The organism is Kitasatospora sp. NPDC001132, assembly GCF_053598415.1.
Map to the genome: position 1 here is coordinate 1 of NZ_JBSFKF010000040.1, position 57314 is coordinate 57314.

At 72.5% G+C, this 57314-nt stretch carries 48 protein-coding genes and 2 pseudogenes; 11 read left to right on the plus strand and 39 right to left on the minus strand.

The features are described from left to right. The 19 genes and pseudogenes from ACWDBE_RS34320 to ACWDBE_RS34410 all read right to left on the minus strand — a co-directional run. Positions 1-1381 (minus strand): 2-oxoacid:acceptor oxidoreductase family protein (locus tag ACWDBE_RS34320; protein WP_449809906.1); only part of this gene is annotated, 1381 nt, incomplete at its 3' end. 246 nt (positions 1382-1627) lie between these two features. After that, positions 1628-2290 (minus strand): LuxR C-terminal-related transcriptional regulator, encoded by a 663-nt coding sequence (locus ACWDBE_RS34325; protein ID WP_402406484.1) that lies wholly within the window; start codon positions 2288-2290, stop codon positions 1628-1630. A 115-nt stretch (positions 2291-2405) separates the two neighbouring features. Next, positions 2406-3416 carry a polyprenyl synthetase family protein gene (locus tag ACWDBE_RS34330; RefSeq protein WP_392882275.1) on the minus strand — a complete coding sequence of 337 codons (1011 nt, stop codon included), beginning with the start codon at positions 3414-3416 and terminating at the stop codon, positions 2406-2408. 311 nt (positions 3417-3727) lie between these two features. Continuing rightward, positions 3728-5365, minus strand: a complete 1638-nt coding sequence (gene nuoN, locus ACWDBE_RS34335; protein WP_449791485.1) for an NADH-quinone oxidoreductase subunit NuoN — start codon at positions 5363-5365, stop codon at positions 3728-3730. Continuing rightward, positions 5362-6981 (minus strand): NADH-quinone oxidoreductase subunit M, encoded by a 1620-nt coding sequence (locus ACWDBE_RS34340; RefSeq protein ID WP_449809907.1) that lies wholly within the window; start codon positions 6979-6981, stop codon positions 5362-5364. Before ACWDBE_RS34340 ends, nuoN begins: the two co-directional genes overlap by 4 nt. A gap of 34 nt (positions 6982-7015) precedes the next feature. Further along, entirely contained in the window at positions 7016-8911 is a 1896-nt protein-coding gene (gene nuoL, locus ACWDBE_RS34345) for an NADH-quinone oxidoreductase subunit L (RefSeq protein WP_449809908.1), read from the minus strand. A gap of 14 nt (positions 8912-8925) precedes the next feature. Then, on the minus strand, positions 8926-9225 hold the full coding sequence (nuoK, locus tag ACWDBE_RS34350) for an NADH-quinone oxidoreductase subunit NuoK (protein ID WP_195911268.1): 300 nt from the start codon (positions 9223-9225) through the stop codon (positions 8926-8928). After that, entirely contained in the window at positions 9222-10199 is a 978-nt protein-coding gene (locus tag ACWDBE_RS34355) for an NADH-quinone oxidoreductase subunit J (protein ID WP_449791488.1), read from the minus strand. The genes nuoK and ACWDBE_RS34355 overlap by 4 nt, the downstream gene beginning before the upstream one ends. Next, complete coding sequence (gene nuoI, locus ACWDBE_RS34360) at positions 10199-10807, minus strand: NADH-quinone oxidoreductase subunit NuoI (RefSeq protein WP_392882284.1); 609 nt, start codon at positions 10805-10807, stop codon at positions 10199-10201. The genes ACWDBE_RS34355 and nuoI overlap by 1 nt, the downstream gene beginning before the upstream one ends. Before the next feature lie 6 nt (positions 10808-10813). Then, positions 10814-12142 (minus strand): NADH-quinone oxidoreductase subunit NuoH, encoded by a 1329-nt coding sequence (nuoH, locus tag ACWDBE_RS34365; RefSeq protein WP_449791482.1) that lies wholly within the window; start codon positions 12140-12142, stop codon positions 10814-10816. Between the two features lie 131 nt (positions 12143-12273). After that, a pseudogene (locus ACWDBE_RS34370) lies at positions 12274-14751 on the minus strand (NADH-quinone oxidoreductase subunit G); the annotation flags it as partial. Next, positions 14748-16109 carry an NADH-quinone oxidoreductase subunit NuoF gene (gene nuoF / locus ACWDBE_RS34375; protein WP_449791481.1) on the minus strand — a complete coding sequence of 454 codons (1362 nt, stop codon included), beginning with the start codon at positions 16107-16109 and terminating at the stop codon, positions 14748-14750. The gene nuoF and the pseudogene ACWDBE_RS34370, both read right to left, overlap by 4 nt. Then, positions 16109-16948, minus strand: a complete 840-nt coding sequence (gene nuoE / locus ACWDBE_RS34380; protein ID WP_449791487.1) for an NADH-quinone oxidoreductase subunit NuoE — start codon at positions 16946-16948, stop codon at positions 16109-16111. The genes nuoF and nuoE overlap by 1 nt, the downstream gene beginning before the upstream one ends. Positions 16949-16965: 17 nt before the next feature. Beyond that, the gene (locus ACWDBE_RS34385; protein ID WP_392882290.1) at positions 16966-18306 is read right to left on the minus strand and encodes an NADH-quinone oxidoreductase subunit D; all 1341 of its coding nucleotides are present in this window, start codon (positions 18304-18306) and stop codon (positions 16966-16968) included. Continuing rightward, positions 18306-19082, minus strand: a pseudogene (locus ACWDBE_RS34390) (NADH-quinone oxidoreductase subunit C); the annotation flags it as partial. The pseudogene ACWDBE_RS34390 and the gene ACWDBE_RS34385, both read right to left, overlap by 1 nt. Then, a complete protein-coding gene (locus ACWDBE_RS34395) occupies positions 19016-19570 on the minus strand; it encodes a NuoB/complex I 20 kDa subunit family protein (protein ID WP_355265622.1) in 555 nt (184 codons plus the stop codon). The gene ACWDBE_RS34395 and the pseudogene ACWDBE_RS34390, both read right to left, overlap by 67 nt. Positions 19571-19698: 128 nt before the next feature. Next, complete coding sequence (locus ACWDBE_RS34400; RefSeq protein ID WP_030060100.1) at positions 19699-20058, minus strand: NADH-quinone oxidoreductase subunit A; 360 nt, start codon at positions 20056-20058, stop codon at positions 19699-19701. Between the two features lie 595 nt (positions 20059-20653). Then, entirely contained in the window at positions 20654-21352 is a 699-nt protein-coding gene (locus tag ACWDBE_RS34405; protein ID WP_449791480.1) for a response regulator, read from the minus strand. A 47-nt stretch (positions 21353-21399) separates the two neighbouring features. Further along, on the minus strand, positions 21400-22479 hold the full coding sequence (locus tag ACWDBE_RS34410) for a sensor histidine kinase (RefSeq protein ID WP_449791479.1): 1080 nt from the start codon (positions 22477-22479) through the stop codon (positions 21400-21402). A 202-nt stretch (positions 22480-22681) separates the two neighbouring features. Here ACWDBE_RS34410 and ACWDBE_RS34415 point away from each other — a divergent pair, with 202 nt between their 5' ends. Continuing rightward, positions 22682-23257: a hypothetical protein gene (locus tag ACWDBE_RS34415; protein ID WP_449809909.1), complete on the plus strand. Its 576-nt coding sequence runs from the start codon at positions 22682-22684 to the stop codon at positions 23255-23257. 13 nt (positions 23258-23270) lie between these two features. Here ACWDBE_RS34415 and ACWDBE_RS34420 read toward each other — a convergent pair whose 3' ends face one another. Both ACWDBE_RS34420 and ACWDBE_RS34425 read right to left on the minus strand, forming a co-directional pair. Continuing rightward, complete coding sequence (locus ACWDBE_RS34420; protein WP_449809910.1) at positions 23271-24269, minus strand: EamA family transporter; 999 nt, start codon at positions 24267-24269, stop codon at positions 23271-23273. Positions 24270-24445: 176 nt separating this feature from the next. Further along, the gene (locus ACWDBE_RS34425; protein WP_449809911.1) at positions 24446-25111 is read right to left on the minus strand and encodes a CatB-related O-acetyltransferase; all 666 of its coding nucleotides are present in this window, start codon (positions 25109-25111) and stop codon (positions 24446-24448) included. 94 nt (positions 25112-25205) lie between these two features. On the opposite strand from ACWDBE_RS34425, the gene ACWDBE_RS34430 reads away from it, so the two are divergent. From ACWDBE_RS34430 to ACWDBE_RS34440, 3 genes are all read left to right on the plus strand, one after another. Further along, positions 25206-25856 carry a TetR/AcrR family transcriptional regulator gene (locus ACWDBE_RS34430; protein ID WP_449791475.1) on the plus strand — a complete coding sequence of 217 codons (651 nt, stop codon included), beginning with the start codon at positions 25206-25208 and terminating at the stop codon, positions 25854-25856. 84 nt (positions 25857-25940) lie between these two features. Continuing rightward, on the plus strand, positions 25941-26645 hold the full coding sequence (locus ACWDBE_RS34435; RefSeq protein WP_449791474.1) for a peptidylprolyl isomerase: 705 nt from the start codon (positions 25941-25943) through the stop codon (positions 26643-26645). A gap of 116 nt (positions 26646-26761) precedes the next feature. Next, a complete protein-coding gene (locus ACWDBE_RS34440; protein ID WP_449791473.1) occupies positions 26762-27130 on the plus strand; it encodes a MazG-like family protein in 369 nt (122 codons plus the stop codon). Positions 27131-27324: 194 nt separating this feature from the next. On the opposite strand, the gene ACWDBE_RS34445 is transcribed toward ACWDBE_RS34440, so the two are convergent. The 6 genes from ACWDBE_RS34445 to ACWDBE_RS34470 form a co-directional block, all read right to left on the minus strand. Continuing rightward, the gene (locus ACWDBE_RS34445) at positions 27325-28635 is read right to left on the minus strand and encodes a geranylgeranyl reductase family protein (protein ID WP_449791472.1); all 1311 of its coding nucleotides are present in this window, start codon (positions 28633-28635) and stop codon (positions 27325-27327) included. 207 nt (positions 28636-28842) lie between these two features. Continuing rightward, positions 28843-29538 carry a demethylmenaquinone methyltransferase gene (locus tag ACWDBE_RS34450; protein ID WP_449791471.1) on the minus strand — a complete coding sequence of 232 codons (696 nt, stop codon included), beginning with the start codon at positions 29536-29538 and terminating at the stop codon, positions 28843-28845. 180 nt (positions 29539-29718) lie between these two features. Next, positions 29719-30306: a hypothetical protein gene (locus tag ACWDBE_RS34455; protein WP_449791470.1), complete on the minus strand. Its 588-nt coding sequence runs from the start codon at positions 30304-30306 to the stop codon at positions 29719-29721. Between the two features lie 250 nt (positions 30307-30556). Beyond that, on the minus strand, positions 30557-31249 hold the full coding sequence (locus ACWDBE_RS34460; protein ID WP_449809912.1) for an amidohydrolase family protein: 693 nt from the start codon (positions 31247-31249) through the stop codon (positions 30557-30559). A gap of 44 nt (positions 31250-31293) precedes the next feature. Next, positions 31294-32514 carry a cyclic dehypoxanthinyl futalosine synthase gene (mqnC, locus tag ACWDBE_RS34465; protein ID WP_049651178.1) on the minus strand — a complete coding sequence of 407 codons (1221 nt, stop codon included), beginning with the start codon at positions 32512-32514 and terminating at the stop codon, positions 31294-31296. Positions 32515-32720: 206 nt separating this feature from the next. Further along, positions 32721-33647, minus strand: a complete 927-nt coding sequence (locus tag ACWDBE_RS34470) for a menaquinone biosynthetic enzyme MqnA/MqnD family protein (protein ID WP_449791468.1) — start codon at positions 33645-33647, stop codon at positions 32721-32723. Between the two features lie 372 nt (positions 33648-34019). Between ACWDBE_RS34470 and ACWDBE_RS34475 the strand changes: the two genes are divergently transcribed. Then, positions 34020-34223 carry a cold-shock protein gene (locus tag ACWDBE_RS34475; protein ID WP_316526772.1) on the plus strand — a complete coding sequence of 68 codons (204 nt, stop codon included), beginning with the start codon at positions 34020-34022 and terminating at the stop codon, positions 34221-34223. Positions 34224-34518: 295 nt separating this feature from the next. On the opposite strand, the gene ACWDBE_RS34480 is transcribed toward ACWDBE_RS34475, so the two are convergent. Next, positions 34519-35865: a dicarboxylate/amino acid:cation symporter gene (locus tag ACWDBE_RS34480; protein WP_449809913.1), complete on the minus strand. Its 1347-nt coding sequence runs from the start codon at positions 35863-35865 to the stop codon at positions 34519-34521. A 469-nt stretch (positions 35866-36334) separates the two neighbouring features. Here ACWDBE_RS34480 and ACWDBE_RS34485 point away from each other — a divergent pair, with 469 nt between their 5' ends. After that, positions 36335-37543, plus strand: a complete 1209-nt coding sequence (locus tag ACWDBE_RS34485) for an MFS transporter (RefSeq protein ID WP_449809914.1) — start codon at positions 36335-36337, stop codon at positions 37541-37543. A gap of 78 nt (positions 37544-37621) precedes the next feature. Here the strand turns inward: ACWDBE_RS34485 and ACWDBE_RS34490 are convergent, their stop codons facing one another. The 5 genes from ACWDBE_RS34490 to ACWDBE_RS34510 all read right to left on the minus strand — a co-directional run bounded on the left by ACWDBE_RS34490 (position 37622) and on the right by ACWDBE_RS34510 (position 44897). After that, the gene (locus tag ACWDBE_RS34490) at positions 37622-41026 is read right to left on the minus strand and encodes an SdrD B-like domain-containing protein (RefSeq protein ID WP_449809915.1); all 3405 of its coding nucleotides are present in this window, start codon (positions 41024-41026) and stop codon (positions 37622-37624) included. A 191-nt stretch (positions 41027-41217) separates the two neighbouring features. Next, positions 41218-42357, minus strand: coding sequence for a LacI family DNA-binding transcriptional regulator (locus ACWDBE_RS34495; RefSeq protein WP_449809916.1), 1140 nt, complete (start codon positions 42355-42357; stop codon positions 41218-41220). 35 nt (positions 42358-42392) lie between these two features. Beyond that, a complete protein-coding gene (locus tag ACWDBE_RS34500) occupies positions 42393-42737 on the minus strand; it encodes a DUF4229 domain-containing protein (protein ID WP_449791463.1) in 345 nt (114 codons plus the stop codon). A 121-nt stretch (positions 42738-42858) separates the two neighbouring features. Further along, positions 42859-43386, minus strand: coding sequence for an N-acetyltransferase family protein (locus ACWDBE_RS34505; RefSeq protein WP_449809917.1), 528 nt, complete (start codon positions 43384-43386; stop codon positions 42859-42861). A gap of 188 nt (positions 43387-43574) precedes the next feature. Then, the gene (locus ACWDBE_RS34510; RefSeq protein WP_449809918.1) at positions 43575-44897 is read right to left on the minus strand and encodes an MFS transporter; all 1323 of its coding nucleotides are present in this window, start codon (positions 44895-44897) and stop codon (positions 43575-43577) included. Between the two features lie 120 nt (positions 44898-45017). Between ACWDBE_RS34510 and ACWDBE_RS34515 the strand changes: the two genes are divergently transcribed. Further along, positions 45018-46028 (plus strand): GlxA family transcriptional regulator, encoded by a 1011-nt coding sequence (locus ACWDBE_RS34515; RefSeq protein WP_449791460.1) that lies wholly within the window; start codon positions 45018-45020, stop codon positions 46026-46028. A 404-nt stretch (positions 46029-46432) separates the two neighbouring features. Here ACWDBE_RS34515 and ACWDBE_RS34520 read toward each other — a convergent pair whose 3' ends face one another. Then, a complete protein-coding gene (locus tag ACWDBE_RS34520) occupies positions 46433-46906 on the minus strand; it encodes an ATP-binding protein (RefSeq protein ID WP_449791459.1) in 474 nt (157 codons plus the stop codon). A gap of 636 nt (positions 46907-47542) precedes the next feature. Between ACWDBE_RS34520 and ACWDBE_RS34525 the strand changes: the two genes are divergently transcribed. Both ACWDBE_RS34525 and ACWDBE_RS34530 read left to right on the plus strand, forming a co-directional pair. Then, positions 47543-48109, plus strand: a complete 567-nt coding sequence (locus ACWDBE_RS34525) for a sigma-70 family RNA polymerase sigma factor (RefSeq protein WP_449791458.1) — start codon at positions 47543-47545, stop codon at positions 48107-48109. Next, positions 48106-49299 (plus strand): zf-HC2 domain-containing protein, encoded by a 1194-nt coding sequence (locus tag ACWDBE_RS34530; RefSeq protein ID WP_449791457.1) that lies wholly within the window; start codon positions 48106-48108, stop codon positions 49297-49299. The genes ACWDBE_RS34525 and ACWDBE_RS34530 overlap by 4 nt, the downstream gene beginning before the upstream one ends. A 10-nt stretch (positions 49300-49309) precedes the next feature. On the opposite strand, the gene purU is transcribed toward ACWDBE_RS34530, so the two are convergent. Both purU and ACWDBE_RS34540 read right to left on the minus strand, forming a co-directional pair. Beyond that, a complete protein-coding gene (gene purU, locus ACWDBE_RS34535; protein WP_449791456.1) occupies positions 49310-50176 on the minus strand; it encodes a formyltetrahydrofolate deformylase in 867 nt (288 codons plus the stop codon). 109 nt (positions 50177-50285) lie between these two features. Beyond that, entirely contained in the window at positions 50286-50720 is a 435-nt protein-coding gene (locus tag ACWDBE_RS34540) for an SCO4402 family protein (RefSeq protein ID WP_449791455.1), read from the minus strand. A 254-nt stretch (positions 50721-50974) separates the two neighbouring features. Between ACWDBE_RS34540 and ACWDBE_RS34545 the strand changes: the two genes are divergently transcribed. Next, on the plus strand, positions 50975-52276 hold the full coding sequence (locus ACWDBE_RS34545) for an ABC transporter substrate-binding protein (RefSeq protein WP_449791454.1): 1302 nt from the start codon (positions 50975-50977) through the stop codon (positions 52274-52276). 93 nt (positions 52277-52369) lie between these two features. Here the strand turns inward: ACWDBE_RS34545 and ACWDBE_RS34550 are convergent, their stop codons facing one another. Both ACWDBE_RS34550 and ACWDBE_RS34555 read right to left on the minus strand, forming a co-directional pair. Further along, positions 52370-53530, minus strand: coding sequence for a hypothetical protein (locus ACWDBE_RS34550; protein WP_449809919.1), 1161 nt, complete (start codon positions 53528-53530; stop codon positions 52370-52372). Positions 53531-53759: 229 nt separating this feature from the next. After that, positions 53760-55136: a transcriptional regulator gene (locus ACWDBE_RS34555; protein WP_449791452.1), complete on the minus strand. Its 1377-nt coding sequence runs from the start codon at positions 55134-55136 to the stop codon at positions 53760-53762. Positions 55137-55442: 306 nt separating this feature from the next. Between ACWDBE_RS34555 and ACWDBE_RS34560 the strand changes: the two genes are divergently transcribed. Then, the gene (locus ACWDBE_RS34560; protein WP_449791451.1) at positions 55443-56159 is read left to right on the plus strand and encodes a bifunctional DNA primase/polymerase; all 717 of its coding nucleotides are present in this window, start codon (positions 55443-55445) and stop codon (positions 56157-56159) included. A 402-nt stretch (positions 56160-56561) separates the two neighbouring features. On the opposite strand, the gene ACWDBE_RS34565 is transcribed toward ACWDBE_RS34560, so the two are convergent. Continuing rightward, positions 56562-57254 (minus strand): metal-dependent transcriptional regulator, encoded by a 693-nt coding sequence (locus ACWDBE_RS34565; RefSeq protein ID WP_049649967.1) that lies wholly within the window; start codon positions 57252-57254, stop codon positions 56562-56564. Positions 57255-57314 lie beyond the last annotated feature (60 nt).

Below are 57314 nucleotides of genomic sequence, written 5' to 3' on the forward strand. Positions count from 1 at the left end.
GGATGCGCCAGGGCTCGGAGCCGTTGGCGAGGTAGCCGTCCGAGAGGAGGAATACGGGGGTGCGGTAGGTGACCGCGATCCGGGCCGCCTCCAGCACGGCGTCGAAGCATTCCGCGGGTGTGGCCGGGGCGACGATCGGCACCGGTGCCTCACCGTTGCGTCCGAACATCGCCTGCAGCAGGTCCGCCTGCTCCGTCTTCGTCGGCAACCCGGTGGACGGGCCGCCGCGCTGGATGTCCACCACCAGCAGCGGCAGTTCCAGCGACACCGCCAGGCCGATCGTCTCCGACTTCAGCGCCACACCCGGCCCCGACGTCGTCGTCACGCCGAGTGCGCCGCCGAACGCGGCCCCGAGCGCGGCGCCGATGCCGGCGATCTCGTCCTCCGCCTGGAACGTGCGCACCCCGAAGTTCTTGTGCCGGCTCAGCTCGTGCAGGATGTCCGACGCCGGAGTGATCGGGTACGAGCCCAGGTACAGCGGCAGTCCCGAGCGCCGCGCGGCGGCGACCAGCCCGTAGGACAGGGCGAGGTTGCCGGAGATGTTGCGGTAGCGTCCGGCCGGCAGCCTCGCCGGCGGCACCTCGTAGGACACCGCGAACGACTCGGTCGTCTCGCCGAAGTTCCAGCCCGCCCGGAAAGCGCTGATGTTCGCCTCGGCGATCTGCGGCTTCTTCGCGAACTTCGCCCGCAGGAACGACTCCGTCCCGTGGGTGGGCCGGTGGTACATCCAGGACAGCAGGCCCAGGGCGAACATGTTCTTCGCCCGCTCCGCGTCCTTGCGCGCCAGACCGCTGTCCTTCAGCGCCTCCAGCGTCAGCGTCGTCAATGGCACCTTGTGCAGGTGGAAACCCTCCAGCGAACCGTCGCCCAACGGATCCGCCGCGTAACCGACCTTCGCCAACGCTCGCTTGGTGAACTCGTCGGTGTTGACGATGATCTCCGCGCCGCGCGGCAGGTCCGGCAGGTTCGCCTTCAACGCCGCCGGGTTCATCGCGACCAGCACGTTCGGCGCGTCACCCGGCGTCAGGATGTCATGGTCCGCGAAGTGCAACTGGAACGACGACACACCCGGAAGAGTCCCGGCAGGCGCCCGGATCTCCGCCGGGAAGTTCGGCAACGTCGACAGATCGTTACCGAACGACGCCGTCTCCGACGTGAAACGGTCACCGGTCAGCTGCATACCGTCACCGGAATCACCGGCGAAACGAATGATCACCCGATCGAGTCTGCGGATCGGCTTGCCCGGCTTCACCGGAGGGCCGCCCGTGGCCGGGGGTCCCGCGGGAGCAGCCGAACCCGAGCGGACACCGCCGCTCCCGGCGCGGGCCTCGTCGCCGTCCGGGCCGTCCACTGCCTCTGACTGATCGACCTGACTGGTCACTGCCGCGGACCTCCTCGTGGGCGCACCACCGCGGGCGCGGCCCCGTGCCCCGTCCGCCTGGTGCACCTCTCGCATCCTATGCGGGTCGACTCGACGGCGGCCGGAGCCACGGCAGTTAATTCACCGGCCCGCGGCAACACAGCACACAAACGTCAACACCCGCCTGCCGGAGATCATTCCGGCTCGGGCGGGCGGGCGCGAGACACCTGGCGAACCTTGGCCGAGATGCGCTCAACGAGGCGGCTGTCAGGAGTTGAGGTAGGTGAGCACGGCCAGCACCCGGCGGTGGTCCTCGGAGCTCTGAGCCAGACCCAGCTTGAGGAAGATGTTGCTGACGTGCTTCTCCACCGCGCCGTCCGAGACCACCAGTTGCCTGGCCACCGCGGCGTTGGTGCGGCCCTCCGCCATCAGCCCGAGCACCTCGCGCTCGCGCGGCGTGAGATTGGCCAGAACGTCGCCCTTGCGGCTGCGGCTGAGGAGCTGCTGCACCACCTCGGGGTCCAGCGCGGTGCCGCCCTCGGCGACCCGGACCACCGCGTCGGCGAACTCGCGCACCTCGGCGACCCGGTCCTTGAGCAGGTAGCCGACGCCCCGGGTGGAGCCGGCCAGCAACTCGGAGGCGTAGCGCTCCTCCACGAACTGCGACAGCACCAGCACGCCCAGCTGCGGGTAGCGGCCGCGCAGCTCCACGCAGGCGCGCAGGCCCTCGTCGGTGTGGCTCGGGGGCATCCGCACGTCGGAGACCACCACGTCCGGCAGGGCGTCGGCCGCGGCCAGGTCGTGGATGGTCTTCACCAGGGCGTCGCCGTCCCCGACCCCGGCCACGACCTCCAGGCCGCGATCGGTGAGCAGCCGGGTCAGTCCCTCCCGTAGCAGAACGGAGTCCTCGGCGATGACGACACGGCGCATAACGACCTTCCGGGCAGGCGTGGGCTGACGGGAGTCAGTCTCCCCCATGCCCTGACGCGCCGAGGGGGCGGGCCCGGCCACATCGCGGCCGGGCCCTCACGGCCCCGGTCGGGGCTCACATGGTGCGGATCGCCACCGCGTCGCAGAGGCCCTCCAGGGCGGCCTTCGCCGCGCAGTCCGGCAGCGGGGCCAGCAGCGCCCGGGCCTCCTCGGCCCGGCGCAGGGTCTCGGCGCGGGCACGCTGCAGCGCGGGGTGGGCGCGCAGCAGCCGCAGCGCCTCGGCGTGCAGCTCGTCGTCGGAGAGGTCCTGGTCGAGCAGTTCGCGCAGCCGGGCGTCGTCCGGGTCGGCCGGGTCGGCGGGCATCTGCTGCAGCAGCAGGGTCGGCAGGGTCGGCACGCCCTCGCGCAGGTCGGTGCCGGGGGTCTTGCCGGACTCGTGGCCGTCGCTGGCGATGTCGAGCACGTCGTCGGCCAGCTGGAAGGCGATGCCGATCCGCTCGCCGAACTCGCCGAGGGTGTCCACCAGCTCGCGCTCGGCACCGGCCATCAGCGCTCCTATCCGGCAGGAGACGGCGATCAGCGAGCCGGTCTTGCCCTCCAGGACGTCCAGGTAGTGCAGCAGCGGGTCCATGTCCTGGCCGGGGCCGCGGGTCTCCAGGATCTGGCCGGTGACCAGCCGCTCGAAGGCCTCGGCCTGCATCCGCACGGCCTCCGGGCCGAGGTCGGAGAGCACCTGGGAGGCGCGGGAGAACAGGAAGTCGCCGGTGAGGATCGCGACCGAGTTGTCCCAGCGGGAGTTGGCGCTCGGGGCGCCCCGGCGCACCGGCGCCTCGTCCATGACGTCGTCGTGGTAGAGCGTGGCCAGGTGGGTCAGTTCGACCACCACGGCGGCGGGCACCACGCCGGGCGCCCCCGGGTCGCCGAACTGGGCCGCCAGCAGCAGGAGCAGCGGACGGAAGCGCTTGCCGCCGGCCTCGAGGAGGTGACTGGCGGTGACGGTGATGAAGGGGACGTCGCTCTTGACGGCCTCACCGAGCGCCGCCTCCACCGCGTCCAGTCCGGCCTGGACGTCCCGGGTCAGGTCGCGGTCCTGCACGCTGAGCCCGAAGGGTTCCACGACGGTCACGAAGACCACTCCTCTGTCCCTGGTCGATCTAGCGGCCTGGTCCCTGAGTGCCGCCGCTGGCCATACAGGCAGGGTATCCGGTCGTCAGTGGATCACTGCACGGGCGTGCGGATCCTGTCATGATCGGGCCTGATGCCCTGGTCAGCGCGGCTGTGCGGGCCGGACGGCGGTGGGGGCGAATTCGGCTGGAAATAAAGGCGGGAGAGCTCTCGGAACTCCCCCGGCCCCTGCACCCGACAAAGACCCGTCCGGGCCGCGCGAACTGGGCGCGGCCCGGACGGGGCCCTGGTCGAGAGCGGGGGACGTAAAGGTCAGCGCACGAACAGCGAGGCCTTGGACGCGAGGTCGAGGAAGTACTGGGGCAGCAGTCCGAGACCCAGCGTGACCAGCACCCCCACCCCGATCGCGGTCGCCGTGAAGGCGCTGGGGATCGCCACCGTGGGGCCGCCGGGCTGCGGGTCCGAGAAGAACATCAGCACGATGACCCGGATGTAGAAGAACGCGGCCACCGCCGAGCTCAGCACACCGACGACCACCAGGGGCGTCGCCCCCCCGCTGGCCGCGGCCTGGAAGACCGCGAACTTCCCGGTGAACCCGGAGGTCAGCGGAATTCCGGCGAAGGCCAGCAGGAACAGCGCGAACACCCCCGCCACCAGCGGCGAACGCCGCCCCAGCCCGGCCCAGCTGGACAGGTGGGTCGCCTCGCCCTTGGAATCGCGCACCAGGGTGACCACCGCGAACGCCCCGAGCGTCACGAAGGCGTACGCCAGCAGGTAGAACAGCACCGAGGAGATGCCCTGCTTGTTGACGGCGATCACGCCGGTCAGGATGAACCCGGCGTGCGCGATCGAGGAGTACGCCAGCAGGCGCTTGACGTCCTGCTGGGTGACCGCGAGCACCGCGCCCACCACCATGGTGAGGATCGCCACGCCCCACATGACCGGCCGCCAGTCCAGCCGCAGGCCCGGGAAGGCCACGTAGAACAGCCGCAGGAAGGCCCCGAAGGCCGCGACCTTGGTGGCCGCCGCCATGAAGCCGGTCACCGGGGTCGGCGCGCCCTGGTAGACGTCCGGGGTCCAGGAGTGGAAGGGCACCGCGGCGACCTTGAACAGCAGGCCGACCGCCAGCATCGCCAGTCCGGTCAGCACCAGCGCGTCGCTCTGGGTGGTGCTCAGCTGCGCGGGGGTGGTCATCGCCTTGCCGGAGATGACGTCCCCGATGTCGCCGAGCTTCACGCTGCCCGCGTAGCCGTACAGCAGCGCCGTGCCGAACAGGAAGAAGGCCGAGGCGAAGGCACCGAGCAGGAAGTACTTGACCGCCGCCTCCTGGGAGAGCAGCCGGCGGCGCCGGGCCAGCGCGCACAGCAGGTACAGCGGCAGCGAGAACACCTCCAGCGCCACGAACATGGTCAGCAGGTCGTTGGCGGCGGGGAACAGCAGCATGCCGCCGACCGCGAACATGGTGAGCGGGAAGACCTCGCTGGTGGCGAAGCCGGCCCGGACCGCGGCCCGCTCCTGCTCGCCCCCGGGGGTGGCGGCGGCCTGGGCGGCGAAGGCGTCGGCGGGCAGGCCGCCGGCCTTGGGCTCCAGCCTCCGTTCGGCGTAGGTGAGCACCGCGACCACCGAGGCCAGCAGGATCACGCCCTGGAGGAACAGCGCCGGGCCGTCCATCGCGACCGTCTCCATGGCCAGCAGGTCGATCCGGGTGAAGCCGTGGCTCTGCACGGCCAGCACCACCACGGCGACGAAGGCGCCGCCCAGTCCGGCCAGGGCGAGCGTCACCTGGGTCCAGTGCCGGTACCGGCGGGGTACGAAGGCCTCCACCAGGACGCCGGTCACGGCTGCGGCGAACACCACGAGCATCGGGGACAGCTGCCCGTACTCGATGTGCGGCGCCGGGATGCTGGCGGTGTTGCCGCCGGCGGCGGCGAGCACTGCGGTGGCGCTCACTTCTGCTCACCTCCTGAGGTGGCGGCGACCGGATGGGCCGGCGTCGGGTCGGTCCGGTGGATCTGCGAGAGCGTCGCGTTCACCGAGGGGTTGACCAGGTCGGTGAGCGGCTTGGGGTAGACGCCCAGCAGGATGGTCAGCGCCACCAACGGGCCTACCACGGCGAGTTCGCGGAGCTTGAGGTCGGGCATGGTGCGCACGCCCTCCTTCACCGGGCCGGTCATGGTGCGCTGGTACAGCAGCAGGGCGTACAGCGCGGCCAGCACGATGCCGAAGGTGGCCACGACGCCGATCGCCGGGTAGCGGGTGAAGGTGCCCACCAGCACCAGGAACTCGCTGACGAACGGGGCGAGCCCGGGCAGCGACAGCGTCGCCAGGCTGCCGATCAGGAACGTCCCGGCGAGCACCGGGGCGACCTTCTGCACGCCGCCGTAGTCGGCGATCAGCCGCGAGCCGCGACGGGAGATCAGGAACCCGGCCACCAGCATCCACGCCGCCGTGGAGAGGCCGTGGTTGACCATGTACAGGGTGGCGCCGCTCTGGCCCTGGCTGGTCAGGGCGAAGACACCCATGATGATGAAGCCGAAGTGCGAGATCGAGGCGTACGCCACCAGGCGCTTGATGTCCTTCTGGCCGACCGCCAGCAGCGCGCCGTAGACGATCCCGACCAGCGCGAGGACCAGGATCGCCGGGCCGAAGGTCTTCGAGGCGTCCGGGAACAGCCCGAGGCAGAAGCGCAGCATCGCGAAGGTGCCGACCTTGTCCACCACGGCGGTGATCAGCACCGCGGTGCCGGCGGTGGACTCGCCCATCGCGTTCGGCAGCCAGGTGTGCAGCGGCCACAGCGGGGCCTTCACCGCGAAGGCGAAGAAGAAGCCCAGGAACAGCGCCTTCTCGGCGGTGCCGGTCAGCTGGAGCCGGCCGTCGGCGATCGCCGAGGTCAGCGTCGGCAGGTCGAAGGTGCCGAAGCCCTGGTCCTGCGCGATCACGTACAGGCCGATCACCGCGGCCAGCATCACCAGGCCGCCGAGCAGGTTGTAGAGCAGGAACTTCACGGCCGCGTAGGAGCGCTGGCGCGCCGACTCGGGACCGCCCGCGCGGTCCCCGAAGCCGCCGATCAGGAAGTACATCGGGATCAGCATGGCTTCGAAGAACACGTAGAACACGAAGACGTCGGTGGCGTAGAAGGAGACGACCACCATCGCCTCCACCGCGAGGATCAGGGCGAAGAAGCCCTGGGTGCGGCGCCTGTTCTCGAAGCTGCCGTCGGGCCCGGCCGGCCCCGGGTCGGCGTCGTGCCAGGAGGCGAGGATCACCAGCGGCACGAGCACGGCGGTGAGCAGGGCGAGCACGGCTCCGATGCCGTCCACGCCGAGCGAGAAGTTGATGCCGAAGGAGCGGATCCAGCTGTACGACTCGTTCAGCTGGAAGCGGGTGCCGTGCGGGTCGAACCGGGTCGCCACCACGGCGGCCAGCGCCAGGGTGACGACCGAGACGCCCAGCGCGACGGCCTTGGTGGTCCTGCGCCGGCTCTCGGAGGACCCGGCGGGCAGCGCGGCCGTCAGCACCGCGCCGGCCGCCGGGACGGCGCAGGTGGCGGTCAGAAGGACGCTCATGCCCGCTCCCCCCAACGGATATCAGGACGAGTCATCACGTGGACCTCATCAGGAGAGTCGTGGCGACCAGCACCAGCGTGCCGCCGAACATGGAGAGCGCGTACGAGCGGACGAAACCGTTCTGGATCCGCCGCAGTCGGCCGGAGAGCCCGCCGATCGCGGCGGCCAGGCCGTTGACCACGCCGTCCAGGCCGCGGCTGTCGAAGAACACCAGCGCCGCGGCGAGCGCCGAGCCCGGCCGCACCAGCACCGCGTGGTTGAAGTCGTCCTGCAGCAGGTCGCGGCGGGCGGCCCGGGTGAGCGGGGAGCCGACCGGCGGCACCACCGGGACCGGCGAGCGCCCGTACATCAGGTACGCGAGGCCGACGCCGGCCAGCATGCAGGCCGTGGTCAGCAGGGTGACGGTCAGCGGGGCGAGCGGGGAGTTGCCCTCCTCGTGCCCGGTGACCGGCTCCAGCCACCTCAGGAAGGAGTCGTGGAAGGCGAACAGCCCGCCCGCGAAGACCGAGCCGAAGGCCAGCAGGACCATCGGGACGGTCATCGTCCGGGGCGACTCGTGCGGGTGCGGGGCGTTGCCCTCGGCGTCGGGCTGCCAGCGCTTCTCCCCGAAGAAGGTCAGCACCATCACCCTGGTCATGTAGAACGCGGTGACGGCCGCGCCGACCAGCGCGCACAGCCCGAGGACCCAGCCCTCGGTGCCGCCCTTGGCGAAGGCCGCCTCGATGATCTTGTCCTTGGAGAAGAAGCCGGACAGGCCCGGGAAGCCGATGATCGCCAGGTAGCCGAGGCCGAAGGTGACGAAGGTGACCGGCATGTACTTGCGCAGGCCGCCGTAGTGGCGCATGTTCACCTCGTCGTTCATGCCGTGCATGACCGACCCGGCACCGAGGAACAGCCCGGCCTTGAAGAAGCCGTGGGTCACCAGGTGCATGATCGCGAAGGCGTAGCCGATCGGGCCGAGCCCGGCCGCCAGCACCATGTAGCCGATCTGCGACATGGTCGAGCCGGCCAGCGCCTTCTTGATGTCGTCCTTGGCGCAACCGACGATCGCACCGAACAGCAGCGTCACCGCGCCGACCACCACCACGGCGGTCTGCGCATCCGGCGCAAGGTCGAAGATCGCCGAGGAGCGGGTGATCAGGTAGACGCCGGCGGTCACCATGGTGGCCGCGTGGATCAGCGCCGACACCGGGGTCGGGCCCTCCATCGCGTCCCCCAGCCAGGACTGCAGCGGCACCTGCGCCGACTTGCCGCAGGCCGCCAGCAGCAGCATCAGGCCGATCGCCGTCAGCTTGCCCTCGCTCGCCTCGTGCGCACCGCCGAAGACCGGACCGAAGGCGAAGGAGCCGAACTCGGCGAACATCAGCATGATCGCGACGGACAGGCCGACGTCACCGACCCGGTTGACGATGAAGGCCTTCTTCGCCGCCGTCGCCGCACTCGGCTTGTGCTGCCAGAAGCCGATCAGGAGGTACGAGGCCAGGCCCACACCCTCCCAACCGAAGTACAGCAGCAGGTAGTTGTCCGCCACCACCAGCAGCAGCATGGCGGCCAGGAACAGGTTCAGGTAGGCGAAGAAGCGGCGCCGGCGCTCGTCGTGCGCCATGTAGCCGACCGAGTAGAGGTGGATGAGCGTGCCGACGCCGGTGATCAGCAGGACGAAGGTCATCGACAGCTGGTCGAGCAGGAAGGAGGCGTCGGCCTGGAAGCCGTTCACCGGGATCCAGCTGAACAGGTGCACGCCGACCGCCCGGTGCTCGGCGTCACGGCCGAGCATGTCCGAGAACAGGGCCAGGCCGAAACCGAACGAGAGCGCCGCGAGCGCGGTGGCCAGCCAGTGGCCGTACCGGTCCAGTGCCCGGCCGCCGAGCAGCAGCAGGGCGGCGCCGGCCAGTGGAGCCGCCACCAGCAGCGGAATGAGAGAGTTCACCGAAGGCCCTCCGCCTACAGCTTCATCAGGTTGCTGTCGTCGACCGAAGCGGAGTGCCTGGTCCGGAAGATGGAGACGATGATGGCGAGGCCCACCACGACCTCGGCCGCCGCGACCACCATCGTGAAGAACGCGATGATCTGACCGTCCAAGGTCCCGTGCAGCCGGGAGAACGTCACCAGGGCGAGGTTCGAGGCGTTCAGCATCAGCTCCACGCACATGAACAGCACGATCGCGTTGCGCCGGATCAGCACCCCGGCCGCGCCGATGGTGAACAACAGGGCTGACAGGTAGAGGTAGTTGACCGGGTTCACTCCGTGCCCTCCTCGCCGGCCGGGTGCTTCACGTTGTTCGCCGCCACAGGCTCGCCGTTCGCCGGACCACCGTTCGCCGGACCACCGTTCGCGGGACCACCGTTCGCGGGACCACCGTTCGCGGGCACCGGCCCCAGCGACTTGCGCGGGGACGCCACCGCCGGCCGCTCCGAGGACGGACGGCCCAGCCAGTCCGCCGTGCTGTTCTCCAGCTCCGCCATCCGCTGCAGCATCGCCTGGCTGACGTCCCGGACCTGGCCGCGCTCGCGCAGCGTCGCCATCACCGAGTCCTCGGCGACCGTGCCGTCCGGCAGCAGCGCCGGGACGTCCACCGCGTTGTGCCGCGCGTACACGCCCGGCGCCGGCAGCGGCGGCACCTGGATGTTGTCCCTGATCCGCTGCGCCGCCAGCTCGCGCTGCGTCTTCGGCGCCTTCACGTGCTCCCGGTGGGTCAGCACCATCGCGCCGATCGCCGCGGTGATCAGCAGCGCACCGGTGACCTCGAAGGCCCACACGTACCGGGTGAAGATCAGCCGGGCCAGGCCCGGCACGTTGCCCTCGGCGTTCGCCTCGGACAGCCCGGTGAAGTGGTTCAGCTTCGCGTTGGCGATCCCGGCGATCAGCAGCACGCCGAAGCCCAGGCCGCACAGGGCCGCGGCGAACCGCTGGCCCTTCAGCTGCTCCTTCAGGGAGTCCTCGCTGGTGACGCCGACCAGCATCACCACGAACAGGAACAGCATCATGATCGCGCCGGTGTAGACCACGATCTGCACCACGCCCAGGAACACCGCACCCTGGGCCATGTAACAGACCGCCAGCGCCAGCATGGTGGCCGCCAGGCAGAGCGCGCTGTGCACGGCCTTGCGCATCAGCACCATGCCGAGCGCACCGCCGACCGCGATCACCGCGAGCACCCAGAACTGGAAGGCCTCACCCGTCGAGGTCGCCCCGGTCGCCTCCGCCAGCCGCGCGATCACTGCCGCACCTCCTTCTCCCGGTCGGTGCGCTCCTGCTGGACCGTCCCCGGCGCCGCCGCGGTGACCTCTCCCCGGTAGTACGCGCCCTCGTCGGTGCCCGGGAAGATCGCGTGCGGGGTGTCGACCATGCCCTCGGACAGGCCCACCAGCAGCTGCTCCTTGGTGAAGATGAGGTCCCGCCGGGAGGAGTCGGCCAGCTCGTACTCGTTGGTCATGGTCAGCGCCCTGGTCGGGCAGGCCTCGATGCACAGCCCGCACAGGATGCAGCGGGCGTAGTTGATCTGGTACACCGCGCCGTAGCGCTCGCCCGGGGAGTAGCGCTCCTCGTCCCGGTTGTCCGCGCCCTCCACGTAGATCGCGTCGGCCGGGCAGGCCCACGCGCACAGCTCGCAGCCGACGCACTTCTCCAGGCCGTCCGGGTGCCGGTTCAGCTGGTGGCGGCCGTGGAAGCGCGGAGCGGTGGGCTTCTTCTGCTCCGGGTACTGCTCGGTGAGCCGCTTCTTGAACATGGCCTTGAAGGTCACGCCGAAGCCGGCGGCCGGGCCGAGGATCGACGGACGGTCGGCCCGCTCGGGGCGGCCCGCACGATCGGACTGGTCGGACATCTCGGTTCAGCTCCCTTCGGAATGGTCGGCCCCGTTGAGGGCGTCCTGGAGTTGCTTCGGGGCACGACTGGGCCGGCGCGGCACCGGCGGGAGCACCTGACCGGGCATCGGCGGGACCGGGTAGCCGCCCGCCATCGGATCGAACTCGCCCTCGGGAGGCGCCTCCTCGACCTCCGGCTGCTTCCTCACGAAGTCCCGCAGCAGCGCCAGCAGCAGCACCACCCCGACCGGGGCGCCCACGTACAGCACCACCTGGCCGAAGCCGTAACCCTCGTTGCGCAGCGCCCGCACGCTCGCGATCAGCACCAGCCACACCAGCGAGACCGGGATCAGCACCTTCCAGCCCAGCTTCATGAACTGGTCGTAGCGGAACCGGGGCAGCGTGCCGCGCAGCCAGATGAAGAAGAACAGCAGCAGCTGGATCTTCAGCGTGATCCACAGCATCGGCCACCAGCCGTGGTTGGCGCCCTCCCAGAAGGTCGACACCGGCCACGGGGCCCGCCAGCCGCCCAGGAAGAGGGTCGAGGCCACCGCCGAGACCGTCACCATGTTCACGTACTCGGCCAGCATGAACATCGCGAACTTCAGCGAGGAGTACTCGGTGTTGAAGCCGCCGACCAGCTCGCCCTCGGCCTCCGGAAGGTCGAACGGCGCCCGGTTGGTCTCGCCGACCATCGCGATGACGTAGACGATGAACGAGACCGGCAGCAGCACCGCGAACCAGGTCGGTTGCTGGTGCGCCACGATCTCCGAGGTCGACATCGAGCCGGAGTAGATGAAGACCGCCGCGAAGGACAGGCCCATCGCGATCTCGTAGCTGATCATCTGCGCGGACGAGCGCAGCCCGCCCAGCAGCGGGTACGTCGAACCCGAGGACCAGCCGGCCAGCACGATGCCGTAGATGCCCACCGAGGCAGTCGCCAGGATGTACAGCAGCGCCACCGGGAAGTCCGTCAGCTGGAGCGGCGTGCGGGTGCCGAAGATCGACACCTCGTTGCCGGCCGGGCCGAACGGGATCACCGCGAAGGCCATGAACGCGGGGATGGCGCAGACGATCGGGGCCAGGATGTAGACCACCTTGTCCGAGCCCTTGACCACCAGGTCTTCCTTCAGGGCCAGCTTCACGCCGTCCGCCAGCGACTGCAGCAGGCCCCACGGGCCGTGCCGGTTGGGCCCGATGCGCAGCTGCATCCAGGCCACCACCTTGCGCTCCCAGACGATCGCGATCAGCACCGTCAGGACCAGGAAGGCGAAGCAGAACACGGCCTTCAGCAGCACCAGCCACCACGGGTCCTGCCCGAAGAAGTGGAGCGTCTCGTACGGCTGCGAAGTCATCGGTCCTCCCCTTCGCCGGCGGTGTGGTCCGCGGTCTCCTGGGCCTTCGCCGCCCTGGCCTGTGCCGTCGGCCGGGGTTCGGGTCCGGCCGCGGGTACGGCCGCGGGTTCGGTCTCGGCCGCGGGTTCGGCGGGTTCGGTCTCCGGTTCGGGTTCGGAGTCGAGTTCGGCCGCGGTGATCGTGACCAGGTGGCCGACGGTGGTGCCGAGCGCGCGGTGGGCGCCGCCCGGGGTGGAGTCGAGCGGGATCCAGACCGTGCGGTCCGGGATCGAGTCGGTGACCTCCAGCGGCAGGGTCAGCGATCCGGCCGGACCGGTCAGCCGCAGCGCGGCGGCCGCCTCGGCGCCGACCTCCTTGGCCGTCTCCGCCGAGATCCGGACCACCGCCCGGTGCCGGGTGCCCGCCAGGTGCGGGTCCCCCTGCTGCAGCACGCCGTTGTCCAGCAGCAGGCGCCAACCCGCCAGCACCGCCTGGCCTGCGGCCGGCCGGGGCAGCACGCCCGGGTGCGCCGCCGGGCCGGCCGCGCGGCTGCCCTCCCAGGGGGTGAAACGGTCCAGCTCCAGCCGGGCCGCCCGGACGTCCGGCAGGCCCAGCCGGTGGCCCAGGGCGTCGGCCAGCATGTTCAGCACCCGCAGATCCGACTGGAGGTGCCGGCCCATCTGCTGGTCCGGCTTGAGTGCGGACTCGAACATCCGCACCCGGCCCTCCCAGTCCAGGAAGGTGCCGGCCTTCTCCGCCACTGCCGCCACCGGCAGCACCACGTCGGCGCGCGCCGTCACCGCCGAGGGCCGCAGCTCCAGCGACACCAGGAACGGCACCGCCGCCAACGCCTCGTCGGCCAGCGCCGTATCCGGCAGGTCGTCCGGGTCCACCCCGCCGACCACCAGCGCCTCCAACTCGCCGGCCACGGCCGCCGCCAGGATCCCGTTGGTGTCCCGGCCCGGCCGGGACGGCGGCTCGGCCCCGCCCCACACCGCGGCCGCCTCCGCCCGGGCCGCCGCGTCCGCCACCGGACGGCCGCCGGGCAGCAGGCCCGGCAGCACACCCGCCTCGACGGCCCCGCGCTCACCGGCCCGGCGCGGCACCCAGGCGAGCTTCGCGCCGGTCGCGTGCGCCAGCCTCAGCACCGCGGTCAGTGCGCCCGGGACGGCGGCCAGCCGCTCGCCCGCCAGGATCACCGCACCCGGGGTGCGCAGCAGTTCGGCCGCCCGGCCCGCCTCGTCGTTCAGCGGCTCGTCCGCCGCCAGCGCCGCGAACCACTCCGGCTCGGTGCCGGGAGCCGCCGGCAGCAGCGCGCCGCGCAGCTTGGCCAGACCCCGGGAGCCGAACGCGGCCACCGAGAACACCTTCAGGCCCGTCGCCCGGGTCGCCTTGCGCAGCCGCAGGAAGACGATCGGCGACTCCTCCTCCGGTTCGAAGCCCGCCAGCAGCACCGCCGGCGCCCGGTCGAGGTCCTCGTAGGCCGGCCCGGTGCCGTCCAGGTCGACGCCCCGCCCGGCCACCGCGGCGGCCAGGAACTCCGCCTCCTCACCGCTGTGCGGGCGGGCCCGGAAGTCCACGTCGTTGGTGCCCAGGGCCACCCGCGCGAACTTCCCGTACGCGTAGGCGTCCTCGACCGTCACCCGGCCGCCGGCCAGCACCCCGGCCCGGACCCCGCGCAGCCCCTCGGCCGCCCGGGCCAGCGCCTCCGGCCAGGAGGCCGGCACCAGTTCGCCGTCCACCCGCACCAGCGGGGTGGTCAGCCGGTCGCGCTGCTGGGCGTAGCGGAAGGCGAAGCGGCCCTTGTCGCAGTTCCACTCCTCGTTCACCGCCGGGTCCTCGCCCGCCAGCCGGCGCAGCACCTTGCCGCGCCGGTGGTCGGTGCGCTGCGCGCAGCCCGAGGCGCAGTGCTCGCACACGCTCGGCGAGGAGACCAGGTCGAAGGGGCGCGAGCGGAACCGGTACGCCGCCGAGGTCAGCGCGCCCACCGGGCAGATCTGGATGGTGTTCCCGGAGAAGTACGACTCGAAGTCGTCGCCCTCGCCGGTGCCGACCTGCTGCAGCGCCCCGCGCTCCACCAGGTCGATGAACGGGTCCCCGGCGATCTGCTGCGAGAAGCGGGTGCAGCGCGCGCACAGCACGCAGCGCTCGCGGTCCAGCAGCACCTGGCTGCTGATCGGCACCGGCTTCTCGTAGGTGCGCTTCATCCCCTCGAAGCGGGAGTCGGCGGCGCCGCTGGTCATCGCCTGGTTCTGCAGCGGGCACTCGCCGCCCTTGTCGCAGACCGGGCAGTCCAGGGGGTGGTTGATCAGCAGCAGCTCCATCACGCCGCGCTGGGCCTTCTCGGCCACCGGCGAGCTGAGCTGGGTGCGCACCACCATGCCCTCGGCCACCGGGACGGTGCAGGAGGCGACCGGCTTGCGCTGGCCCTCGATCTCGACGATGCACTGGCGGCAGGCACCGGCCGGGTCGAGCAGCGGGTGGTCGCAGAAGCGCGGGATCTGGGTGCCGATGGTCTCGGCGGCCCGGATCACCAACGTTCCCTTGGGGACCCGCACTTCGACGCCGTCGATGGTGAGCGTGACCAGTTCGACCGCGCTCTCGGAGGCGGTTGGCTCTGTGATCGTCACGCGTGCACCTCCCTTTCGGTGGCGGACTGGTGGCCGGGGCGGGGGCCGTCGGCCCAGACGGTGGAGGCGGCCGGGTCGAACGGGCAGCGGCGCTCGGCCAGGTGCTGCTCGTACTCGGCCCGGAAGTGCTGGAGCGAGGAGACGATCGGGCTGGCCGCGCCGTCGCCCAGTGCGCAGAAGGACTTGCCGTTGATGTTGTCGGCGATGTCGAGGAGCTTCTCCAGGTCCCCGTCGACGCCCTCGCCCGCCTCGATCCGCTTGAGCAGCTGGACCAGCCAGTAGGTGCCCTCGCGGCAGGGGGTGCACTTGCCGCAGGACTCGTGGGCGTAGAACTCCGTCCAGCGGGTGACCGCCCGCACCACGCAGGTGGTCTCGTCGAAGACCTGGAGCGCCTTGGTGCCGAGCATCGAGCCGGCCGCCCCGACGCCCTCGTAGTCCAGCGGGACGTCGAGGTGCTCGTCGGTGAACATCGGGGTGGAGGAGCCGCCCGGGGTCCAGAACTTCAGCCGGTGCCCGGGGCGGATGCCGCCGCTGAGGTCGAGCAGCTGGCGCAGCGTGATGCCGAGCGGGGCCTCGTACTGGCCGGGGTTGGTGACGTGGCCGGAGAGCGAGTAGAGCGTGAAGCCGGGGGACTTCTCGGTGCCCAGCGCCTTGAACCACTCCTTGCCGCGGGACAGGATCGGCGGCACCGAGGCGATCGACTCGACGTTGTTGACCACCGTCGGGCAGGCGTACAGGCCGGCGATCGCCGGGAACGGGGGCCGCAGCCTGGGCTGGCCGCGGCGGCCCTCCAGGGAGTCCAGCAGCGCCGTCTCCTCGCCGCAGATGTAGGCGCCGGCGCCGGCGTGCACGGTGATGTCGAGGTCGGTGCCGGAGCCGAGGATGTTCCGGCCCAGCAGCCCCGCCCCGTACGCCTCGGCGACGGCCGCGTGCAGCCGGCGCAGCACCGGGACGACCTCGCCGCGCAGGTAGATGAAGGCGTGGTCGCAGCGGATCGCGTAGGAGGCGATGATCATGCCCTCGATCAGCGCGTGCGGGTTGGCGAACAGCAGCGGGATGTCCTTGCAGGTGCCCGGCTCGGACTCGTCGGCGTTGACCACCAGGTAGTGCGGCTTGCCGTCGTTCTGCGGGATGAACTGCCACTTCATGCCGGTGGGGAAGCCGGCGCCGCCGCGGCCGCGCAGGCCGGCGTCCTTGACCAGGGCGATCACGTCGTCCGGCGGCATGGCGAGGGCCGCCTTGAGGCCCTCGTAGCCGTGGTGGCGGCGGTAGGTGTCGAGCGTCCAGGGGCGGCTGTCGTCCCAGGAGTCGGACAGGACCGGGGTGAGCAGCTTCTCGGCCGGCTCGGCGGCGGTCATCACGCCTCGCTCCCTTCCTGGCCGTTGGTCGGCTGGCCGTTGCCCGGTTGGCCGTTGACGGGCTGGCTGTCGGCGGGCTGGCCGTTGCCCGGTTGACCATTGGCGGGCTGACCGTTGGCTGCCCGGCGGGGGGACTCGGGGCGGGGGGAGACCACCTTGGTGCCGGGGGTGCCGGGCAGGGCCTCGCCGCGGGCCAGCCGCAGGCCGGCCAGGGAGGGCGCGCCGCCGGCGCCGGACTCGTCGTTGGCGCCCGGGCGCTCGTCGGGGAAGCCGGCCAGGATCCGGGCGGTCTCCTTGAAGCCGCACAGCCGGGCGCCGCGGGTGGGCCTGACCTCGCGGCCGGCGCGCAGGTCGTCGACCAGCTGCCGGGCGCTCTCCGGCGTCTGGTTGTCGAAGAACTCCCAGTTGACCATCACCACGGGCGCGTAGTCGCAGGCCGCGTTGCACTCGATGTGCTCGATCGAGAGCTCGCCGTCCTCGGTGGTCTCGTTGTTGCGGATGCCCAGGTGCTCCTGGAGCTCGGCGAAGATCTGGTCGCCGCCGAGCACCGCGCACAGGGTGTTGGTGCAGACCCCCACGTGGTACTTCCCGGCCGGGCGGCGCCGGTACATGGTGTAGAAGGTCGCGACCGCGGTGACCTCGGCGGTGGTGAGGTCCAGCTGCTCGGCGCAGAAGCGGATCCCGGTCGGGCTGACGAAGCCCTCCTCGGCCTGCACCAGGTGAAGCAGCGGCAGCAGCGCCGAACGGGGCTGCGGGTAGCGGGCGATCAGCTCGGCGGCGTCGGCGGCCAGCCGGGCGTGCACCTCCTCGGGGTACGGTGCGGCCGGCAGCGCCGGCAGTCCCAGTTCGACGTTGGTCACCGGTCCACGCCTCCCATCACCGGGTCGATCCCGGCCACCGCGACGATGACGTCGGCCACCTGGCCGCCCTCGCACATCGCCGCCATCGTCTGCAGATTGGTGAACGACGGATCCCGGAAGTGGACCCGGTACGGGCGCGTCCCGCCGTCGCTGACCACGTGCACGCCCAGCTCGCCCTTGGGCGACTCGACCGCCGCGTACGCCTGGCCGACCGGGACCCGGAAGCCCTCGGTGACCAGCTTGAAGTGGTGGATCAGGGCCTCCATCGAGGTGCCCATGATCTTGCGGATGTGGTCGAGGGAGTTGCCCATCCCGTCCGGACCGACGGCCAGTTGGGCCGGCCAGGCGATCTTCTTGTCGGCCACCATCACCGGGCCCGGCCGCAGCCGGTCCAGGCACTGCTCGACGATCCGCAGCGACTGCTTCATCTCCTCCAGGCGGATCAGGAAGCGACCGTAGGAGTCGGCGCTGTCCGCGATCGCGACCTCGAAGTCGTAGTCCTCGTAACCGCAGTACGGGTCGGTCTTGCGCAGGTCGTGCGGCAGGCCGGTGGCGCGCAGGATCGGGCCGGTGGCGCCGAGGGCCAGGCAGCCCGGCAGGTCCAGGAAGCCGACGTCGACCAGGCGGGCCTTGAACACCGGGTTGCCGGTGGCGAGCTTGTCGTACTCGTGCATCCGGGAGCGGAAGACCTTGACCGCCTCGCGGATCTGGTCGACGGCGCCGGGCGGCAGGTCCTGGGCGAGGCCGCCGGGGCGCACGTACGCGTGGTTCATGCGCAGGCCGGTGACCAGCTCGAAGACGTCCAGGATCAGCTCGCGGTCCCGGAAGCCGTAGATCATCAGCGTGGTGGAGCCGATCTCCATGCCGCCGGTGGCCAGGCAGACCAGGTGCGAGGCGATCCGGTTGAGCTCCATCATCATCACCCGGATGACGCTGGCGCGGTCCGGGACGTCGCCGGTGATGCCGAGCAGCTTCTCGACCGCCAGGCAGTAGGCGGTCTCGTTGAACAGCGGGGTCAGATAGTCCATGCGGGTCACGAAGGTGGTGCCCTGGACCCAGCTGCGGAACTCCATGTTCTTCTCGATGCCGGTGTGGAGGTAGCCGATGCCGCAGCGGGCCTCCTTCACCGTCTCGCCGTCGATCTCCAGGATCAGCCGCAGCACGCCGTGGGTGGACGGGTGCTGGGGACCCATGTTGACGATGATGCGCTCGTCGTCGGCCCGGCCGACCGCCTCGACCACCTCGCCCCAGTCGCCGCCGGTGACGGTGAAGACCCGACCCTCGGTGGTCTCGCGGGCGTCCGCTTCCTCGGTCTCTCCAAAGTGCTGGGTGTTCATCAGCTGTACGACCTCCGCTGGTCGGGAGCCGGGATCTGGGCACCCTTGTACTCGACGGGGATGCCGCCGAGCGGGTAGTCCTTGCGCTGCGGGTGACCCAGCCAGTCGTCCGGCATCATGATCCGGGTGAGCGCCGGGTGGCCCTCGAAGACCAGGCCGAAGAAGTCGTAGGCCTCGCGCTCGTGCCAGTCGTTGGTCGGGTAGACGCTCACCACGGAGGGGATGCGCGGGTCGGCGTCCGGCGCGGTGACCTCCAGCCGGATCAGCCGGCCGTGGGTGATCGAGCGCAGGTGGTAGACCGCGTGCAGCTCGCGCCCCTTGTCGCCGGGGTAGTGAACGCCGCTCACTCCCAGGCACAGTTCGAAGCGCAGCGCCGGGTCGTCGCGCAGGATCCGGACCGTCCTCAACAGGTGGCCGCGGTCGACGTGGAAGGTGATCTCGCCGCGGTCGACCACGGTCTTCCCGATCACCTCGACCGGGTCCAGGCCCTGCTCCTCCAGGGCGCCCTCCAGCTCGTCGGCCACCTCGTCGAACCAGCCTCCGTACGGTCGTTCGCTCGGACCGGGCAGCACGATCGGGGCGGCCAGGCCGCCGAAGCCGGAGGTGTCGCCGCTGTCCTTGGCGCCGAACATGCCCTGGCGGCGGCCGACCACCTCGACCGGGATCTCGCGGACCGGCTGCTCGCGGCGGGTCTCGGGTACCTGGTCGTTCATCGCAGCTGCCCCCGCATCTCGCTGATCGGGGTGGCCTTCAGGGCGAGCGCCTCGCCGAGCTCCTCGGCCCGGCGCTTGTTCACGCCCAGCGGCTCGTGCTGGATCTTGTCGTGCAGCTTCAGGATCGCGTCCATCAGCATCTCCGGACGGGGCGGACAGCCGGGCAGGTAGATGTCCACCGGGACGATGTGGTCGACGCCCTGGACGATCGCGTAGTTGTTGAACATCCCACCGGACGAGGCGCAGACGCCCATCGAGATGACCCACTTGGGATTGGGCATCTGGTCGTACACCTGGCGCAGCACCGGGGCCATCTTCTGGCTCACCCGGCCCGCCACGATCATCAGGTCGGCCTGCCGGGGGGAGCCCCGGAAGACCTCCATGCCGAACCGGGCCAGGTCGTAGCGGCCCGCCCCGGTGGTCATCATCTCGATCGCGCAGCAGGCCAGACCGAAGGTGGCCGGGAAGAGTGACGCCTTGCGCACCCAGCCGGCGGCCGTCTCCACGGTCGTGAGCAGAAAGCCGCTCGGCAGCTTCTCCTCGATTCCCATCAGATCCCTCTCAATGCCCTCAAGTCCTCTGATACGTGGGCCGGTTCTGGCTTGTCCGCTCGTTCACAAGCGGCCGCGCAGCCGGCGGACGGGTGGAGTTGCCACCCCGCGCTCGGACCGCCCCGCGCTCAGTCCCACTCCAGGCCGCCGCGCCGCCACACGTAGGCGTACGCGACGAAGACGGTGGCGATGAACAGGAGCATCTCGACCAGCCCGAAGATCCCCAGGGCGTCGAAGGTCACCGCCCAGGGGTAGAGGAAGACGATCTCGATGTCGAAGACGATGAAGAGCATCGCCGTCAGGTAGTACTTGATCGGGAACCGACCGCCGCCCACGGGCTGCGGGGTCGGCTCGATGCCGCACTCGTACGCCTCCAACTTGGCCCGGTTGTAGCGCTTGGGGCCGGTGAGTGAGGCCATCACGACGGAGCCGACCGCGAACGCCGCCGCGATGGCACCGAGTACGAGGATCGGCGCGTAGGCATTCATAGCCCCCGCTCCCTCCGTCCAGTCGTCCTTGACTGCAGATCGGAACCGGCGGGTCACACTGAGGTGAACCCGCGTTCCAGTTCCCGAGATCCACCTCATGTGAGGCAGTTCACAAAGCCTGGAACGAGCGCATCCTATGCCCGTCGGCTTGTGATCTGCGACACGCAGTTCACCGTCTTCTTTGTGATCTACGACACCATGTGAATGGGGTCGAATGCGAACATGCCCAAATTTGTCGACGCAAAGCAGTCGAATGATCACAAGCCGTCGCATTTGCTCGTGAAGCGGCTGGTCAGGGGCGCGTTCCTATATCAACTATGCGCCGCTTGGAGCAAATTTCCGGGCGTCATGTTGACGTGTTATAGCGGCTCACTCGGAGGGGTGGCGGGGGGCCGAACGCTCGCTTGACCCTTCGTTCACAAGCGCTCCAGGCGGCCTTCGGCGCTGCACCGGTACTGGTCGCAGCGGACCAGGCTCCGGGTGCCCGTGCCCGTGCCCGCGCCCGCGCTCCGGGCCGGGGGCCGGGGGCCCGGGATCGCGCTCCGGGCCGGGGGCCGGGGGCCCGGGATCGCGCTCCGGGCCGGGGGCCGGTCGGTTACTGGTGGCCGGCCGCCTGCTCCCAGATCCAGGCAGCGATGCCCACCCGGTTACGGGCTCCGATCTTGCGCTGGACGTTGGCGAGGTGGTTCTTCACCGTTCCCGGTGAGATGAACAGCCCGGCACCGATCTCGGCGTTGGTCGCGCCGTCTGCCACCAGCTCGGCGATCTCCCTTTCTCTCGCGGTCAGTTCCTCCGTCGGCCCGGCTGTCGGTTGCGTCGCAGCGGCAGCCGACCTGACGCCCGGCCCGGGCTTCGGCTCCATGCCGGGGATGGCCATGTGGCGCAGGAGCCGTACGGTGATCTGCGGGCTGATCAACGCGTCCCCGGCCATCGCCGCCCGGACCGCCTCGATCAGCAGCACCGGCCCCGAGCGCTTCAGCAGGAACCCCGCCGCTCCGTGCCGCAGTGCCGTGTGCACGTACTCGTCCAGGTCGAAGGTGGTCACCACGATCACCTTGCACTGGTCGGCCAACTGGCGCGTGACCTCCAGCCCGTCGAGCTTCGGCATCCGGATGTCCGCGAGCACCACATCCGGCCGCAGCCGCCTTGCCTCCTGCACGGCTGCGGCACCGTCCGCCGCCTCCGCCACCACCACCATGTCCGGCTGGACGTCCAGGATCATCCGGAACGCACTGCGAACGTCCGCCTGGTCGTCCGCGATCAGGACCCGAACCGGCCCTTTGCCGCCACCCATCCCCGTACCTCCCCGTCACCGATCCGCCGGCGATCCGCCGACGGCCGCTACGATTCCGCCGGCCCCGCGCCGGCCTCCTCCAGCGGCAGCACCGCCCTCACCCGCCAGGCCTCCCGCTCGTGCGGGCCGGCCTCCAGCGAACCACCGAGGGCCTCCACCCGGGCCGCCAGCCCCGGCAGTCCGCTGCCGCCGCCCCGGCGAGACCGCCCCGGCGGGCCCGGTGCCCGACCGTCGTTGGTCACCGTCAGCTCCAGCCGGCCGCCGCAGCGACGGACCCTGATCTCGACCACGCGCGCGGCCGGAGCGTGCCGCCGGACATTCGTCAGGGACTCGACCACGATCCGGTGGACGGTGCCCTCCACCTCGCGTGGAACCGACTCCTCCGGCAGCTCCAACCGGACTTCGGCGCCGCCGGTCGCGCTGAACCGCTCGGCCACCCCGAGGAGTTCGGCGAGCCCGGGCTGCGGGCCGCGGCCGGCGCCCTCCTCGCTGCGCAGCAGTTGCACGGTCCGGTCCAGCGAGGCCAGCGCCCGCTGCCCGGCCTGCTCTATTCGCTGGAACATCTCGGCCGCCCGGGCCGGATCGATCCCCACCAGATAGGCCCCCGCCTGGGCCTGGGCGACCATGCCGCTGACGTCGTGCGCCACGAAGTCGTGCAGGTCATGGGCCAGTTCGAGTCGCTGTGCCCGCCGGGCCTCGGCCACCGCCTTCCTGCGCCCCTCGTCCAGGCCCCGGAGGTAGAGCCCGACCAGCACGGCCGGCAGGGAGAGCATCGACCCGAACCCGAAGAGCGTGAGCGTGTCCGCGGGCCCCTCGACGAACGCGAACCGGGACGGCCAGAGGGCGACCGCTCCGCAGGCCGTCCAGGCCGCCGCCGCACACCGCGGACCGTCCTCGGCGCGCAGGCTGACGACCACGGCCAGCAGCAGGACGGCCAGCTCGGCCAGGCCCGCCAGCCCGGCCCAGCGCTGCCCCTCCGCCCAGCGGCCGAGGAGCCAGACGGCGACCGTGACCACGACCGACACCGCCCCGAGCGCCAGCGTCACGGCCACCGGCCCGTACCGCCGCCGCGCCGACCAGGCCGGCGGCACCAGGACCAGGACGACCCCGGACAGGATCTGAGTCATCGTCACCACCTCTCCTCGACTCTTCGACTGCCGTCACACTACGACGCCCCCAGGCGGTGCGCCTGTGCCGATCGGCACATTTCAGAGGCCGGTTGAGCAGGAGGGACAGCCCGATCGGCATCTGCCGCGAACCCCCGCCGGGCCTCCAGTCTTGAGTCATCGCACCGGCCACGGAGGCCGGAGCCGAGAGGAGGCCACCACCGTGTCGAAGCTCGTGATCAATGCCCGCGCCACCACCCACCGGGCCGGCGCCACCGCCCCGGACGTCCCGCCCGCGCCGCGCTGGGCCCGGCTCGCCGCCAAGGCCGCCGTCCTCACCACCGTCCCCTCGGGGCTGTGGCGGATCGCCTTCGGGTTCGGCGCCCCGCTCGGCTTCACCGGCGCGACGGCCGCGGCCTACGCCGAACACCAACCGGGCTGGGGCACGGTCTACTGCGTGGCCCTGAGCGCCCTGGCCGAGTCGCTGGCCTTCCTGACGCTGGGCCTGGTCCGGCCCTGGGGGCTGGTGGCGCCCCGGTGGATCCCGCTGATAGGCGGCCGCCGGGTCCGGCCGCTCGCCGCGATCGTCCCGGCGCTGCTGGGCTCGGTGGTGCTCACGTTCCTCGGCATGGAGGGGCTGTTCGGCGGCTGGGCCCACAACCTGGCCGACCCCGACTCGCCGCAGGGCTTCGCCGCCGTCGTGATGACGCTCGCCTACCTGCCCCTGGTCGCCTGGGGCCCGCTGCTCGGCGCGGTCGCGCTCGACTACGCCCGCCGGACGCTGCGGCGGCGCCGGTGACGAGGGCGGCCGGTCACACCGGAGTCGGCTCTGGGCTCGGCCCCGTCGCATCGGTCTCGTTCGGGCCCCCGTCCCCGGCCGGGCCGGGCACGGGTTCGGGCGTGGGCACCGGTGCGGTGCGTCGGCCCCACTCGGTCGCGACCAGCACCAGGGCCCCGCCGAGCAGGGCGAGCGGGCCCATCCGGTTCCCGGCCACGGTGATGCCGAAGACGGCGGCCCACAGCGGCTCGGTGCCGAGCAGCAGGCTGACGCGGGAGGGCGAGGTGGCCCGCACGGCCCACATCTGGACGAAGAAGGCGAACAGGGTGCAGAACAAGGACAGATGCAGCAGCCAGGCCCACTGGCCGGCCCCGTACGAGCGCGCGACCGTCCAGGGCGCGGGCCCCGCCAGGAGCGCGACGACGGCGAACACCCCGGTGGACACGGCGAGTTGGACCAAGGTGACGGCGAGCATGTCGGTGTCGCGGACGGCCCGGGTGCGGGCCATGGCGAGGACGTATGCGGTCCGGACGAGGGCGGCGCCCAGCACCAGCAGGTCACCGAGCGCGGGAGGGCGCAGCCCGCCGTCGCCGGTGAGCAGGGCGACGCCGAGGACGGCCAGTCCGGCGGCCGTGAGGAAGGCCTTCGGTGGCGCGGTCCGGCCGAGGGCGCTCTCGCCGAGCGGGGTCAGCACCATCGCGAGGCTGATGATCAGCCCGGCGTTGGTCGCGGAGGTGTGCACGGCTCCGTAGGTCTCCAGCAGGAAGATCCCGCTGAGCACCAGCCCCAGCGCGGCGCCGCCGAGCCACTCGGCGCGGCTCAGCCTCCGCAGGGCGCGCCAGGCGACGGCCCCGAGCAGCGGCAGCACCAGCCCGAACCGCAGCACGAGCATCGCCACGACCGTCCGCGGCTCGGCCACCCGCTGGACGGCGAGGAAGCTCGACCCCCACACCACGGCCACGAGCAGGACCGGAAGATCACGAAGGACCGACGAGGGCGACCTCTTGGACAGGTCGGGCAAGGAGGCTGACATGCGAAAGACCCCTCCGAACGGACGGAACCGGCAGGCGCGAGTACCGTACGGCGTCGGACGGACCCAGGAGCCGGGAGAAAGGCCCGGCGGTGGACGGGGTGGAGCACAGAGCAAGGGTGCGCCATCTTCGCGCACCGGGCCGCCGGTGATCAATGCCCTGCGGGGGCGCGAGTGGATCAGACGGCGAGCAGACCGTTCGCCGCGGCGATCGCCTCGATGTCGGCCGGGGTGCCGGACATGATCGCGCGGACGTGTTCGGTGACCAGCTCGGTCGGCCAGTCCCACCAGGCCGCACGGAGAAGGCGCGCGGTGTCGGCCTCGTCGAAGCGGCAGCGGATCGGGCGGGCCGGATTGCCGCCGACGACGGTGTACGGCTCGACGTCGGAGGTGACCATCGCTCCGGCCGCGATGATCGCGCCGTCGCCGATCCGGACGCCGGGCAGGACGGTGGCCCCGTGGCCGAACCAGACGTCGTTGCCGATCACGGTGTCGCCCCGGCTGGGCAGGCCCGCGACGATGTCGAGGGTCTGCTCCGTCCAGCTGCCGCCGAACATGGTGAACGGGAAGGTGGAGACTCCGATGGTCGGGTGAGCGGCGCCGGCCATCAGGAACCGGGTGCCGGTGGCGATCGCGCAGTACTTGCCGATCAGCAGCCGCTCGGGGCCGTACGCGTAGAGGACGTTGCGCTCCTCGAAGCGGGTGGCTCCATCGGGGTCGTCGAAGTAGGTGTACTCGCCGACCTCGATCCGCGGGTCGGTGACGAGCGGGCGCAGCAGGACGACCCGGTCGTGACCGGCGAGCGGGTGGAGGGCGGCGGGGTCGGGAATGGCGGTGGCGGACACGCAGGCTCCTCTCGTAATGCGACTTGAGTCGCATTACGATGAGCATCGCACGACCGCCACCCCACAGCAAGCGTTAACGCGACTGGAGTCGACTTTGACTGAATCAGCCTGCCCTGAGCCGGAGCCCCGCACCCCCACACCGCGCCCCGGCGGCCGCAGCGCCCGGGTCCGGGCGGAAGTGGTCGCCGCCACGCTCGCCGAGGTGACGACCAAGGGGTACGACGGCCTCACCGTCGAGGCGGTCGCCACCCGCTCCGGCGTCCACAAGGCGACCCTCTACCGGCGCTGGGGCGGGGTCGACGGCCTGGTTGCCGACGCCCTGACCGCCTCCGCCGATCAGCCCTGGCCCCTGCCCGACACCGGAGACCTCCAGGAGGACCTCCGGCGGATCACCCAGGAGGTGTTCAGCGTCTTCACCGACCCGGAACTCGGCCTCACGCCCACCGCGCTGATCTCCGCGGCCCAGCGCTCGGACGTCGGCGCGGCCGCCCTGCGCGCCTTCTTCGCGGCCCGCCACCGCCAGGCCGCCGAGGTGGCCGAACGGGCCGTCGCCCGGGGCGAACTGCCCGCCGGCACGGACGGCGCCGAGGTGGTCCGGGCCGCCACCGCACCGCTCTACTACCGGCTGTTCGTCTCCGGCGAGCCGCTCGAAGCCCGCACCGCCGAGCGGGCCGCCGACGCCGCGGCCCTGGCCGCCCGCGCCGGACTCTTCGCACCCACCCCGACTGCCCTGGAGTCCAACTGACGAACCCTCACGCTCCTGCTGCCCGGGGAACCACAGCCGCCCCACCCCCTACCGCATCCCCGCCCGGCCGTGGATGATGCACCCATGACAACCCCGCCGCCCACCACCCCCCGGAAGGCCCGTCACGTGAACCGCAAGCGCTGGGCGCTGGTCGCCGCCACCGTCCTCCCGCTCGTGGCGAGCACCGGCACCGCCATCGCGGACGCCCCCGTGGCCGCCACCCCCGCCTCGGGCTGCACCTACACACCGGCCGTCCCGGCGGACAACTTCAAGGGCATCCCGGTGTTCGACGCCAAGAAGGCGGCGAAGCCCTACCGCGCGACACTGCGGACCACCCAGGGCCAGATCACCTTCGAGGCCCTGACTGACAAGGCGCCCTGCACCACCTTCTCGTTCCGGTTCCTCGCCGAGCACGACTACTTCGACCGCAGCCACTGCCACCGCCTCACCACCCAGCGGATCTACGTCCTCCAGTGCGGCGACCCGACCGGCACCGGCAGCGGCGGTCCTGGCTACTCGTTCCCGGACGAGAACCTGACCGGCGCCACCTACCCGGCCGGCACCGTGGCCATGGCCAACGCCGGCCCGAACACCAACGGCAGCCAGTTCTTCTTCGTCTGGAAGGACACCAAGCTCTCCCCCGCCTACACCCCGTTCGGCCGGATCACCGCCGGCCTGGACGTCCTCCAGAAGATTGCCGCCGGAGGCGAGGACGACCAGAACAACCCGGGCGACGGCTTCCCCAACCTCCCCGTGAACATCCGCAACGTGAAGATCAGCACCCACTGATCAGCGCCCGCCACCCGTCCCCCGCCCGCCCCTGTCCGCCCGCCCCTGTCCGCGCGCCCCCGCTCCCGTACGGTGGCAGCACCAACGACACCGCATGGGAGCAGGAGCAGCGCCGCATGGACAGCCGGATCTGGGAGAGCGTCGACCACCTGGTCGCATGGCTGGACGAGCAGGGCACGCAGTCGCCCAAGGAGGAACGGCTGCTGCGGATCCTCAAGCTCTCCGAGGAGGTCGGCGAGGTCGGCGCGGCAGTGATCGGCGCCACCGGTCAGAACCCGCGCAAGGGCGTCACTCACACCTGGGAGGACGTCCAGCACGAACTCTGCGACGTCGTCTTCTCAGCCCTCGTCGCCCTCAGGACCCTCACCCCCGACGCGTCCCGGGTCTTCGCCGAACGCCTCGCCTACGTCGAACAGCGCTCCGCCGCCTCCCGCCGAACGCCGGACGCCGCCCCAGCCCCGACAGAAACGCCCGAAGAGGCGTAGCCGACCGCTCCGTCCGGGGCTGGGCACCTCCGCGGCAGGAGTCAGCCATCCGCTCGGAGCGCGGTGAGGAGGCTGCCGCGGTGGGCTACGGCGCCGCGGTCCACGGGATGCCGGTCCCGAGCCGAACGCCCGGGGCGAACGCCCGGGGCGAACGTCCGAGCCGAACGCCCGGGGCGAACGCCCCGGGCCCCGGGTCAGGCGTTCGGCGCGACCCTGGCGAGGCCGTTGATCACGCGGTCCATCGCGTCGCCGCCCTGCGGGTCGGTGAGGTTGGCGAGCAGCTTGAGGGTGAAGCGCATCAGCATCGGGTGGGTGAGGCCGCGCTGGGTGGCGATCTGCATCACCTTGGGGTTGCCAATGAGCTTCACGAAGGCCCGGCCCAGCGTGTAGTAGCCGCCGTACACGTCCTTGAGGATGCGCGGGTAGGCCTGGAGGGCGCGCTCGCGGCCGCCGTCGGTGACCCGGGCGAGGGCCTGCACGATGACCCCGGCGGCGATCTGGCCGGATTCCATCGCGTAGGCGATGCCCTCGCCGTTGAACGGGTTGACCATGCCGCCCGCGTCGCCGACGAGCAGCAGGCCGCGGGTGTAGTGCGGCTGCCGGTTGAAAGCCATCGGCAGCGCGGCGCCGCGGATCGGCTCGGTCATGTTCTCGGGGGTGTAGCCCCACTCCTCCGGCATGCCGGCGCACCAGGCCTTGAGCACCTCGCGCCAGTCCAGCTCGCCGAACGCCGGCGATGAGTTGAGGATGCCGAGGCCGACGTTGGAGGTGCCGTCGCCCATGCCGAAGACCCAGCCGTACCCGGGCAGCAGCTTGCGGTCACCGTCGCGGGTGTCCCACAGCTCCAGCCAGGACTCCAGGTAGTCGTCGTCGTGGCGCGGCGAGGTGAAGTAGGTGCGGTAGGCGACGCCCATCGGGCGGTCCTCGCGCCGGTGCAGGCCCATGGCGAGCGAGAGCCGGGTGGAGTTGCCGTCGGCGGCGACCACCAGCGGGGCCCGGAAGGTGACCGGCCGCTTCTCGTCGCCGAGCTTGGCGGTGACGCCGACGATCCGGCCGGTGCGCTCGTCCAGGACCGGGCCGCTGACGTTGCAGCGCTCGTAGAGCCGCGCACCGGCCTTCTCGGCCTGACGGGCCAGCAACTCGTCGAAGTCGGCGCGCTTGCGGACCAGGCCGTAGTCGGGGAAGGAGGACAGCTCGGGCCAGTCCAGCTCCAACCGGACGCCGCCGCCGATGATGCGCAGGCCCTTGTTGTGCAGCCAGCCGTTCTCGGTGGAGACGTCGATGCCCATGTCCACCAGCTGCTTGGTGGCACGCGGGGTCAGGCCGTCGCCGCACACCTTCTCGCGCGGGAAGGCGGTCTTCTCCAGCAGCAGCACGTCCAGCCCGGCCTGGGCCAGGTAGTAGGCGGTGGTGGAGCCGGCCGGGCCCGCGCCGACCACGATGACGTCGGCCGTGCTCTCCACGGGGCTGTCCGGCTTCGTCAGATCGGCTGCGGTCTCGGACACGTGGACACACTCCTGGAACTGCGGCTGGGGGACGGCGGCTTTGTCTCCGGCAGTCTAGTTCCGCTCACACCACCGGCTGCGCCCCCGCCCCGACCACCGGCCGCGAACCGCCCCCGGCCACCGGCCGCGAACCGGCCCCGCCCCTCCGAGCAAGGCGGCCGCCGCGTCCATCACGTCCATCACGTCCGCCGCGAATCCACCGCCCGGCTACGCGATCTTGTACGCCCGGTGCAGCGCGACGATCCCGCCGGTCAGGTTCCGCCAGGCGACCTTCGACCAGCCGTTGTCCTGGAGCCTGGCGGCCAGGCCCGGCTGGTCCGGCCAGGCCCGGATGGACTCGGCGAGGTAGACGTACGCGTCCGGGTTGCTGCTGACGGCGGTGGCCACCGGCGGCAGCGCGCGCATCAGGTACTCGGTGTAGACCGTCCGGAACGGCGTCCAGGTCGGGGTGGAGAACTCGCAGATCACCAGCTTGCCGCCGGGCTTGGTGACCCGCAGCATCTCGCGCAGCCCCGCGTCGGTGTCCTGGACGTTGCGCAGCGCGAAGGAGATCGTCACCGAGTCGAAGGTGTCGTCCGCGAACGGCAGCCGGGTGGCGTCGCCGGCGGTGAGCGCCAGCTCGGGGTGGCGGCGCTTGCCTTCGGCGAGCATGCCGACCGAGAAGTCGCACGGGACGACCTTCGCACCGGCCTCGACGAAGGGCAGCGAGGAGGTGCCGGTGCCGGCCCCGAGGTCGAGCACGATGTCGCCCGGTCCGGCGTCCACCGCCTCGGCCACCGCCCGGCGCCAGGCGCGGGCCTGGCCCAGGGAGAGCACGTCGTTGGTGCGGTCGTACTTGGCCGCGACGTCGTCGAACATGGCGGCGACTTCGTGCGGCTGCTTGTCCAGAGAGGCTCGGGTCACGCCCCCCATTGTTCACCCTCGCACGGACACCCCGACCAAGGGGGCACGCCGACCCTCGGGGCGCACCTGGAGCCCCACCCGCCGGGCCACACCCACGGGCCCGTCAGTGCCGAGCCCGCCGCCCGCCAGCGCCGAGCCCACGCCCACGCCCGCGCCCGTCAGCACCGAGCCCGCCGCCCGTCAGTGCTGAGCGCGCCGCCCGCCCGCGCGGCGCCGCCGGCGGGACCGCTTGCCGTGCGTTATCGCGGGCATCCCGTCCGCCAGCGCCCCGGTCGCCAGGGCGAGGTTGGCGGCCAGCTTCCCCTTCCCGCTGCGGACCGCGAGGGCCTTGTGGTGCCGCCGGATGCGCAGCACGCAGATCAGGAAGAGCACGACGCCCACCGGCACGCTGAACCGGGCCAGGCCCACGCCCACCGGCTGCGGGTAGGTGTCGCCGCAGATCCGGACCGCGCCCGGGTCGTCGGCGGCGTGTTCCAGGCAGACCTTGTCGCCGAGCCTGGCGCCGTCCGAGAGCGGAAGCGCGGCCGCGGTGTGCGGTTCGCCGCCGGCCCGGTAGCTGACGGCGCTGTAGGTGCCGCCGCCGGTCGGGAGCTGGGTGACGACCCCCTCGACTCTCACCGGGTGCGCCTCGATCCGGTCGGCCTGGTCGGCCTGACGCCAACCCAGCAGGCACATGCCGACGGCCAGCACGGCGCTGAGCACGGCGGCGAGGTACCAACCACGGCCCAACCGCGGGATGCGCGGCGGGGGAACGGTCGCGGTTCGCATGGTTCCTGTCCTGGCTTGCCTTCGGGGCCGGGGACACGGCCCCGCCGCCCGCGGGCGCGGGCGGTGGTGTGGTGAGGGTACGGAGTGAGCTGTCCGGGATCGTATCCGCTGGCGGCCCCTCAGGTCACGATGAAAGGGCAATCACTCTCCGGAACCGGCACCGGAGTTCGAGTGCACACGAAGGAAGTCCCGTACGCCACGAGGGATTCCGGCTACTGGCGGGTACGTCGCGCCCGCCGTGACGGTCGTCTCACCGTCGGCGGTACACCAACCGCCCGCCCAGAACCGTGGCCAGGCACCCGCCCGCCGCCGGTTCGACGTCCGCGGCACCCGCGACGCCGACGGCACCACCGGCACCCCCGGCACTCCCGGCACCCGCGACCGCGAACACCGCGAAGTCCGCCCGCCCCCCGGCCGCCACCCGCCCGTACACGGCCTGCGCCAACGGCAGCACCGCCAGCGGATCCAGCGGCCCCACGCCCCCACCCGAGGAACCGGAAGAGCCGGAGCCAGGCAGCCCCACCACCCCCGACCGCGCCACCGCCGTCCGCACCGAGGCCCGCTCGAAGGGCCCGGCCACCGCCGTCACCCCGTACCCGAGCATCCGCTGCAGCCCCCGCCGCGCGCTGGCCCCGCAGCGCGTCTCGTCCGCGGACCCGGCCAGCCCGTCCGCGACGGGTTCGAGGCCGATCTCCTCCCGTGGATCCGGGTGGTACGCCCGTTCCAGCAGCCAGTGTCCGTACGGATTGCGCAGCCCGGGGGCGAGCACGGCCGCTCCCCAGTCCCGCACCCGCGCGCCCGGGTGCGCGGCCGCCAGTTCCTCGTACGGCCCGACCGCCTCCACCAGCTCGCCACGCACCACCACCGCCCCGTCGGCGATGGACGGGGCGGTGGGATCGGCCGGGTCGGGCAGCAGGAACGCCGCCCGGTGCAGGGTCAGCATGACGGGGTCAGCATGACGGGGTCAGGGCACCGTGGGGAGAGGGGTCAGTTGTCCAGGATCTTCAGCTCGGGGTGCGCGGTGCCGCCCTCGATCGCCGTGGAGGCGATGTGCGAGGCGACCCGCGGGTCGACCGGGTCGTTGGCCGGGTCGTCCAGCACGCGCAGGTGCTCGTAGGTGGTCGAGCGCTGCGCCGGGACGCGGTCGGCGGCCCGGATGAGGTGGATCAGCTCGGTGAGGTTGGAGCGGTGCTTGGCACCCGCCGCCGAGACGACGTTCTCCTCCAGCATCACGGACCCGAGGTCGTCCGCACCGTAGTGCAGCGACAGCTGGCCGGCCTCCTTGCCGGTGGTGAGCCAGGAGCCCTGGATGTGGGCGACGTTGTCGAGGAACAGGCGGGCGATCGCGATCATCCGCAGGTACTCGAAGACGGTGGCCTGGGTCGAGCCCTTCAGGTGGTTGTTCTGCGGCTGGTAGGTGTACGGGATGAACGCCCGGAAGCCGCCGGTGCGGTCCTGCACGTCGCGGATCATCCGCAGGTGCTCGATCCGCTCGGCGTTGGTCTCGCCGGTGCCCATCAGCATGGTGGAGGTGGACTCCACGCCGAGGCCGTGGGCGATCTCCATGATCTCCAGCCAGCGCTCGCCGGACTCCTTCAGCGGGGCGATCGCCTTGCGCGGCCGCTCCGGAAGCAGTTCGGCGCCGGCGCCGGCGAAGGAGTCCAGGCCCGCCTTGTGGATCCGGGTGATGGCCTCCTCGACGGAGACGCCCGAGATCCGCGCCATGTGCTCGACCTCGGAGGCACCCAGCGAGTGGATCACCAGCTGCGGGAAGTCGGCCTTGATCGCCGAGAACGCGCGCTCGTAGTACTCCACGCCGTAGTCCGGGTGGTGGCCGCCCTGGAACATGATCTGGGTGCCGCCCAGCTCGACCGTCTCGGCGCAGCGGCGCAGGATCTCGTCGAGCTCGCGGGACCAGCCCTTGTCGCTCTTCGGCGGCACGTAGAAGGCGCAGAACTTGCACGCCGTCACGCAGACGTTGGTGTAGTTGATGTTGCGCTCGATGATGTACGTCGCGATGTGCTCGGTACCCGCGTAGCGTCGGCGGCGCACCGCGTCGGCGGCGGAGCCGAGCGCGTGCAGCGGCGCCGAGCGGTAGAGCTCCAGCGCCTCCTCCGGGGTGATCCGGCCGCCGGCGGCGGCCCGGTCGAGCACGGCCTTCAGGTCGGTGCTGGACGCATCGAGGGTGGTCGCTGCGAGCTCGGTCACCTGGCGGCCTTCTCTCTCTCAAGTGCTACTGGGGTACGGCCGAACCAGCCTACGCCAGCACATTCGGCCGCCCACCTCCGCTGTCACCCCCGGCGACGACGCCCGTCCCCCAGCGACGACGCCGGTCACCCGGCGGCAGGGCCCGTCGCCCCGCGGCAGGGCCCGTCGCCCCGCGGCAGGGCCCGTCACCCAACCGGCGGGACCGGTCACCCCACCGGCAGGGCCGCCGGCTCCAGCAGCCGTACCGCGACGTCCGGGGCGAACCCGCTGTCGTGCGCGACCCGCCGGGCGAACTCGGAGACGCCGGCCAGCTGCCGCTCGCCGAGCGAGAAGTCGAGCGCCTCGCTGAAGTACCGTTCCAGCACGTCCGCCCCGAAGGACTCCCAGCGGGCGGCCTGCTCCGCCACCTTGGCGGCCTCGACCAGCGACAGGTCGCGGGACTCCAGGAAGGCCCGGTGCACCGCGGCGGTCAGTTCCGGGGCGCGCTCGGCGAACTCGCGCCGCACCGCCCAGACCGCGAAGACGAACGGCAGGCCGGTCCACTCCTTCCACATCTCGCCGAGGTCGTGGACGGTGAGCCCGAGGTCGGCGGCCTGTCCGAGGTAGGCGCGCAGGGCCGGGTCGCCGATCAGGACGGCGGCGTCGGCCTCGGCGAGCATCGCGCTGAGGTCCGGCGGGCAGCTGAAGTAGTCCGGGCGCACGCCCTCGCGCTCCTCCAGGAGCAGCCGGGCGAGCCGCACGGAGGTGCGGCTCGTGGAGCCGAGGGCGACCCTGCGGCCGTCGAGGTCGGCGAGCGGCACCTTGCTCACGATCAGGCAGGACATCACCGGGCCGTCGCTGCCGACCGCGATGTCCGGCAGGACCAGCAGGTCGTCCGCGTTGCGCAGGTACTCCACGCAGGTGATGGGGCCGATGTCGAGGGCGCCGCCGACGAGCTGGTCGCTCAGCTTCTCGGGGGTGTCCTTGGTGAGGTCCAGGTCGAGCAGGTTGCCGGTCCTGGCGAGCCCCCAGTAGAGGGGTACGCAGTTCAGGAACTGGATGTGGCCGACCCTGGGCCTGACCGGGGTGTCCGGGGTGTTCTGCCGGGGCTCCCGCGTCCGCGCGTCCGGGGTTCGTGCTTCCGGTGCTGCCACTGCGCCGCTCCCTTGCTGTTCGTGCCTCCCCGCAGCGTATGCCTGCTGTTCACGGCGGCCCGCACCGGCCACCCGACACGCCCTCACGCGGCTCCGGCACGCCTTTCCGCGACCGCTCCCGCCCTTACGACACGCGCCTTCCACGCCGCAAGTGACCTCTGGTCGTCACAGCGGCCGCATGCTAGCGTTGCCCTCAGTTGCAGTTTGATTCCCCTTGCAGTACTTGAAGCCTGCGGAGCATGTAACCGCAGGCTTTTTGTAGTTTTTCAGCAATATCGAAAAATTTCGGACACGTCCGGAGGCAGGGCGATCAGCGCAGCGGACCGGGTGTCACACGGTGTGGCCCCCGACACGCATCGCAAGGAGAACGGCATGGCTCAGGGAACCGTCAAGTGGTTCAACGCTGAGAAGGGCTTCGGCTTCATCGCCCAGGAGGGCGGCGGCCCCGACGTCTTCGTTCACTACTCCGCCATCAACGCGAACGGCTTCCGCTCGCTGGAGGAGAACCAGCAGGTCACCTTCGACGTCACCCAGGGCCCGAAGGGCCCGCAGGCGGAGAACGTCAGCGCTGTCTGACCATCCTCTGATGATCTGATCGCTCGGGACCCGTACGGGTCCGCCGGCGGCGCCCGACAGCCGCCACCATGAGCACAAGAGCAGTACCCAAGGGGGCCCGCCCATCCGGCGGGCCCCCTGCCTTTTCGAAAGCCGCGAACCGGACGGAAGTTCGGGTGCGGAACGAAGGGATGCGGAAAGCCCTCTCCCGTCACCGGGAGAGGGCCCTTTCCGTCGCGGATCGAACGCCCCCTCTGACGTCCGATCGGACATCCGACCTCCGGCCGAGCGGCCGGGCCGGAAGGCCGGACGAGCCTCAGGCCGCGGCCGCGGCCGGCTCGCCCTGACCGGCGGCGACGGCCGGCTTCGCGTCCTCCTCGTACAGGTCCCCGGAGGGGTTGTTGTACGCGGCGACGTCCAGGATCCGCTCCCGGGCGGCGACCACGATCGGCACGACGACCTGGCCGGCGACGTTGGTCGCGGTGCGCATCATGTCCAGGATCGGGTCGATGGCGAGCAGCAGGCCGACGCCCTCCAGCGGCAGGCCCAGGGTGGACAGGGTCAGCGTCAGCATGATGATCGCGCCGGTGAGGCCCGCGGTGGCGGCCGAGCCGACCACCGAGACGAAGGCGATCAGGATGTAGTCCTTGATGCCCAGCTCGACGTTGAAGACCTGGGCGACGAAGATCGCGGCGACGGCCGGGTAGATCGAGGCGCAGCCGTCCATCTTGGTGGTGGCGCCGAACGGCACCGAGAAGGACGCGTACTCGCTCGGGACGCCGAGGCGCTCGGTGACGCGGCGGGTGACCGGCAGGGTGCCGACCGAGGAGCGGGAGACGAAGGCCAGCTGGATCGCGGGCCAGGCGCCCTTGAAGAAGTGCACCGGGTTGAGCCCGGCGGCGAAGCGCAGCACCAGCGAGTAGACGACGAACAGCACCAGGGCGCAGCCGAGGTAGATGTCCAGGGTCAGCGTGGCGAAGGGCTTCAGCAGGTCCCAGCCGTACTTCGCGACGGACTTGCCGATCAGGCCGAGGGTGCCGAGCGGGGAGAGCCGGATGACCCACCACAGCGCGGTCTGGGTCAGCTCCAGCACGGACTCGCTGAGCTTGAGGACCGGCTCGGCCTTGGCGCCGAGCTTGATGATCGCCGCGCCGACCACGACCGCCAGGAAGACGATCTGGAGGACGTTCACCTTGGCGAAGGAGTCGACGATGTTGGTCGGGAAGATCCCGGTCAGGAAGTCGACCCAGGTGCCCTTGGAGTCGAGCGCCTTGAGGCCCTCGGTCTTCAGGTTGGTGCCCTCGCCCGGGTTGGTCAGCAGGCCCAGGCCGATGCCGATGCCGACCGCGATCAGCGAGGTGATCATGAACCAGAGCAGCGTGCGGGTGGCCAGGCGGGCCGCGTTGGTCACGTTGCGCAGGTTGGCGACGCTCACCACGATCGCGGTGAACACCAGCGGCGGGACGGCCAGCTTGAGCAGCTGGACGAAGGTCTTGCCGATGGTCTCCAGAGTGGTGGCCAGCCAGGAGATGTCGGCGGCGCGGGCCAGGTAGCCGAGGCCGACGCCGAGCACGAGGCCGGCGACGATCTGCACCCAGAAGGGCGTCTTGCGGATGCGGGCGAGCACGGACGGCGACGTGGTCGCCTCGGGCGCTGTGGACATGGGGGAGCGTCTCCGGGGAGGGCGTTGCTGACGGTGAGGTGGGGGCGGAGCAGGCGGCACGGCGCGGGGCCGGACGGAAGAGGTCGGGCCCCCGGTCAGGGGCGTGCCGCCGCGGTACAGCACAGGGCAGTACAGCGCGGGGCGCGACAACGGCGCGGGCTGTCCACAGCACCGGCCAGAGCACACGGGCGGGCGGCGCCGGGCAGCTGGCCCGGGCCGTGCATCCGCAGTGCGTCTGAGGCTGTCATGGCCGATACGTTAGCAGCAAAGGTTTGAGATGTTCAAAGTACTTGTTTGAGGTCACGCAGAGTTCCTGCCCCCTCCGGGCCCACCGCGAACTCGAACTCCGGACACGAACGAAGCTGACGCCCCATCAGACCAGCTTGACAGTCCGATTGACCGCCGAGCGGTTATACGTATAACTTTGTCGGCGTCCCCGCCCCTGCCTGCCCACCCGGAGAGGACGCCGATGGGCTACCTCGCCCTGCTCCGTGCCCCGCACGTCACCCGCCTGCTGCTCGGCACCCTGCTCGGCCGTCTGCCCGCCGGCATGACCGCCCTCGTCATCGCCCTCGCCCTGCGCGACGCCGGGGTGCCGTACGGCCGGGTCGGACTGGCCACCTCCGCCTACGCGTTCGCCGTCGCCATCGGCGGGCCGGTGCTCGGCCGGATCGTGGACCGCACCGGGCAGCCGAGGGTCCTGCTCGCCTCCGCCGTGGTGGCCGGCGGCGGGTACGCGCTGCTCGCCCTCGCCCCCGGCTCCGCGATCGGCGCACCGGTCGGGGCCGCGATCGCCGGCCTCGCCATGCCCCCACTGGAGCCCTGCCTGCGCTCGCTCTGGCCGGACGTGGTCGAGGAGGAGCAGCTCGACACCGCGTACGCCTTCGACTCCGCCTCCCAGCAGACGCTCTACGTGGCCGGGCCGCTGGCCGTCGCCGCCGTCTCCGGACTGTTCAGCCCGGTCGCCGCGCTCTGGGTGGCCGCCGGGCTCGGGCTGGTCGGCGCGCTGATCGTGGCCACCACCGGGCCCGCCCGCGCCTGGCGCGCCCCGGCCCGGGAGCAGTCCGCCGGACTGCTCGGACCGCTGCGCTCCCCCGGCCTGGTGCTGCTGCTGATCGGCCTGGCCGGGGCCGGCTGGGCGGTCGGCGGCCAGAACGTGCTGTTCATCGCCTACGCCGAGCGGCACGCCGGCGAACTGCCGGGCGGCGGGAGCACCCTGCTGGCGCTGGCCGCGCTCGCCGGCCTGCTCGGCGCGCTCGCCTACGGCGCGGTCGACTGGCGGCAGAGCACGGCCAGCCGCACCTGGGCGATGGCCCTCGCGATGGCCGCCTGCTACCTGCCGCTGGTCACCCTGCCCGGGCCGTACCCGATGGCCGCGCTGGCCTTCCTCTCCGGGATCATGCTGGCCCCCCTGCTCGCGGCGGCGTTCGTGCTGGTCGCCGAACTGGCGCCGACCGGCACCGTGACCGAGGCCTTCGCCTGGCTGATCACGCTGTTCGCCACCGGCAACTCGCTCGGCTACGCCGTCTCCGGCAAGCTCGCCGAGGACTCGCTGCGCCCGGTGGCGCTGTGCGCGGTGGGCGGGATCGCGCTCGGCGGACTGCTGCTGTTCGGCGCCCGGCGCTGGTTCCACCCGGCGCCGGTGGCCACCGCCGCGCAGCCCGTCCCGGTGGGCTGACCCACCCCCACAGACGACTGTGCCCGCCGGCGGTCTGGCCGGCGGGCACAGTCTTGTCCTTCGGTCGGTTACGGATGATCAGCTGTGACGGCCCCGACGGCGCCGGGCGATCACCGTGAACAGCACGCCGGAGCCCAGGGCGACGGCGCCCAGCACGGCCGGCAGCAGGCCGGGCCCACCGGTGTGGGGCAGCTCGCCGCTCCCCTGCCCCGGGGACGGCCGCTGCGGATCCTGCGACGGGGCACCGGGCTCACCCGTGCTCGGGGCCTCGGTCGACGACGGGCCGTTCGACGGGCCGTTCGACGGGCCGTCGGTCGGGGTGCCCGACGGGGTGCCGGTCGGGCTGCCCGTCGGCGAGGGCGAACCCGTCGGCGAGTTCGTCGGCGTCGGCGAACCCGTCGGGGACGGCGAGTTCGTCGGGGACGGCGAGTTCGTCGGGGAGGGCGAGTTCGTCGGGGTGGGTGTCGGCGACGAGGTCGGAGACGGGGACGAGGTCGGCGTCGGCGAACCCGTCGGAGTCGGCGTGGGAGTAGGCGTCGGCGTGGGAGTCGGCGCATCCGCCAGTACCAGCCCCAGGTCCAGGCTCAGGTCCCGCATCCCGCCCGACAGCCGCACCGTCTGGGTGGTCCCGGTGGTCGGGTCGGCGTCCGAGTCCCGCGCCGGGTCCTTCCCCGCGTGCCGCACGGTGACCTTGGCGTCCGCCGGGACGGTCGTCAGGTCGAAGCGCACCGCGTACTCCCCGTCCGGCAGCTGGTCGAACAGGTAGTTCCCGTCCGCGTCCGTCACCGTGGTGACCGGCTTGCCCAGCTTGTCGCGGACCGGCTGTCCGGCGCCGTCCAGCAGCTCCACCCGGACGCCCGGGACGCCGCTCTCGCCGGCGTCCTGGACGCCGTTGCCGTCGCGGTCGGCCCAGACGTGGTCGCCGAGCGCGTTGTTCGGCGGTGCGGGGGCCTGGACGCCGACGCCGACCTTGGCGGGTTCGGCCGGCAGCAGCGGGCTGCCGGTGGAGTCGGTGGCGGTGTAGGCGAAGCTGTTCCACGCGAAGTCGGCGTTGCCGGCGTCCACCGAGGCGACCATCGGCCAGGTCAGGGTGAACAGTCCGCCCGACGGCAGGGTGCCCGGTCGGCTGACCCTGAACCAGGTGGCGTTGCCGGGACCGGGGAAGTCGGTGCTCCACCGGGCGCCGGCGTCGCACGGCCCGGGCACGGTGATCGCGCCGGTCGGGCAGGGCTTCGGCGAGGTGGCGTACTCGATCACCACGGTCGGATCGCTGGAGGTCAGCGGCCGGGTGAGCGAGGGCGTCCAGGCGGAGCCGCGCGGGACGTCCGGGCGCAGCAGGTAGGAGTCGCCCGGGGTGGGCAGCTTGTCGTACGCGACGAAGTCGGTGACCGGGTCGGGCGAGTCGTTGCGGACGGTCAGCCGGTAGGAGAGGCCGCCGCCGGGCGTGGTGGTGCCGGTGGTGGCGTAGTCCTGGTCGAGGTCGCCCCTGACCTCCTTGAAGGAGCGCAGCACGGCCGGGACCTGCACCTCGACCTTGGAGGAGGCGTGGCACATGGTCTCGGTGGTGTTGCCGTCGCCGTTGAGGTCGAGGGTGTCCGGGGTGCCGCTGTCGGTGCCGAAGTAGGAGCAGGCGACCGGTTCCCTGGCGCCCTCGGTGGTGACGTACACGTCGTTGGTGAGGGTGCCGGGCCTGGCGCTGCCGGCCACCTGGACGTCGATCAGGGTGCGGTGGGCCCGGTGGTCGTCGAGGTAGGTCATGTCGGGCGCGCCGGCCGGCCAGGTCAGCTTGAGCAGCTGGCGGCCGTCCGGTCCCGGCAGCACCTGGACGGACTGCGGGGCGAGGGACTCCGGGTAGCCGGGGTCGCGGCGGGCGCTGCCGTCCTGGTAGACGAGGCCGGCCGGCAGCAGGTCGTACATCACCAGCGGGGTGCCCAGGGTGCGGCCGGTGCGGTTGTACGGGGTGACCTGGAAGGTCGCGATGCCGCCGGGGGCGAGCACCTCCCCGGAGGTGGTGGTCTTGGCCGCGCCCAGGTTGGTGGCGGCGGAGACGTCAGTGTCGGCGCAGGCGCTCGCCGAGGAGGTCGCGCCGGCGGCGTCGGTGCCGGTCACGTCCACGCAGTTGTGCAGCGGGCCGGGCGCGGTGCGGCCGTCGTGGCCGGGGGTGACCACCTGGGCGAGCACCTGGACGGCGTTGCCGGGGCTCCAGCCGGTGGGGATGGGGCCGTTCCACTCGAAGCGCAGCCCGTCCAGTCGGCGCCCGCCGGGGATGCCGAGCTCGTCGTTCGCGGGGTCGCCGGCGCCTGCGGCGAAGGTGATCCGGCGGCTGCCCGAACCGTCGAAGGGCTTGCCGGGGGTGAAGGTCCGCCAGGTCGGGTCACCGTCCAGCCGGTACTGGAGGGTGAGGCCGATGCTGGTGGGGTTCCAGGCCTCCAGCTGGATGGACTGCGGGATCAGCCAGTTGTAGAGGTTCGAGGTGGTGCCGCCGCCCGGGTCGGTCATCACCAGGCGGGTGGCGGGGCCGGCGATGTTGCCGGGGTGGAGGCTGAAGGAGGCGATGTCGCCGGAGACGGCCTCGTCCTGCCAGATCTTGGAGGCGGTGACCTGGATGCCGGTGGTCGGCGGCTGGAAGGTCGGGGAGTCCGCGGTGGCGTTCGAGAGGTCGCGCATGCCCTCGGGGCCCAGCGGATCGCCCTGCAGGACGACCGAGTTGGTGGAGGTGGTGCCGCTGGGGAACGTCGGGTCGGGGTAGTTGACGACCAGGACGCCGGGGATGCGGCAGCCCGCCTGGCCGTTGCCGGCCCGGAAGTCGCCGATGTCGAACACCCAGCGGTCGGGGTCGGCCGGGTCCCGGGTCCAGCCCGGCGAGCGGCCGGTGTCGACGACGGCGCCGGGCGGCAGGGTGTCGACCAGGCGGGCGGCGTCCAGGTCGACGTTGGGGACGCCGCTGGTGGAGCAGGTGCTGAACTGGTAGGTGACCGACCGGCCGTCCTGACTGCTGGTCTGGACGCCCTTGGTGACCTTGTAGTCGGGCTGGACGACGGCGCCGGTGGTGGCGGAGCCGGACTGCTCGGGCTCGCCGTCGGCGGTCAGGGTGGCCGAGTTGACGGCCTTGGTGCCGTTGGGGGTGGTGAAGTTGGGGAACCTGAGGACGACCTTGACGGTCGCGGTGGTCCCCGGGGTGAGGGTGAGGAGCCTGATGTCGAGGGTGCCGCCCGTGGCGCCCGCCGCCGGGACGGTCGAACCGGCGACGTCGACGGTGCTCGCGTCCGGGGTCCAGCCGACGAACTCCATCCCGGCGGGAAGGGTGTCGGTGATCCGGCCGTTGGCGCAGTCGGTGACCGAGCAGGTGTAGCGCAGGGTGTAGGTGACGTTCTCGCCGGGCGCCACCGTCGGCTTGTCCACCGTCTTGGTGAAGCTGACGGCGGCTTCGGCGGTCGGAGCGGTGAGGGTGCCGGTGAGCAGCGTGCCCGCGAAGAGGCCCATGGCCATGGCCGTACGGCCTGCCCTGGACGAGGGTGAGGGTATTGATCGGAGCGTCCGCATGCCGGAAATCTCACCCTCTGTTAATCCGAATGGAGGTACGGCGCGAGAGCGAAGGATTACTTTTCACCCTATTGGAGTAACCAATGGGCAAACCGGACGAGCTGGCGCCACTCAACGATTACGGGAAGTGATCAGACCGTCGTAACCGTAGCGGCCGGCGCCGTGGAGGAGCGCAACACCAGCGAGGTGGCCAGCGGCGCGACCGGCGCCACTCGCTCGCCGCGCAGCAGGGCCGCCAGCGCGGCGGCGCCCGCCCGGCCCAGCTCCTCGCCGGGCAGGTCGACGGTGGTCAGCGGCGGGGCGAGCAGCGCGGCCACCGCGACGTTGTCCATGCCGACCACCGACAGGTCCTCGGGCACCCGCAGCCCCAACTCGGCGGCGGCCTGGTAGACCCCGGAGGCGACCACGTCGTCGTCGCAGATCACCGCGCGCGGCCGGTCCGCCCGCTCCAGCAGCCGGCCCGCGACGGTCCGCGCGGCCCGGTGGCCGTCGTTCAGGCTCACGCCCAACTCCACGACGTCCAGGTCGAGTTCGCGCACGGCCTGCTCGAAGGCGGCCTGCCGGACCCGGAAGGTGTACGCGGAGTGGCTGGAGCGCAGCCGGCCGATCCGGCGGTGGCCGAGCGCGGCCAGGTGCTCGACCGCGGCGCGCATCCCGCCGGCCACGTCGAGCTCGACGGTCGGGCGGGCCCGGTCGGTGCCGGGGTCGGCGTCCAGGAAGACGGCGGGGGTGTCGGCGGGCAGCTCGCCGAGCTGGCTGTCGTCCGGGGAGCAGATCAGCAGGCCGTCGAAGCGGCCGGCGGTGGCGGCCTCGGCGAGGGTGTCGCGGCCCCAGCCGGAACTGACCACGACGGCCAGGCCGTTGCGGCCGGCCTCCTCGTGGACGCCCTCCAGCACCCGGCCGAAGAACGGGCCCTGGAGGTTCGGCACGGCCAGCAGGATCATTCCGCTGCGGCCGAGCCGCAGCTGCCGGCCGGCCGCCTGGGGGCGGTAGCCGAGGCTGCGGGCGGCCTCCCGGACCCGCTCCCGGGTGGCCTCGGAGACCCGTCGGCCGGCCTCGGCGCCGGAGAAGACCAGGGAGACGGTCGCCTGGGAGACCCCGGCGAGCCGGGCCACGTCCCGTCCGGTGGGCCGGCGGACGGGGGCCGGCCAGGTGCCGAGCGCCCCCTCGGCGGGCGGCCCCTCGACGGGCACCCCCTCAGCGGGCGGCTCCTCGGCGGGCGTCTGCTCGGACGACGGCTCGGAAGGCTCGGAGTCTCGGTTGGCGGGCACGGCGGCTGCGCTCGTGGGGCGGGGCGGAGCCGGGGTCAGCTCTGGCCGGCGGTGGCCGCGCGGGCGGCGTCGTCGGCGGCGTCCTCCTCGGCGTTCTGCGTGGCGATCCGCTCGGCGGTACGGCTGCGCATCCCGGAGACCTTGCCGCTGATCTGCGCGGACATCTCGTCGCGCTGCTTGCTCAGCAGCGCGTAGCTGAGCGGCGCGGAGGCGATCGCGGCCAGCAGGAACAGGAAGATCATGCCGGCCTCACCGCTGACCGGGATGATCTGGAAGTGCCCGAGCAGCAGGGCCACCAGCAGGCAGCCGAGGAAGATGCTGACCCGCAGGGAGGTGTAGCGGAGCGTGGCGTGCGACTTCTCCGGGCCGTTGCTGGTCACTCGACACATCCTTCTTCTTGCGCTGGGGCGGGTCCTCCAGTCAAGCATGCCTGACGGCCGGCGCGGGGCACGGGGCACCGATCCGACCCGCCCGGCCGCCGCGGTCCGTCCGGGACGGGTGTCAGCGCAGGTCGAGCCACATGGTGATGTCGTCCCGGTCGTCTCCGGGGGCGACCCGGATCGCGGCCGGCACCCGGCCGACCTCCCGGTAGCCGCTGCGGGCGTAGAAACGCTCCAGCCCCAGGCCGCCGCGCGCGGTGAGTCGCAGCGACTCCAGACCCCACTCCCGGGCCACCCGCTCGGCCTCGGCGAGCAGCCCGGCCCCGTGACCGTGGCCCTGGAAGTCCGGGTGCACCATGACCCGCTTGAGCATCCGCCAGTGGTCCATCAGGCCGAAGCGCATCGACTCGAAGAACAGCAGGCCGACCAGCCGGCCCGTCCCGCTCTCGTGCGCGACCAGCAGCCGGTCCGGGCCGTCCGGCGCGACCCCGGCGAACTGGCGGTCGGCAGTGTCCCAGACCTCGTCCTCGGTGACCGGCGCCACGAAACCGACCGCCCCGCCCGCGTTGGTGACGTCGATCCACAGCCGGACGACGTCCGTGCGCAGGTCGGGGTCGAGCTTCGGGTCCAGGGTGAAGATGAGCGCCATGAGGCGGAGCCTAGACCTCCGGTACGACCGTCCTACCGGGAGGTCCGGCACCGCCCCCGCCCGCCGGGCCCCGACGTCACGGGAACGCCGGCACCGCCCCGACGTCACGGGAACGCCGGCACCGCCCCACCGTCACGGGAACGCCGGCACCGCCCCACCGTCACGAGAGCACCGGCACCGCCCCACCGTCACGGGAGCACCGGCACCGCGCCACCGTCACGCCCGGTGCCGCGCAGCGCCAGGCAGAGCCCGACCGCGACCGCGCACAGCGCGCCGGCGCCGTACCAGGTGAGGTCGTAGTTGCCGAGCGCGTCCCGGGCCAGGCCGGCCAGCCCGGCGACGACGGCCGCGCCGATCTGGTGGGCGGCGAGCACCCAGCCGAAGACGATCGGGGCGTCCTCGCCGAAGTGCCGGCGGCACAGCGCGACGGTCGGCGGCACGGTGGCCACCCAGTCCAGGCCGTAGAAGATCACGAAGGCGAGGATCGGCGGCTGCAGCGAGCCGGCCAACAGCTGCGGCAGCAGGAGCAGGGACAGGCCGCGCAGCCCGTAGTAGACGGTCAGCAGCAGCCGGGAGTCGACCCGGTCGGTGAGCCAGCCGCTGAAGACGGTGCCGAGCACGTCGAACACGCCGATCAGGGCGAGCAGGCTCGCGGCGGTGGTGACGGGCATGCCGTGGTCGTGCGCGGCCGGGATGAAGTGGGTGCCGACCAGGCCGGCGGTGGTGGCGCCGCAGATCGCGAAGGAGCCGGCCAGCAGCCAGAACGCCCGGCTCCGGGCGGCGTCCCGCAGCACCCGCAGCGAGCGGGTGAGGGCCCGGCCGTCGGCGACCGGCGCGGGAGGGGCTTCGGTGGCGCCGTACGGAAGCAGGCCGAGGTCGGCGGGCCGCTCGCGCATCAGCAGCAGGACCGGGACGGCGACGGCGCTGGCGGCGAGCGAGACCACGACCACGGCCGAGCGCCAGCCGTGCTGCTCGACCAGCCAGGCGCCGACCGGCAGGAAGACCAGGTTCCCCGCCGCGCCGGCGGCGGTCAGCACCCCGGTGACCAGGCCCTGGCGGGCCCGGAACCAGCGGCCGGTGATGGTGGTGGCGAAGGCGCCGGCCATCGAGCCGCTGCCGAGGCCGACCAGCACGCCCCAGCAGAGCACCAGTTGCCAGGGCTGACGCATCAGCATGGTCAGCCCGGCGCCGACGGAGATGGTCAGCAGCGCGCAGACCACCACCAGGCGCACCCCGAAGCGGTCCATCAGGGCGGCGGCGAAGGGGGCGGTGAGGCCGTAGAGCGTCAGGTTGACGGAGGTGGCGCTGGAGATCGTCCCGAGCGACCAGCCGAACTCGTTGTGCAGGGCGTCCATCATCAGGCTCGGCGTGGAGCGGAAGCCGGCCGAGCCGAGCAGCACGAGCAGGGAGACGGCGGCCACCACCCAGGCGTAGTGCACCCGGGGGCGTCGGGCCGGGGCGGGCGGTTCGGAACGGGGGACGGTGGGGGCGGGGGCGCTGCGTTCGGTCACCCGGACGAGTGTTCCGGGCGGCCCGGAGCCGGACGAGTGGCCTGAACGACAGCTTTCGCAAGAATCGGGCCAATGGCCGCGGTAGCCTGGCCCGGACCCACCGACGCCCGAGGGGACGGCATGGCACACCTGGTCGCAGTACTCGCACTGGAGGGCGTGATCGCCTTCGAACTCGGCATCCCCGCCCGCATCTTCGGCGGCGCCAGGGACCCGGCCGGCCGGCCGCTGTACGAGGTGGCCACCTGCACCCTGGACGGACGGCCGGTCACCACCAGCGCCGACTTCCGGGTGCTGGTCGACCACGGGCCCGAACTCCTGGAGCGGGCCGACACGGTGCTGATCCCGGCGTCCGCCGACTCCGCCCCGGACGTCGCCGACGCCTGCTTCACCCCGGCCCTGGCCGACGCGCTGGCACGGATCCGGCCCGGCACCCGGCTGATGTCGATCTGCACCGGGTCCTTCGTCCTGGCCGCCGCCGGCCTGCTGGACGGCCGCCCGGCCACCACCCACTGGCGCTACACCGATCACTTCGCCCGGTTGTTCCCCCGGGTGCGGCTGGACCCCGACGTGCTCTACACCGATGACGGCGACGTCCTCACCTCCGGCGGGGTGGCCGCCGGGGTGGACCTCTGCCTGCACGTGGTGCGCCGCGACCACGGCAGCGCGGTCGCCAACGCGGTGGCCCGCAACTGCCTGGTGCCGCCGTGGCGCGAGGGCGGCCAGAAGCAGTACGTGGAGGCCCCGAGCCCGGTGGACGCCGAGGGCAGCGGCACCTCCGCGGTACGCGCCTGGGCGCTGGAGCACCTGGACGAGCCGCTGGCGCTGCGCCGGCTCGCCGACCGGGCGGGGATGAGCGTCCGGACCTTCACCCGGCGCTTCCGCGAGGAGACCGGCGCCAGCCCCGGCCAGTGGATCACCACCCAGCGCACCGAGCGGGCCCGGCAGTTGCTGGAACGGACCGATCTGACGATCGACCAGGTCGCCCGGGAGTCCGGATTCGGCACCGCCGCCTCGCTGCGGCTGCAGCTGCGCGGCCGGCTGGACGTCGCGCCGAGCGCCTACCGGCGCACCTTCCGCGCCGTTCCCGAAGGCCTCGCCCTCCCCGAAGACCCTGCCCGGCAGGCTTCCTGAGCGCGGCCGGGGAACCGGGCCACCGGTGGCCGGATCTCGTCGTTCCCCGACGGCGCCTTGGATGGCGGCAGGCCGCACGCGCCTCCGGCACTGCACGGCAGGCCGCCATCCAAACACGGCGCGCGGGCCCTGAACCCGCGCCGCACCCTCCGCACTCGCCGAGGAGCGGCCCGCGACCGGCCGTCCGCGGTCCCCCCTGCTGGCACGAATCCCCTGGACAGCAGCACCGCGGCGGTGGACGGACGTCCCCTCGGCGTCCCCTCGCGACGGAGCGCCGCACCCAAGCGTGATCAGTCGGATACGTCACGTCAATGGCTAGTCCGAAATTCGGAATGGTTGCGTCACCTTTCGGCCGGTGATCAGCACCGGGGTCGGGCACCGTCCGCCGGCCGCCGCGAAAGCCGCTATTGCGCCAATGCCGCCCAGTCCACGTCGGCCAGCGGATCGGCCGGGCGGGCGTCGCGGCCGATCTCGCACCAGACCCGCTTGCCCGAGCCCTCCGGGTCCCAGCCCCAGCGCTCACAGAGCAGCTCGACCAGTTCCAGGCCGCGGCCGTTGGTCGCGTCCTGGTCGGCGCCCGCGTGCCGCGGGGTGGGGGCGGCCTGGCTCGCGTCGGCGACCTCCACCCGCAGCGGGGCGGCCGGCCCGCCCTCACCGCTCCCGTCCGCCACCGGAAGACAGAGTCTCAGCACGGCCGGACAGCCGGTGTGCACCACGGCGTTGGTCACCAGCTCCGAGACCACCAGCACCACCGTCTCGGCCATCGGCGCGTCCGGGTCCACCCCGTGGTTCAGCAGCCTCGAGCGCACCCACCGGCGGGCCCGGCCGACCTCGGCGGGGTCAGCCTGGACCGCCAGCTGTACCTGAAGAACCTGCACCGCTCCACCACCCGCACTCGCAGTTCGGCCTTAGTTCCGATCGGGCCGGATCGGCCGGCGGGCCCTCGCACGTCGCCCGGTGCCACCCGAGCCGCACCCGGGCGCCCGCCCGATCCGTCCGCCCGCGCCCACTCGTCCGCGCCGCCTCGTCGGTCGGGTACCGGCCGCGACACGAATACGCCTCAGGATGGGCGGGGGGACCGACAGCAGCAAGCGCTTCGGGCATATTCCGGCGATCGGGCGACAGGGGAGTGCATACTGTCCCGCTCACTCTCGCGAGCCTCGCACCGGTGACCGTCCGGCCCGGGCCGACCTGCCGGTCCCGCCGTCGGGAACCTACCGCCGCGCGTCGCGCGAGCCCCGCCCGCCACTCGCGAACCACCCGTGCGACATGTGTCCGACGGCTGTCGAACAGCGGCACCCCGAACGGCCCCGGGCGACCCCGGGACGCACCCCGGCCACTCCCCCGGGCCGGGAGCCGGAAGGCGTGCGGCACCTCCCTACCGGAGGGCCCACCCATGAGGAGGGCGAAACGCTCGGAACGGTTCCGATCTTGCCGGAATCGCTCCCGGCGCCACCCGGCCGCAAGATACCGTTGGGTACGCCAGCGAACCCGGTCAGGAGGGTGGTTTCCCGATGGCCACCCCGGAACGGAACCCGCGCTGGGACGAGCAGTTGCAGCGCCGCCTCGCCCGCGGCGAGGAGACGGCGCTCGGCGAACTCTACGACCAGCTCGCACCGATGGTGCACGGCCTGGCCGGGCGGGTACTGGCCGACCAGGCCGCCGCCACCCAGCTCACCCGGGAGATCTTCGCCCACGTCTGGGAGCACCCCGAGGACTACGACCCCGCCCGGGGCACCCTGCGCTCCTGGCTCGGCGCGCTGACCCACCACCGCGCGGTCGAACGGCTGCGGGCGCGGCGGGCCGCCGAGCGGGCACCGGGCGCGGAGGCCGAGATACGCGCCGTGGCCACCGCCGCCCGGGTCCAGTACGTGGTCGACTCCCTGCCCCAACCCCTGCGTGAGACCATCGCGGTGACGTACTACGACGGCCGCACCTACCGCGAGACGGCCCGGCTGCTCGGCATCAGCGAGCAGGCCGCCAAGCAGCGGATGCGGCTCGGTCTGGAGCTGCTGGCCACCGAACTGGCCGACGAGCGCGCCCGCCAGGCCGCGGCCGGGGACGGGAACGGGGAGACGTGAGCAGCACAGAGGAGCGGCACGACGCCCTGCGCTCGCTGCTCGGCGCGTGGGCCCTCGGCGCCTGCCCGGCCCGCGAGGCCGCCGAGTTGGAGCAGCACCTGGGCGACTGCCGGGAGTGCGCCGAGGAGGCGGCCCGGTTGCGCGAGGCGGCCGGCTGGCTCTCCCTGGACGAGCCGCTGGACCAGCCGGGCCCGCTGCGCCAGCAGGTGCTCGACTGGTGCCTGGCCCGCCGGCCGGCCGAACTGCCCGTCCCCGCCTGGGGCATGCCGTACACGGCGGAGACCGCCAAGCTCGACGCGCTGCTGCGCGACCTCGGCCCGGAGGAGTGGCTGGAGGTGGCCGAACTGCCGTGGCACGGCGGCACCGAGCGGCTGCGCCCGGCCGAGGTGCTGGGCCACCTGACCGCGGTGGACGGCTTCCTGGCGCTGGCGCTCGGCCTGCCCGACCCGGTGCCGGCCCTCCCCGGCCTGCCCGCCGCGCCGGCCGGACGGCGGGTGCCGCCGCAGGAGCCGGCCGCCGGGTCGGCCGTGCCGCGCGTCCCGCCGCAGCGCGGCCCGTACGACACCATCACCGCGCGCACCGCCCGGCTGATCGCCGACCAGGGCGGCCTGGCGCCGCAGTCGGTGCGCTCCCGCTGGCGGCGGCAGGCCCACGACCTGGTGCGCAGCGCCGCGCTCGCGCCCCAGGGCAACACCCCCGTCGACTACGGCTTCGCGGTGCTGCCGCTGCGGGACGCCTTCGTGGACCGCGCCTTCGAGTGCTTCGTGCACGGCGAGGACGTGGCCAGGGCGGTCGCCTACCCGTACGACCCGCCGGCGCCGCAGCACCTGCGGCAGATGGTGGAGCTGGTGGTCCGGCTGCTCCCCCGGGCACTGGCCGGGCTGCGCGCGGCCCGGCCCGAGCACGCCGGGGCGCCCGGCCTGCCGGAGGGCGGGGTCCGCCCGGCCCGGCGGGTGCGGCTGATGGTCGACGGCCCGGCGGGCGGCGAGTGGCTGATCGCCCTCGACGGCGACGAACGCACCGGCGGCGCGGGCGGGGAGCCGGTGGCCTCGATGGTGCTGGACGGCCTGGAGCTGTGCCAGCTCGCCGCGGCGCACCGGGACCCGGACCGGCTGCCGGTCGGCGAGCACGGCGACCGGGCCGCGGTGCGCGAAGTGCTGCACGCGCTCCCGCTGCTCTCCCGGCCCTAGGTTCGAAGGCCTACGCGAAGACGACCGTACGGGTCCCGTTCAGCAGCACCCGGTGCTCGCTGTGCCACTTCACCGCGCGGGCCAGCGCCTGGCACTCGACGTCCCGGCCGAGCGCGACCAGCTGGTCGGGGCTGACGTCGTGGGTGACCCGCGCGACCTCCTGCTCGATGATCGGGCCCTCGTCCAGGTCGGCGGTGACGTAGTGCGCGGTGGCGCCGATCAGCTTCACGCCGCGCGCGTGTGCCTGGTGGTACGGCTTGGCGCCCTTGAAGCTCGGCAGGAAGGAGTGGTGGATGTTGATCACGCGGCCGGACAGCTCGGTGCACAGCTGGTCGGAGAGCACCTGCATGTAGCGGGCCAGCACGACCAGCTCGACGTCCTCCGCCGCGATCAGGTCGAGCAGCTGCCGCTCGGCCTGGGCCTTGGTGTCCTTGGTGACCGGGATGTGGTGGAAGGGGATGCCGTAGCTCTCGGTCAGGTCCCGCAGGTCGGTGTGGTTGGAGACCACCGCGGCGATCTCCACCGGCAGGGCGCCGATCCGGGTGCGGTAGAGCAGGTCGTTCAGGCAGTGCCCGAACTTGCTGACCATGAGCACGATCCGCATCCGCTGCTCGCTCGGGTGGATCTGCCAGTCCATCCCGAAGGAGGCGCCGATCGCGGCGAAGCTGGCCCGCAGCTTGTCCACGGTGACCGGCTCGGGGGCGGAGAAGTGCACCCGCATGAAGAAGAGCCCGCTGTCGCCGTCCCCGAACTGCTGGCTGTCGATGATGTTGCAGCCGGTCATGAAGAGGTAGCTGGAGACCGCGTGGACGATGCCCTGCTTGTCGGGGCAGGACAGCGTGAGGACGTACTGGGCGCCGGCCGGCTGCTGTTCCACTGGGGGTATCCCGTTCTGAGGTCGTGACGTGCGTGGATGGTCCAGCGTGTCACATCCCGGACACCTGCCGCCCCGCTGCCCGTACTGCGGGACGGCGGGCGTCCGGAGGTCAGACCTGGGTGAGGATGCGCAGCACGTCCAGCGACTTCGGCGGCGCGTCCGGGTCGTCCCCGTCGCCCGTGGCCAGCGCGACGTGCGCCTCGCGGGCGGCCCGGACGGTCTCCGGCCAGCCGGGGTGGCCGAGGTAGGCGGAGGCCGGCGCGTCCGCCCCGACCTCGTGCAGCATCTGCACGGCCCGCAGCACCGCGACGTCCACCAGCGCGGCCTCGGCCGGGTCGCGGAAGATCGTCCCGACGTACTTCTCGGCCGACCAGCGGTCCAGCCAGGTGTCCTCGACCAGCCGGTAGACGGCGTCGGTCACGTCGCCGTAGCCCTCCCGGCCGGTCAGCCAGGTGTCCTGCTGGAAACCGGGGTCGGACAGCATGTGCAGCGCCGAGCGCAGTCGGGCTCGCCAGCGCCACCAGGGCAGGTCGTTGAGCGGCATGCCGCCCATCGTGCTTGAGCGGTGGCTCGGACGAGAAGTGTTTCGGGCAGACCGATACGAAGATTCTGTGCTGGCGGACATGGTGAACGATCGTACGTTCCCCGTCTGTTCGCGCTCCACTCGCGATCTACACGCGTACCTCCTCGGAGTTCGGCGGCCGTTCGCCATCCGTTCGCACTTCGGCCCTCTCGACTTGTGGCACCGGGGCTTGGCTTGCTCCGGCGCGCCGGAGGGCGCCCAGAGAGGGAATACCGATGACCAGCCGAAGGGACTCCTTCCAGGCCCGTCCCCAGGTCGTGCGACGCCGCCGCCGACGCCCGATCGCAGCCGCCGCGACCACCGCGGCCCTGCTCCCCACCCTCTTCTCGGCCTCCGCGTGCGGCGGCTCGGCCGATGCTTCCACCAGCGGCAACGACCTGACCGTGATGACCTGGGCCCCGGCCGGCACGGGCTCCGCCGACCGCCCCGGCATGACGGCGCTCGCCTCCGCCATCGGCCAGGACGTCAACACCAAGGGCGGACTGAACGGCCACCGGCTGCGCGTGATCACCTGCAACGAGCACAACACCGCGGACGGTGCCCGCGCCTGTGCCCAGCAGGCGGTGGACGCCAAGGCGGTCGCCGTGATCGGCTCCTACAGCCAGTGGGGCGAGGCGTTCATGCCGGTGCTGGAGCGCGCCGGCATCCCGCTGATCGGCGGCTACGGGCTCTCCCAGCCGGAGTTCTCCAGCCCGCTGTCCTACCCGGTGGACGGCGGCATGCCGGCGCTGATCGCGGGCAACGGCCGCCAGCTGGTCGACGCCGGCTGCAAGGCCGTCTCCCTGATCCGCCCTGACACCCCGGCCGGCGACAACCTGCTCGGCTACCTGGGCACCGCGCTGCGGCCGGCCGGGATCAAGCTGACGGACGTCAAGGCGCCCGAGCAGTCCTCCGACTACACCCCGGTGATCCGCAAGGCGATCGGCAAGGACGAGCAGGGCAACTGCATCACCAGCGCCCTGGCCGCCGAGCCGACCGGCAACCTGCTGGACGCCTACCGGCGGGTCAGCGTGAAGAACACCCGGATCGCCTCGGTGATCGGCAGCGTCCAGCAGTCGGTGGTGGACTCCACCGGCGGCGACACCGGCCCGCTCGGCGGCGCCTACGTCACCAGCTGGTACCCGCCGGAGTCCGCGAAGATCTGGGACGGGCTGCGCGCGGTGGTGCGCACCGACACCACCGGCGGGCACTCCATCGACGTCTCCGACCCCGGCGTGCAGACCACCTGGGTCGCGTACGAGGTGTTCCGGACGGCGACGCAGAAGCTGGCGGAGGCCGGGAAGCCGGTCACCCCGAAGGCCGTCTCCTCGCTGCTGGACAGCGGCGAGGGCATCGATGTCGGGATCACCCCGCCGCTGAACTGGGGCACCACCAACATGCTGCCCAGCAGCGGGTCGCCGCGGCTGGTGAACACCTGGGTCACCTACCAGGTGGTCAAGAACGGCCGGATGACCCTGCAGCAGCCGGGCTTCGTGGACATCCGCTGGGCACTCACCGGGGGCCGCCCGCCGGCCTGACGCGGACCGCGCGCCGGGGCGGGAGGGGGGCGGGCCTTCGGGCCCGTCCCCCTCGTCGTTCACACGGCCCGGTCGCTCACAGGCCCCGGTCGCTCACAGGTCCCCGTCGCTCCGGTTGGGCAGTCCGGTCTGGGCGGCGATCGCGTTCCAGAGCGTGGCGGCCTGCTTCTTCGCGGTGGTCGCGGTGCCGCTGGCCTGGACGGCGTTCTTGTAGTGCTGGTTGTCCTGCTTCTTCGCGTCGCAGGAGCCCTGGGCGTCCTGCGCCCAGGCCGCGTACTCGTCGTCGGCCTGGGCCGAGGCCGTCCAGGCCGCGTTGAGCTGGTCGACCAGCTGCTGGCCGCCGGGCAGCTTGTCGGTCTTCAGCTGGCCGAGCTTGCTCTGCAGTTCGCGCCGCTTGCCGGCCGCGCCGGACAGCGCCTGCTGGGACTCGGGCAGCTTGTCGCACTTCTGCACCGAGGCGACCGCGGAGACCACCGCGCTGCGGCTGTCGCTCGCGGTGCCCAGCAGGTCCGACAGCGGCTGCGCCTGGGCCTTGACGTCCGGGTCGACGGCCGCGCCGGAGCCGCTCGTGCTCGGTGTCCCGGCGGTGGGGGCGGTACTGGCGGTGGCGGCCACCGGGGTGGACTTCTTGTCGTCCTTGGCGTCGTCGCCGCCGCCCATCAGCACCGCGACCAGGATGCCGGCCACCGCGCAGCCCGCCACCACACCACCGACGATCAGCTTGTTGGACGGGCGGCCGCCGCGCCCCCGAGCACCCGCCTGGGTGGCGCCGAAGCCCTGCTCGAAGCCCTGGCCGTAGCTCTGCCCCTGCTCGGGGGCGTAGCCCTGGCGGTAGTCCTGGGCCGGGTAGCCCGGCTGCGGCTGCGCGGCCGGCGGGTAGGCCTGGTAGCCGGGCGCGGGCTGCGGCTGCGGGTAGCCGGGCTGGGCCTGCGCCGCCGGGTAGCCGGCCTGCGGGTCGCCGGCCGGGTACGGCGGCAGGTACTGGGTCTCCGGGACCGGATCGGGCTGCGGGGCAGCGTAACCGGGCTGCTGCCCACCCCACGAGGCACCCGGCCCGGGCGCCGGCTGCGCGGGCATGGCCTGGGTCGGCAGCGCGTGCGCCCCCTCGCCGAGGTACTCCGGCTGCCCGGAAGGCTGCCCCACCGGCGGCACGGCCGAGTGGGCCTGCGGCTGGCCCGGCTGGCCGGGCTCGGGGCGGAACAGGTCGTCCAGGTTGAAGTCACCGGAGTTCGGGTACGAGCGGCGCTGACTCAACGCGATTCCTCACCTGTGCAGGACCGCGCACTGATGGCGGACCACATCTCGTCGGTTCTTGGGAGCATCACAGTTCCTTGGACGTCGCGCCCACGCTACCGGTTCGCCTCACCGGGTGACCACGTGGGCGGGACATCCATCACGCTCCCTGCACAGACGATCCGCGGCCGCCCCGGGCTCGGGCCGCCGCCCGGGCCCCGAGGACGGGGAGGAGCCGCGGAGACCGACGCTACGCCGCCTCGGCGTCCGCCCGGGCGTGGAACTCGCGGACCACCCGCTGCTCCCGGTACGGCTCCAGCCGGCGCCGGAACTCGTCCAGGTACTCCACGCCCCGGTTGGAGCGCAGCCCGCTGAGCAGCCGGACCGCCTGGGCACCCGTCTCGCAGGCGCGTTCCAGGTCCCGCTGCTGGAGCTGGGCGGTGGCCAGCAGGACGAGGTCCACCGCGCGGCGCCGGACCCTGGTCGGCGGGTGCAGGTCGAGCGCCCGGCGGGCGTAGTGCTCGGCCTGGCCCGCCTGCTCCAGGTCCCGGTGGCAGTGGGCCAGTTCGTCCGCGAGGTAGGCGTCGTCGAAGTGGGCGATCCAGTCCGGGTCGTCCTCCGGGCGGCGCTTCTCCATCATCTCCAGCGCCCTGGCCGACACCGCCTCGCAGGAGCGGGCGTCGCCGAGCAGGGCGTGGCCGCGGGCCTCGGCGGCGTAGAACATCGCCATCGCCGTCGGGGTGGCCACCGAGCGGGCGCCCTCCTGTGCGGCGCGGGCGAGTTGGGCGATCTCCCGCGGGTTGCCGAGGGTCGCCGCCAGGTGGCTCATCGAGGCCGCCAGCACGTAGCCGCCGTAGCCGCGGTCGTCGGCGGCCTGGGCCAGCCGCAGCGCCTGGATGTAGTAGCGCTGGGCGAGCCCGGGCTGCCCGGTGTCCACCGCCATGTAGCCGGCCAGTTCGGTCAACCGGGCCACTGCGGCGAAGAGTTGGCGTCCGGTCTCCTCCCGGTAGGCGCCGCCGAGCAGGCCGGAGACCACCGAGTTGAGGTAGTGCACCACCACCGGGCGCACATGGCCGCTGCCGAAGCGGTGGTCGAGGTCGACCAGCATCGCGGTGGTCGCCTTGACCGCGGCCACGTCCGTCGGGCCGACCCGGGGGCCGCCGGTCCGCGCCACCACCGGGTCCGGCGGGGTGATCAGCCAGTCCCGGCTGGGCTCCACCAGCGCGGAGGCGGCGACCGTCGCACCGGTCAGGAAGTCCCGCCGGCCGACGTCGCTGCGCCACAGCTCGCAGACCTGCTCCAGGGCGGCACCGATGGTCGGCGCGAACTGGAGCCCGATGCCGGAGCTCAGGTTCTTGCCGTCCGCCATGCCGATCTCCTCGACCGACACGCTGCGGCCGAGCTTGCGGCCCAGGGCCTCGGCGATCACGGCCGGCGCCTGCCCGCGCGGCTGCTGGCCGCGCAGCCAACGGGCCACGGAGGTCTTGTCGTACCGAAGGTCCAGCCCGTGTTCGGCGCCGCAGAGGTTGACCCTCCGGGCCAGGCCGGCGTTGGAACAGCTGGCCTCCTGGATCAGTTGCTGCAGACGCTCGTTGGGCTGTCGTGCGACGAGTGGTCTCGCGGCCATTGGGCTTCGCCTCCCCACACCCTCCGGTCCCGGCCGGCGGGCGACGCTTCTGCTGATCTGTTGCCGACTGTCCGACCATCCAAGGAATCTGACACAAGGTTAGCGATCAGCAACGCCAGCGGGATACCCACGGTGACGAACCGCACCCCCCTTGCGCCCCGGGAAATGCTCCTGTGCGCCCCCGCTGCGCCTGCCCTCAGCCCCTTCAACTCGGCCGACTAACCGGAACGGGTGACGTTGCCGGGATACGCCCAACCGGGCGCCATCGGGCCGTAACCAGCCTCACACACGGTAGTTGAGCACCCCGTGGAAGACATCCCCGACGCCCAGGACCGGAACGAGAGGGCCGACCCGCCCCTCTTACTCGTGGAAGCTGTCGGCTACGCCGAGACCCGCCACTGGGAGGTGGCCCCGGGCGCCTGGCTGGTCGACGACGACGGCGACGGCGGAGTCCGCTGCTCCTGCGGCGACCGGCGCTGCACCCTGCCGGGCGCCCACCCGCTGGACCCGGACTGGGCGAGGCAGGCGAGCTCCGGCCCCGGTGCGGTGCGGAGCTGGTGGACCGAGCGGCCCGACGCGTCGGTCCTGCTGCCCACCGGGCGCTCCTTCGACGTCCTGGACGTCCCGGAGACGGCCGGCTGCCTGGCGCTCGCCCGGATGGAGCGGATGGACCTCCAGCTCGGCCCGGTGGTGGTCCAGCCCGCCGCGCCCGGGCGGATCGGGCGGCGGCTGCACTTCCTGGTGCTGCCCGGAGGCGCGGCCAGGCTCCCGGAGATGCTCCGCCGGCTCGGCTGGCCGCCCGGCCGGCTGGACCTGGTCGCCCGCGGCGAGGGGGACTGGACGGTCGCCCCGCCGTCCAGGATCGGCTCCCTGGGGTACGCCCAGTGGGCCCGCTCCCCCTCCGCGCTCAACCGCTGGCTGCCGGACGCCGCCGAACTGATCAGCCCGCTGGCGTACGCCTGCGGCCGCGAGACGCCCTCGGCCCGGACCGCCCGGACCGCCCAACCGGCGCCGGTGGGCTGAGTTCCGCCCGCTCCTGCGGGCCCCGGAACGGCCGCCCTCTGCCGATCGGGTGAGGGCGTGCACCGCGCGACACAACGCGCGCACGTGACGGGCCTTGTCTCCCACCGGGGGCGGGGCCCGTCATACGCATGTCCGGATAAGGCTTCCGTGTACCCGCTGGTCAACCGACAAAGCCCCTCGTACGAGTGACAGCACTCAAGGATTGCCATGATCGGCCGAGGGGAGGAATTGCGATGTGTGGGGACGCCGGCAGGGGCGCTCGGACGGGGAAGCCGGGCGGCGGCGGTGGAGGGGAGCGGGAGGGGCGGAGGGGAAAGGGAGGGAGCGGGGAGGGAACGGGGAGGGCGAAGGGGCCCGCTGCGTGGAGAGCAGCGGGCCCCTTCTCGGTACGACGGACGTGGCTCAGGCCTGGGCGACGAAGACGTGCTGGGCGATGTCCTTGCCCAGCTCCGCCGCGTTGTCCCCGGTGCCGACCAGCACGCCGCCGACGCCGGCGCTCACCTTGACCGTGGAACCCGGCCGCACGCCGGCCCGGCGCAGGGTGCTCATCAGGGCGCTGTCGGTCTGGATCGGCTCGCCAATCCGACGGACCACCACGTCGGCCCCGGCCTCGCCCGGCTTGACGGTGTCCAGCGGGACGAGCCCGGCGTCGAAGCCCTCGCCCTCGGCCTTGGTGTCGCCCAGCTCGTCCAGGCCCGGGATCGGGTTGCCGTACGGGGACTGGGTGGGGTGGCCGAGCATGGCGAGCACCTTGCGCTCGACCGTCTCGCTCATCACGTGCTCCCAGCGGCAGGCCTCCTCGTGCACCTGCTCCCACTCCAGGCCGATCACGTCGACGAGCAGGCACTCGGCGATGCGGTGCTTGCGCATGACGCGCACCGCGAGCCGGCGCCCCTCCTCGGTCAGTTCGAGGTGGCGGTCCCCGGCGACCTGGAGCAGCCCGTCGCGCTCCATCCGGCCGACCGTCTGGCTGACCGTGGGGCCGCTCTGTTCCAGGCGCTCCGCGATCCGGGCGCGCATCGGGACGATGCCTTCCTCCTCCAGCTCCAGGATGGTGCGAAGGTACATCTCAGTGGTGTCGATCAGCCCAGACATCGCCGCTGGCTCCGTTCTTCGGTGTCCTCACCGCCAATTCTGACGTACGGGACCGACAAC

Excerpts from the sequence above, each read along its gene's own strand:
- ACWDBE_RS34325 (WP_402406484.1), bottom strand. The coding sequence starts at position 2,290 with ATGCGCCGTGTCGTCATCGCCGAGGACTCCGTTCTGCTACGGGAGGGA.
- ACWDBE_RS34340 (WP_449809907.1), bottom strand. The coding sequence starts at position 6,981 with ATGAGCGTCCTTCTGACCGCCACCTGCGCCGTCCCGGCGGCCGGCGCG.
- nuoI (WP_392882284.1), bottom strand. The coding sequence starts at position 10,807 with ATGTCCGACCAGTCCGATCGTGCGGGCCGCCCCGAGCGGGCCGACCGT.
- nuoH (WP_449791482.1), bottom strand. The coding sequence starts at position 12,142 with ATGACTTCGCAGCCGTACGAGACGCTCCACTTCTTCGGGCAGGACCCG.
- nuoF (WP_449791481.1), bottom strand. The coding sequence starts at position 16,109 with ATGACCGCCGCCGAGCCGGCCGAGAAGCTGCTCACCCCGGTCCTGTCC.
- ACWDBE_RS34385 (WP_392882290.1), bottom strand. The coding sequence starts at position 18,306 with ATGAACACCCAGCACTTTGGAGAGACCGAGGAAGCGGACGCCCGCGAG.
- ACWDBE_RS34395 (WP_355265622.1), bottom strand. The coding sequence starts at position 19,570 with ATGGGAATCGAGGAGAAGCTGCCGAGCGGCTTTCTGCTCACGACCGTG.
- ACWDBE_RS34400 (WP_030060100.1), bottom strand. The coding sequence starts at position 20,058 with ATGAATGCCTACGCGCCGATCCTCGTACTCGGTGCCATCGCGGCGGCG.
- ACWDBE_RS34405 (WP_449791480.1), bottom strand. The coding sequence starts at position 21,352 with ATGGGTGGCGGCAAAGGGCCGGTTCGGGTCCTGATCGCGGACGACCAG.
- ACWDBE_RS34410 (WP_449791479.1), bottom strand. The coding sequence starts at position 22,479 with ATGACTCAGATCCTGTCCGGGGTCGTCCTGGTCCTGGTGCCGCCGGCC.
- ACWDBE_RS34420 (WP_449809910.1), bottom strand. The coding sequence starts at position 24,269 with ATGTCAGCCTCCTTGCCCGACCTGTCCAAGAGGTCGCCCTCGTCGGTC.
- ACWDBE_RS34435 (WP_449791474.1), top strand. The coding sequence starts at position 25,941 with ATGACAACCCCGCCGCCCACCACCCCCCGGAAGGCCCGTCACGTGAAC.
- ACWDBE_RS34440 (WP_449791473.1), top strand. The coding sequence starts at position 26,762 with ATGGACAGCCGGATCTGGGAGAGCGTCGACCACCTGGTCGCATGGCTG.
- ACWDBE_RS34455 (WP_449791470.1), bottom strand. The coding sequence starts at position 30,306 with ATGCGAACCGCGACCGTTCCCCCGCCGCGCATCCCGCGGTTGGGCCGT.
- ACWDBE_RS34460 (WP_449809912.1), bottom strand. The coding sequence starts at position 31,249 with ATGCTGACCCTGCACCGGGCGGCGTTCCTGCTGCCCGACCCGGCCGAT.
- ACWDBE_RS34475 (WP_316526772.1), top strand. The coding sequence starts at position 34,020 with ATGGCTCAGGGAACCGTCAAGTGGTTCAACGCTGAGAAGGGCTTCGGC.
- ACWDBE_RS34480 (WP_449809913.1), bottom strand. The coding sequence starts at position 35,865 with ATGTCCACAGCGCCCGAGGCGACCACGTCGCCGTCCGTGCTCGCCCGC.
- ACWDBE_RS34485 (WP_449809914.1), top strand. The coding sequence starts at position 36,335 with ATGGGCTACCTCGCCCTGCTCCGTGCCCCGCACGTCACCCGCCTGCTG.
- ACWDBE_RS34490 (WP_449809915.1), bottom strand. The coding sequence starts at position 41,026 with ATGGGCCTCTTCGCGGGCACGCTGCTCACCGGCACCCTCACCGCTCCG.
- ACWDBE_RS34505 (WP_449809917.1), bottom strand. The coding sequence starts at position 43,386 with ATGGCGCTCATCTTCACCCTGGACCCGAAGCTCGACCCCGACCTGCGC.
- ACWDBE_RS34515 (WP_449791460.1), top strand. The coding sequence starts at position 45,018 with ATGGCACACCTGGTCGCAGTACTCGCACTGGAGGGCGTGATCGCCTTC.
- ACWDBE_RS34525 (WP_449791458.1), top strand. The coding sequence starts at position 47,543 with ATGGCCACCCCGGAACGGAACCCGCGCTGGGACGAGCAGTTGCAGCGC.
- ACWDBE_RS34540 (WP_449791455.1), bottom strand. The coding sequence starts at position 50,720 with ATGCCGCTCAACGACCTGCCCTGGTGGCGCTGGCGAGCCCGACTGCGC.
- ACWDBE_RS34545 (WP_449791454.1), top strand. The coding sequence starts at position 50,975 with ATGACCAGCCGAAGGGACTCCTTCCAGGCCCGTCCCCAGGTCGTGCGA.
- ACWDBE_RS34555 (WP_449791452.1), bottom strand. The coding sequence starts at position 55,136 with ATGGCCGCGAGACCACTCGTCGCACGACAGCCCAACGAGCGTCTGCAG.
- ACWDBE_RS34565 (WP_049649967.1), bottom strand. The coding sequence starts at position 57,254 with ATGTCTGGGCTGATCGACACCACTGAGATGTACCTTCGCACCATCCTG.